The organism is Mesorhizobium sp. M0960, assembly GCF_040319055.1.
Taxonomy (GTDB): Bacteria; Pseudomonadota; Alphaproteobacteria; order Rhizobiales; family Rhizobiaceae; genus Mesorhizobium.
On record NZ_JAMYNN010000010.1, the window covers coordinates 1 to 53365 of the forward strand.

A 53365-nucleotide genomic window follows, 5' to 3' on the forward strand; every position below is an offset into this window, starting at 1 on the left:
AAGACCCAGTTCGCCGTCGTCTTCGGCGAAAGGTTCGTCAGCCAATGACGAAACCGGCCTCGCGCACAGAATTCCTGACAGTTCCCGAGCCGACCGGAGCTTACCATCGCGGGTTTGAGTGCCGCCTCGCCGAGGCCGGATTGCTGCTGGTCAAAGTCAATCCGCGCCAGGCGCGCCGCTTCGCGGAGGCGACCGGCAAGCTGGCCAAGACCGACCGATGCGACGCCGCCATGCTGGCGCGCATGGGGGCAGTGCTGGCTTTGACGGCGCGGCCGCTTGGCAGCGCACTGCTCAATGAACTCAAGGACCTGCACCTGGCCCGTGCGGCTCTGATCAAGGATCGCACCGCAGCCAGCAACAGAGCCAAAACCCTGACCCTTGCCTTGCTCAGGCGCCACAACAACGAGCGCTGAAGCAGATCCAACGTCAGCTCGGCGATGTCGATCAGACGATCCTTACGCTCCTCAAAGCCGATCCCGACCTTGCCCAGCGCCTCGACATCCTGACCAGCATACCCGGCGTCTCGGATGCCACCGCATGCGCACTCATCATTGACATGCCGGAACTCGGAACCCTCGAGCCGCCACAGGCCGCAAGCCTCGCCGGCCTCGCTCCGGTCGCCCGTCAATCGGGCACATGGACCGGCCGCGCCTTCATTCGCGGCGGCCGGGCCAATGTTCGCCAGGCCCTCTACATGCCGGCCCTCGTCGCCATGCGCTTCAACCCCGACCTCAAGGCAAAATACCAGGCGCTAAAGGCGGCAGGAAAACCCGCAAAAGGTCGCCATCACCGCATTGATGCGAAAGCTCATCATCCTCGCAAACGCTCTCCTCAAGGCGCAGCGAAAATGGGCCCCTAAAACCCCTTGATCAAAACGGATACTTTAGGTTCTTGTTTTATGCATGTCGTTGTCGCAAAACCGCTGCTCACTTTTGCGCGACATGTATTAATCGAACAGGCTCGACACCGATTCCTCGGTTGCCGTGCGGGAGATCGCCTCACCCATCAGTTCGGCGATGGAGATGACGCGGATATTGGCGGCGTCCAGCACTGCCTGGGTCGGCTGGATGGAATCGGTGATGACCAGTTCCTGCAGTTTCGAGGCGCCGATGCGGGCGATGGCGCCGCCGGACAAAACGCCATGGGTAGTATAGGCGGTGACACTGGTGGCGCCGTCGGCAAGCAGCGCATCGGCCGCATTGCATAGCGTGCCGCCCGAATCAATGATGTCGTCGATCAACAGGCAATCCTTGCCGCGCACGTCACCGATGACGTTCATGACTTCCGATTCGCCGGGGCGCTCGCGACGCTTGTCGACGATGGCCAACTGGGCATCGATGCGCTTGGCGAGGGCACGGGCGCGGACCACGCCGCCGACATCCGGCGACACCACCATGACATTGGCGAGCTGCTTGTATTTCGCCTTCACGTCACGCGCCATCACCGGCACGGAAAACAGATTGTCGGTCGGGATGTCGAAGAAGCCCTGAATTTGCCCGGCATGCAGATCCAGCGTCAGCACCCGGTTGACGCCCGCCCGCGTGATCATGTTGGCTACCAGCTTGGCCGAGATCGGTGTGCGGCCGGAGGCGCGGCGGTCCTGCCTGGCATAGCCGAAATAAGGAATAACCGCAGTGATACGCTTGGCCGAGGAGCGCATGAAGGCGTCGATCATGATGAGCAGTTCCATCAGATGATCGTTGGTTGGGAACGAGGTGGACTGCAGGATGAAGACGTCCTCGCCTCGCACGTTCTCCTGGATCTCGACGAAGATTTCCTGGTCAGCGAAGCGCCTGACGCTGGCCTTGCCCAGCGGAATGTTGAGGTAGCGGGCGACTGATTCGGCCAGCACCCTGTTGGAATTGCCCGCGAAGAGCTTCATGCACCGTTCCTGGCGAAGGATTGAGAGACTCCGATAGCACTCCAGCCTCTTAGTCGGGCTTTTAGCGGCCCGCGCCGGTATTGCAAGCGTCGTGAATGGGAATCCGCCGGCTAATCTCAATAATCGCTTACGGCTTGACGATGCGGCGATAGGTCCACTTCGATGCCGACAGAATCGGGATAGCTTCTATCTTTCAGTCTGAGCATGCTCTTTTCCGAAAACCGGATTCCACTTTTCGGAATCATGCTCCAGGTCAGCCGGCGCCGCCGCCAAGCCAGGTGGCGAACTGGTCGATTGTCTGGTCGGCAATCGCCTGCATGGTCGCCGGCGCGACCGCCGCCCAGCCTTCGCCGCCACCGACGGAGGGCGCCTTCTGCTGGCCGTTGATGCGATGCAGCCGGTTGCCGGCCGGGTCATAGATGTCCCAGACATAGATGACGGTGGTGTCCTTGCCTTCCGTCATGGTCGAGAAATAGCCCTTGAGCACGTGCGTTGGGGTCTGGTCGGTGCTGCCGGCCAAGGTGATGCCACGCTGCCTGGCGCGTGTCTGAAGCTCGGCGGTCAGCGGTGTCGCGGCTTCTACCGAGGCGCCGACGATCGGCGCCACCTGCAGCCGGGTTCGCGCAATGGCAGCGGCGCTTTTGGCGGGCGGCACGGCTGCTGCCGCCGGAGGCTGCGCTGTATCTGCAGTTGGCGCGGTGCCGGAAGACGGCGCCACAGTTGAGGGGGGCGTTGCGGCGCCGCCGGCTCCGGGCAGGGATTGGGTCGATTGCGGGGCGATGGCCGAGGGTTCGAGAACGTCCTTCGCATTGGTGCAAGCCGCCAGCGCCAGCGCCGCGAGCAATGACACGGTCGTCACATGCGATCGTCTCATTAGCCTGAAAACTCCTTGGCGACGAACGCCCCTCACACTTTTTCCATTATGGATTCACTGCACGATCAAGTCGAGATCATGGCGGGACAGCGGCTTCGGCTGGGATTCGGTCGTCAGGTAGGTGCGGCCAAGGGTCATCGCCGTTTCGGTTTCGGAGTCCATGATGATCATATGGGCGAACAGCGTCATGTTCGGCGCAATCGGTTCGGGATTACCCTGATAGAACATCGGCATATCCATCCAGGACGGGGTGAAGCGGGCGCCGAGCGAATAACCGCAGGCATTGAGCCGGTGCTTGGTCAAATTGTGGGCTTCGAGCGTGCGGGCATGGGCGTCGAACACGTCGCCGAACGTATTACCAGGTGTCATCGCCTTCTCGACTGCAAGTAGCGCGGCGCGGGCGGCATCGAACAATTCCTGGTGGCGTTTCGATACCTTGCCGGTCAACACCGTGCGCATCATTGCCGCATGGTAGTGATGGAAGACACCGGCCCATTCGAGTGTCAGCTGGTCGTTCTTGGTGAGCTTGCGGCGACCGGCCTTGTAGCGGCAGAGCAGGGCGTCGACGCCCGAGCCGATGATGAACTCGTTGGCCGGATAATCGCCGCCGCCGGCAAAGATCGCGCCTTGCATGGCGGCGAGGATCAGCGCCTCATCGCCGCCCTGCTTGATCAGCGGCAGTGCTGCGTCCAGCGCGTCGTCGGCCAGATTTGCGGCTTTTTCCGCCTTGGCGATTTCGGCCGGGCTCTTGAACAGCCGCAGCCGGCTGACAATGCCAGAGGCATCTGCGATCTGCCCGAAGGTCTGCAACTGCTCGTCGAGGCGCCGGCCATTATATGCCGTCAGGCCGTGGGTGTCGTATTCGACGCCGATGCGGGCGCCGAGCAGGTCAAGCTCGTTGAGCAAATTGCGCAGGTCGACCGCCGGATTGGCGCCGTTGCGATCCGTCCACAAAACGATGTTGTCGATGATCGAGGTGTGGCGTGCCTGGCGCAAATCGGCCGAACGCGTCAGCAGTACCATCGAGCCGTCGGCCTTGACCACCAGGCACTGGAAAAAGCAGAAGCCGAACGTGTCGTAGCCGGTTAGCCAATACATGCTTTCCTGCGCAAACAGCAGGACGGCGTCGAGCTTCTTTTCGGCGATCTCGATCATCAGTCGATCGCGCCGCGCGTCGAATTCCGAGCGTTCGAAATGCAGCGCCATCAGTCAGTCTCCAAAACGATTGCCGAAACCTGCCGTCCGTAGTCGGGCTCGTTGCGATGCGTGCTGCGCCGATAGGAGTAGAAAAGCTCTTCCTCGGCATAGGTGCAGCGGCCGAGCCCTTCGGCATTGACGCCAGCCTTGGTCAGCCGGTCGACCGTGTAGCGGTTGAGATCGAACATCGCGTGTCCGGCATTTGCGGAGGGCGCGAAATAGCGGGCATTACCGGCATCGGCGTCGACGAAGCGCGCGACGAATTCCGGTCCGACTTCGTAATTCTGTGGGCCGATGGAAGGACCGAGCACTGCGACGATGCGGTCACGCCGGGCGCCGAGGCTTTCCATTGCCGCGATGGTGTTTTCCAGCACTCCCGTGAAAGCGCCTTTCCAGCCGGCATGGGCGGCTCCGATAATGCACGCCTCGGCGTCAGCGAAGAGGACCGGTCCGCAATCGGCGGTCGAGGCCCCGATGGCAATGCCCGGCCGGTCGGTGACGATGGCGTCGGCCTTGGGACGCTCGCCGGCAAAAGGTTCCCTGGCGATGACGACGTCCGGCGAATGAACCTGATGAGCAGTCAGCAGATGGCTTGCCGCCACGCCCATCCATTCGGCGACGCGGCGGCGATTCTCGCGCACCAGCGTCTGGTCGTCGCTCGATCCGGTGCCGATGTTGAGGCCCCGGTAGATGCCGCTGGAAATGCCGCCGACGCGTGTGAAGTAGCCGTGGCGGATGCCTTGCGCCGTTTCCAGCAAGGGCGACCGAACGGGATCCGGTTTGGTCTGATTCAGCATGGCGGCTTTGTTGTCCGTATGGGCGATTTCGTCAAGCGCGTTGAAGGCGGCGAGTTGAAGGTAGGCAAGTTGAAGGTAGGCGAGTTGAAGGCGGGCGCAGTTGAAGGCGAGTGCAGTTGATGTCGGGCGCAGCCGGAGAGGGGAGAGTGGTAGAGGCGACAGCGAAAAGTCAATCCGCGCTTGCGAACGGCGGAACGGCAATGCCGGGAGGAAGGATGGCAAGCACCTTGAAGAGCTCGCCCATGGCCTGCTGACCGGCGAGGCGCTCGACGTCGGCCGCGATCTTTTCACGAGCTGCCTCATCGGCATTGGCGCCGAGCCGGCCAGCTCGTTCGAGAAGCCCCATCTTGAGCAGGAATTCACCTTGCGTGGAGAGGTGGGCATCGAGGCTGTGTGCCCGAACGGTTGCAGCGAGGGCAGCGAAATCGACATGGGCGGTGAGGTCGGCCTCCCCCGGATTCGCCAGCACGTCCTCATGACCGTGCTTGCGCAAGGCCTGCAAGGTGTCGCCGATGCCGGGCTGGAGGTGACCGTAGTCGAGAAACAGGCCGGCGCCGCCAAATCCGGCAAGTCGCCCGGCGATGGCCGCCATCAGGGCGGCGCGGGCTGGCGCCACCTCGACGATCGCACCTTGCGGCGCATTCTCGGCATCCTCCGGCAGCAGCATCGGGTCGAGCGAGCCGGCGCCGACGAAAAAGCGAAGCTGGTTCGCATCGTCGAGACCGATCATCCGTTCGCGCCAGCCGGCTCCGGCGCGGACGAACTGGCGAATAGGCACCGCATCAAACAGCTCGTTGCCAACAATCAGAAGCTGCCCCTGCGGTAGTGTGTCGATGGTTTCATTCCAGGCGATGGTGGCCGACGTCCCGGCAAGCGTCCGTTTCTGGACCTCGGTCAACCGCGGACTGGTCTCGATCAAGGCGAATGATGCGCTGGCGGTAAGCGTCGGATCGAGCCGCGAAAGCGTGCGCAGCATATCTCTCATCAGCGTGCCGCGGCCGGGGCCTATTTCGGCGATGGCGACCGGCGTCGGCCGGCCGATCGCCAGCCATGCCTGGTAGAGCCAGACGGCGACCAGCTCGCCAAACATCTGGCTGATCTCCGGCGCGGTTACGAAGTCGCCGGCGGCGCCGAACGGCTCGCGTGTCGTATAATAGCCGTCCTGCGGATCGAACAGGCAGAGCGCCATGTATTCGCTGATGGGGATCGGTCCCACCGCACCGATCAGCTCGGCGATGCGTGTCTTCAGCGGCGTCATGCGGGCTGCGGTTTTGTCACCGGCTTGGCTGTAGCCATCGCCCAGATGCCGGCCAGCACCATCGGCAGCGACAGCACCATGCCCATGGTGAGCCAGCTCGTGCCAAGGAGATAGCCGAGCTGCTGGTCGGGCTCGCGGAAGAATTCGACGAAGACGCGCGAGGCGCCATAGCCGGCAATGAAGGCGCCGCCGACGAAGCGCGGCGTCTTCAGCTTGAGCCGCGAATGAGTGAGAAAGCGCAGGACAAGGAACAACACCAGCCCTTCGAGCAGCGCCTCGTAGATCTGGCTCGGATGGCGTGCAAATGGGCCGCCATTGGGGAATTCGAATGCCCATGGAACGTCGGTCGGTCGGCCCCATAGTTCGGAATTGATGAAGTTTGCCAGGCGAACGAGGCCAAGCCCCACCGGCACGCCGGCGGCAACAACGTCGAACAGCGACCATGTGCGGATGCCACGCGCCCGGGAAAACAGCGTCATGGCGAGAATGACGCCGAGCAGGCCGCCATGAAACGACATGCCGCCCTGCCAGACGGCGACGACATCGAGCGGATTGGCGATGTAACGCGGCAGGTCGTAGAACAACACGTAGCCGGTGCGTCCGCCGAGCACCACGCCGATGGCCGCCCAGACGATGAAGTCGTCGAGATCCACGGGCTTCATCGGCAGGGTGCCGTCGGGCCAGAGTTTCGGGTTGGTGACGAGGCGCTTGGCATACCACCAGGCGAACAGGATGCCGACGATGTAGCCGACGCCGTACCAATGCACCGCCAGCGGTCCGATCCGGACGATGACCGGATCGATGTTGGGGAAGGGCAGGGCAGCCAGCGGCAGCAAATATTCGCTCAACAGGGTCTCCCGGTTCCGGTCAGGTTCGGGCGCGGACCATGCGGCAGGGTTTTGGCAGGGTCAAGGCGAGCATATGCTTGCATTCCGCATCGTGCGCCACTACGTCAATTCGACCAAGCGAGGATTTGCCATGGCGACCGGACCGAACCGCATTCTCGATGAATTCGCCAAGCTGATGACCGACGCAGCCGGTGCCGCGCAAGGCGTGCGGCGCGAGGTGGAGACCGCCTTCAGGGGCCAGGCCGAGCGGATACTCAACTCCATGGACGTCGTGCAGCGCGAGGAATTCGAGGCCGCTCGCGACATGGCGGCGAAGGCCAGGGAAGAAAACACCCGCCTCGCTGCTCGCATCGAAGCGCTCGAGGCCAAGCTTGCCGAAATGACCGGTCAGGCAGCGCCTGCGGCTTCGGCAAAGCCGCGTGCAAAAAAATAATAAAAATATTCGTTAAACTTTTCCACAAAGCCGGATCGCAAAAAGCGCTTTGTCGTGAATCGCTTACCGGTACTGCGTGGATCTTTCCGACAGCGCCTTTCCACATGCGAATGACGCAGTGCGAAAAATTGGGCTGGTCACGCGACTCCCGATCAATAGACTGAATTTGTTGCATGATTCGGAGCAGGGTCATGCGCCGGGCGGTGGGGTCCGGTCCGGGGTCTTTGCGTTGACGAAGTCCTGGCCGTCCGAGTTCTAGGCAGAATTGTTCGAGTGTGCCTCTCCCGCGGAGCGTGTGGTGGCGCTCCCAGAACGACAGGAAGCATTTCATGGAACTTCTCGAACTCGAATTCTCCCGCGAAATCCATCCGGTGGATGTTATCGAGCAGGTGGCGCACAACAACGATTGGTCCTTCGAGCGGGCCGGCGATGACGAGATCTCGATCTCGGTCGCCGGAAGCTGGACCGACTACCACGTTTCATTCTCCTGGATGGAGGACTACGAGGCGCTGCACCTGGCCTGCGCTTTCGACATCAAGGTGCCTGAGGCGCGCGCGCTCGAGGTGATGCGGCTGCTTTCGCTGATCAACGAACAGATGCTGTTTGGGCATTTCGACCTCTGGGAGCAGGAAGGCGCCATCATGTTCCGCCAGTCGCTGCTGCTGGCCGGTGGGGTTGAGCCGTCGAGCCAGCAGGTCGAGGTGCTGCTGTCGTCGGCGCTGGAAGCCTGCGAATGCTATTTTCAGGCCTTCCAGTTCGTCGTCTGGTCGGGGACTTCGGCCAAGGACGCGCTGGCCGGCGTGCTGTTCGAAACCTACGGAAACGCCTGACCGTCGATGGGTTCGAGCAACGCGAGAAAAACCGAGATCAGCTTCGCCGATTTCGACCGCGTCGACATCCGCGCCGGCACGATCGTCGAGGCCGAGCCTTTTCCCGAGGCGCGCAAGCCGGCGATCAAGTTGAAAATCGATTTCGGTCCCGTGATCGGGGTGAAGAAATCCTCGGCCCAGATCACGAAATACTATACACCTGAAAGCCTGATCGGCCGGCAGGTGTTCGCGGTGGTCAATTTCCCGCCGCGTCAAATCGGGCCATTCATGTCGGAAGTGCTGACGCTCGGTTTTCCCGATGAAGAGGGCGCCGTCGTCCTCGGCGCGATCGAGCACAAGGTGCCGGACGGCGGCAGGTTATTCTAACTGCGCTTTGCTCAGGCGGCCAGTTTACGCGTGGTACCCAGCGCTTCTTCGACCGTTTCCATGAACATTTCGGCGCAGGCTTTCCAGCTGTAGCGCATAGCACGTTGCCGCGCCTCGGTGCGGTCGACGAGAAGCGCGGCGAGCGCTGCTTGCCGAAGGTCGTGCGAGACCGCGCCGCCGATGCTGTCACCGACGATATCGATAGGCCCGGTGACGGGATAGGCTGCGACCGGCGTGCCGCTGGCCAGCGCCTCGATAATGACGTTGCCGAATGTGTCGGTGCGGCTGGGGAAGACAAAGACGTCGGCCGAGGCGTAGATCTCGGCCAGTTCGTCGTTCGGGCGATGGCCGAGGAAATGGGCATCGGGATATCTGACCTTCAGCTTCGCCAATTCCGGCCCTTCGCCGACAATCACCCTGCTGCCGGGCAGGTCCAGATCGAGGAAGGCCGGCAGGTTCTTCTCGATCGCGACGCGGCCGACGCAGAGGAAGATCGGTCCCGGAAGCCCCAGGTCCTTTCTCTTATCCGGTCGAAAATGATCGGTATCGACGCCACGCGTCCATGGCCGAAGCTTGGTGAAGCCGCGTGCCGCAAGATCGTCGGCAAGCGACTGGGTGGCGACCAGCGTGCCCTGTCCTGAATTATGGAAATCGCGCAGCCAGCGATAGGCCCATGCTTCCGGCACCGGCAGACGCGCGCTCAGATATTCCGGAAAACGTGTGTGATAGCTGGTCGTGAACGGACGGCCGGCGTTGCGGCAGTAGCGCCGCGCCATAATGCCGAGCGGTCCTTCGGTGACGATATGGATGTGATCCGCCTTGCGTGCCTCGATCAGCTGCGCCACGCGGTGCGGCGTCGTCAGCGCCAGCCTGATGTCGGGATAGGTCGGCAGAGGCAAGGTGCGAAAGATGTTCGGCGTCAGGAAGTCCGTCTCGACATCGAAGGATTTCAGGGTCTCCGAGAGGCGCTCCAGCGTGTGGACGACGCCGTTGACTTGCGGGCGCCAGGCATCGGTGACCATCAGGATGCGCATGGCGGTCCCTTGGCGGAGAGCTTGATTGCTTTGCCGCGATGCCTGAACGGCGACCACGCCGCCGCTCTGGCCTCGCACCAGCGCACCCGGGCAGGCGCGGGGTCGAAATGAGGCCGCAGGGCCGAATCAATCAGGATCGCGCGCTTCATTGGCGCTCTTCACCATGGTTTCATGACGGGCGGATGAAGGCTGGCCTCGCTCCCGTCAAGCCGGAACCTTGATCACCGCCCGCAGGCCGCCGAGCGGGCTGCGTTCGAGGACGATGTCGCCGCCATGGCTGCGGGCAATGTCGCGTGCGATGGAAAGGCCAAGGCCGGTGCCGCTGGCGTCGAGGTTGCGGGCCTCGTCCAACCGCACGAAAGGCTTGAATACATCCTCCCGCTTTTCGGGCGGAATGCCCGGACCGTCATCGTCGATAGTGACGAGCAGCGAACCGCGTCCATGATTGGCATTGATCTCCACCGTCTTGGCATAGCGGAATGCATTGCCGACGACGTTGGACAGCAGCCGGGCAAAGGCATTGGGGCGCACATGGACGTGCGGATCGCCGGCAAGCACGGTCGACAGCTTGCGCTTGCGCAGCGCGGCTTCCTCGCGAAGCTTGTCGAAGAAGGCTTCGAGGTCGAACCGGCCGGCGTCTTCCGATGCTTCGCCACGTGCAAAGGCAAGGTAGCCTTCCAGCATCGACTGCATGTCGTCGATGTCCTGGTCGAGTGCCTGCGTGTCGGCCGCCTTGGTCCCGGCCAGCGCCAATTGCAGCTTGAAGCGGGTGAGGATGGTCCTCAGATCGTGACTGACGCCGCTCAGCATGGCGGTGCGCTGCTCGAGCTGGCGTTCGATGCGTTCGCGCATCTGGATGAAGGCAAAGCCGGCGCGGCGGACTTCTTCGGCACCGCGCGGGCGAAAATCGCGCGGCATCGGCCGGCCTTTGCCGAAGCTCTCGGCCGCCTCGGCCAGCGTCAGAATCGGCCGGATCTGGTTGCGCAGGAAGGGAATGGCGATCATCAGCAGCACCAGTGAGGTACCGACCATCCAGATCAGGAAAATATGGGTATTCGACGCATAGGCTTGGCTGCGGCGCACGAAGACGCGCAGCACCTTGTTCTCAAGCTGGACGCGGACCTCGACGATATTGGAATTGCCGACCGTATCGATCCAGAACGGACGGTTGATCTGGCGGGTGATCTCGGACGAAAGGATCTCGTCGAGGATCGAGAAGAACGGCTTTGGCCCGGGTGGCGGCAGTGGGTCGGGCGGCAGGAGGTCGACCTTCAACTGCATGCGATCCTGGGCGATGCGGATGACGTTGGCGTAGTCGGCGTCGTGCGGATAGGTCTCTATCAGGTCGATGATGGCGGCGATGTCGCGCACCGTGGCCTGCGACAGGCGCTGCGTCACGGTCTGCCAATGGCGCTCCATGAAGACAAAGGCGACGACCGACTGCAGCATGATCATTGGCGCGATGACGATGATCAGCGAGCGGGCATAGAGCCGCTTCGGCATGTAAAGCGACACCAGGCGCCAGAAACGGTTCCAAGCGCGCGGCACGGCCTTCAGCGCCCGCGTCGCGCGGGCGCTCAAGCCGCCATCTTCCGGCCGTTCGAGTTGCGTGGTCGCCATTCGTCTTTTCGCTCACCGGCGGCCCAGCAAAGGACCGCTGTCGGCGGCATTCTATTCCACGCTGAGCCGATACCCAATACCGCGCACGGTCTGCAGCCAGACCGGATTGGACGGATCGCGTTCGATCTTGCGGCGCAGCCGGTTGATCTGGACGTCGATCGTGCGCTCGCCGACCTCGGACTCGTCGCCGACAAGCTCATGCCGCGGTATCGTTTCGCCGGCACGCGCAGCGAAGATCGCCAGGATTTCCTGCTCGCGGTCCGTCAGCTTGAGCGCCTCGCCGCCGCGCTTCAGCTCACGCCTGGCGATCTGGAAGGTATAGGGGCCGAAGACCAGCTGTTCGACCTTGGGCGTCGTCGCGGGGCCGCCGCGGCGCAAGATATTGTTGATGCGCAGGATCAGCTCGCGCGGGTCGAACGGTTTTGGCAGATAGTCGTCGGCGCCGGCCTCGAGCCCGGTGATCCGGCTGTCGGTTTCGGACAGTGCGGTGAGCATCAGGATCGGTACGTTTTTTTCCGCCCGCAGCGCCTTGGTGAGATCGACGCCGCTTTCACCCGGCATCATGACGTCGAGCACGATCAGATCGAAATCGAGGCCGGTGAGCTTGCGCCGCGCCTCGCCGGAATTTCCGGCAACGGTGACGCGAAAACCGTTTTCGGTCAGATACTGTTTCAGAAGATTGCGGATTCGGGTGTCGTCGTCGACCACCAGCAGATGCGGCGCGTCGTCTTCCGGTGCTGTCGGATGATCAACCCTCTCAATGGTCTCCATGGCTTTTCCCTGACATCTTTGCGGGCACAATGTCGATCTGCGCCCTTAGTTCCGGATTGACCATCGCCTCAAGGAACCGTTCGATAACGGCGCGTTCGGTGGCTCCGGAATCCTCCAATGCAGCATGGATGCGGCGCGACTGTGGCCGCGCCAGTGCCAGCGCCAGCGCACGGCCCTTGGCCGTCGGATAAAGCTCGCGCTGGCGGCGGTCGCGAGGGCCCTGCAATTGCACGATATGGTCGGTGTCGATCAGTTGCTTGAGCACGCGCGCCAGGCTCTGCTTGGTGATCTTGAGCACGTCGAGGAGCTCGGCGACCGTCAGGCCGGGCCGGCGATTGACAAAATGCAGAACCCGGTGATGAGCACGGCCAAAACCGTAGTCGGCCAGGATCTGGTCCGGATCGGAGGTAAAGTCGCGATAGGCGAAGAACAACAACTCGATGATGGCGAAATCGATGCCATCCTCGTCGGTGATCGCCGTCCTGATCGGCTCTGCGGCTGCGTGGCTCGTCATCTTTTCTCCGTGTGAAGCAGGAAATTATGTCAGCACTATTGACGTATTTTCCGCGCGATGGTAATTTTTGGCAAGCTTTTCGGCGGATTGCGAACGAAAAGGCAAACGAAGCCCTTTTTTCCGGAACTTCCTGAGTTTGCCAGACCTTAAATATCCGCCTACGCTTTGAGACAATGGCCGCCCGCGGCGGCCGAGGCGAAACACGCAACGACACAATGATGTGCGGGCTGCCGCCCGCGGGAGGTTACCATGGCATCCGTTCCCTTCGACCAACTGGACGGCTTTATCTGGATGAACGGCGAATTCGTCAAATGGGCCGCCGCCAAGATCCACGTCTTGACCCACGGGCTGCACTACGCCAGCGCGGTATTCGAGGGCGAGCGCGCCTATGGCGGCGAAATTTTCAAGCTGACCGACCACACCGAACGCCTGCATGAGTCGGCGCGCCTGCTTGGCTTCAAGATACCCTACTCGGTCGCCATGATCGACGACGCCTGCCGCACGCTGTTGAAGAAGCAAGGTTTCCAGGACGCCTATGTCCGGCCGATCGCGTGGCGCGGCAGCGAACAAATGGGCGTTTCGGCGCAGAACAGCCGGATCAACTGCGCCATCGCCATCTGGCAGTGGCCGAGTTATTTCGACCCGGCGCAGAAGCTGAAGGGCATCCGCCTCGACATGGCCGAATGGCGCCGCCCCGACCCGCGCACCGCACCGTCGAAATCGAAGGCGGCCGGCCTCTACATGATCTGCACCATGTCCAAGCATGCCGCCGAGGCCAAGGGCTATGCCGACGCCATGATGCTCGACTGGCGTGGCCAGGTGGCGGAAGCGACAGGCGCCAACATCTTCTTCGTCAAGGACGGCAAGATCCATACGCCCAAGCCCGATTGCTTCCTCGACGGCATCACCCGCCGCACGGTCATCGGCCTTGCCAAGGACCGCGGTTTGGAGGTGATCGAGCGCGCCATCATGCCGGAAGAGCTTGAAGGCTTCCAGCAGTGCTTCCTCACCGGGACAGCGGCCGAGGTGACGCCGGTTTCGGAGATCGGCCCGTACCGATTCGAGGTCGGTGAGATCGCCAAGACGCTGATGAATGACTATTCTGCAGCCGTTCAACCCAACCACGCGATTGCTGCAGAATAACGAAAGTCACAGCTTTTTTATCAAGTAGGGGCGGTTTTCGGGCCGCCCCTTTTATTTAAGCGTTTGCGCATTTGACTTTCGTCCAATTCGGCGTCTCATGATGGCGTCGGCCCGGGAGGCTGGCAGCTATGGAGGGATTGGAAATATGGATATGAACACGCTTCTTCCGATCATTATTCAGGTGATTACGGGTATCATCGGTGGTCAGGCGGTGGGCGCGGCTATCAAGACGGCGGCGATGGGTCAGCTTCCCAAAATCCTGGGCGGCGCTGTTGGCGGCGTCGGCGGGGCGGCCATCCTCAGCAGCCTGCTGGGCGGTGGGGCGGTCGATCCGGCAGCAGCCGCCACGGCGGCAGGGGCCGGCAGCGCGTTGAACATTCCCAACATCGTTGGCGGTGCCGGCGGCGGCGCCATCCTGACCGGCATCATCGGTGCGGTCATGAACGCGATGAAGAAATAAGCTTTCGACGTTTCAGGCTTTTCAAATGGGCGGCTTCGGCCGCCCATTTCGTTTGCCGTTTGCGGGAGCGGTGGACGCCGTCCGCGTGTGTCTCTACATCAGGGCCTGATTCAACAAGGTTAGAGCTTTCCTGACGCGTTCGAGGGCGCGCGCGGAGCTCCGACAGTGTGAAAGGACAAATATGGGTCAGCTCAACGCCGGCATCGTGCCGGTCACGCCGTTCCAACAGAACTGCACCATCCTCTTCGACATGGACGACAGACAGGGCGTCGTCGTCGATCCGGGCGGCGACATCGACAAGGTGCTGGCGGCGCTCAAGGACAATGCGATCACTGCCGGCGCGATCTGGATCACGCATGGCCATATCGACCATGCCGGCGGGGCCATGGAACTGAAAGAGGCGCTCGATATCGAGATCATCGGCCCGCATGCCGCCGACCGTCCGCTGCTCGCCAATCTCCAGAACCAGGCAAAGCGCTACGGCATCACCGATCCCGTGCGCAACTGTGTCCCCGACCGGTTCCTCGCCGAGGGCGAGACCGTTTCGTTTGGCTCACAGGTGTTTGAGGTATTCCATTGTCCGGGCCACGCACCCGGCCACATCGTCTACTATAACCGGGCGGCGAAGTTCGCCCATGTCGGCGACGTGCTGTTCCGCGGTTCGGTCGGCCGCACCGACCTGCCGGGCGGCGACCACGCCGCGCTGATCGCCTCGATCAAGGAGAAGCTGTTGCCGTTGGGCGACGACATCGGCTTCATCTGTGGCCATGGTCCCGGCGGCCGTTTTGGTGAGGAGCGGCGGAGCAATCCTTATTTGGTCTAAAGCCGGCCTGGTCTGAAACCGCGAAAAACAAAAAGCGCCACCCACCGGGCAGCGCTTTTGTTCAGGACAGGAAAACTGTCTTAATTGGCGGTGCAAAAATGCTGTTCGCCGTCATAGCCAGTGAACGTGCCGGTACGCGCGTTGAAGCTCTGGTAGCGGTCCGAGCAGTATTCGTACCAGCCGCGGGTCCACGGCTCCGCATAGCTTTCGGCATAGGCTACTCGCGGCTGCACGTAATAGCGGCGCACCGGGGCAGGCCGGTAGTATTCATCATCATAGGCCGGGTCGTAATAGCGGGGCTGCGGGCTGGCGAGGGCACCGCCGATCAAGGCACCGGCCGCAAGACCAAGGACGCCGGCCGCAACGGCGTCGCCGTGGCCGTGGTGGCGGCGGTGATGGCGCCATTCATCGGCACTGGCCGCAGGCAAGGTCGCAAGCGTGGTCGCAACGACCGCGGCGGACAGGATGGCAGTCTTGAAAATTCCGTTCATGTCGGTCTCCTTCGTGCCGGCCCGGGTCGTTTTCGGGGGGATGCGGTCCGGCTTTAACGAAGATTAATATCCGACCGTGGCTGAACGGGGGCTGAACGAAATTTGACCAAGCGGTTCATTTAACTGGGGTTCAAACATGCGGCAAACACCGCAGGCCAGACCGGCCCACGTCCATTCTGTCCGGGGCTGGTTCAGCCGATCGACAGGTTGACGGCTTTCGGACCCTTGCCGCGCTTGTCCGGCTCGGTGTCGAATGTCACTTTCTGCCCATCCTCAAGACCGGGAAGACCCGACGCCTGCACGGCCGAAATATGGACGAAGACATCCTTTGCCCCGTCGTCCGGCGTGATGAAGCCGAAGCCCTTGGCGTGATTGAAGAATTTGACGGTGCCGGTCTGCGGCATGGGAAGCTCCTTTGATCCCACAAGTCCAGTCTCGGGCCGGCAAATGCCCGGACGGAAATTTGTCCTTTATTTTAGTGCCATCGGCAAGAGAAAGTTTTGCGGGTGCCGGCAAGCATCCCGGAACACAAAAGGCGCGACGAAAACCGCCGCGCCTTTATAAAATTCGAGTTCACACCAAAAGCCTTGCAGCATCCTCACACACCCGAAAGGACGCGCGGCACGCCGCCGTTCAGGCGGCGCGGAGATTGACCGCTTTCGGACCCTTACCCATACGGTCGGGCTCGACATCGAAGGTGACCTTCTGACCGTCGACGAGCGTGCGCAGCCCGGAAGCCTCTATCGCCGAGATGTGGACGAATACATCCTTGGCGCCGCCATCGGGCGTAATGAAGCCGAAGCCTTTGGTAGCGTTGAAGAATTTAACGGTGCCGGTCTGGGCCATTGGGGAAACTCCTTCACCCGTGTCAGTCTTGGTGGTTCCGCCCGCCGCCTGGCGCCGTGGGCAAGTCCCGGTGGTTGCTTCGGCAGTCATGCATTGGCGCATGGTAAAACCCCCCGCCGAAAACGGGGCTGTCAGAGATTCACAGTATCGGGGAAAGGTCGTCCAAAACGTTCCGCTCTCCGGGTCGCAAATGCCCGAACACAAAATTTATCGCACGGAAACGTGATGCTTGCAAGATAGAGCCGCGGGCGGCCCAACAGGCGCATCCCGAGGCATCGCACCGATAGAACTGGTTCTCCGCGCGGTCATCGGCCAGACGCAACCCAGGCATGGTCCAGCAAGCTGGGCCGGTGCTGTTTTGGACTTGCGCCGGCATACCGCCTTGGTTTGCATGCGCCAGGCTGCAAACGGGGTTGCATTTCGCAGCAGAATGGCGAGATTGACGAAGATCGGCCCGATGCAGGCGCGATTACGCGGGGGCGGGAGTTTCGAGGGAGGGAATATTTATGCGGCTTCTTGCGGCAATCTTTTCGCGGCAGGGTTTTTCCATCTTGTTCCTGTCGGCAATTCTTGCTGCCTGCACCGTCGTGGTCGATGAGGGGCCAGGGCCGCGCCCGCCACGGCCGGGGCCGCAATTCTGCACCAGGCAATATGACCCGGTCTGCGCCAGGCGCGGCGGCGACCGCCAGACCTTCGCCAATGCCTGCCTTGCCGAACGGGCCGGATACCGCATCATCCGTGAAGGCGAGTGCCGTGGCGGTGGCGGCGGCGGGGAGCAGACATTCTGTACCCGCGAATACCGCCCGGTCTGTGCCCGTCGCCATGGCGAACTGCGCACGTTCCCCAATGAATGCGAGGCCCGCGCGGCGGATTATCGGGTCGTCGATGATGGGCCGTGCTAGCGCACCGGCCTCACTGTTCGTCCGGATAGGCACCATCGGCGGGGCCGACGTAGAGCTCGGCGCCGTCCTCGTTGGAGATGCGCAGGCGATCGGGGATCTGCGGCATCATCAGCGTGTGAAGCAGCGTGGCGGCGCCTTGCAGGGCGGCGCGCAGGTTCGGTGCCTCCAGCGACACTCGATCGAGTGTCGCTTCGTCGGCATCGCGCGAGCGGTAGAACTCGATGACGAAGTTCAAGCACGCCTCCAGGCAGATTGTCGTGCGATCGAACCCTAGCCTTTGGACTTGGGTTTCACAGCGGTCTCCGCCTGCTTGACCGCCGAGCCGAAGGGCGAGGCCGGTTTTGCCGCCACCTTGTCCTTCTTGGGCTTGCGTGTCTCGCGATTGCTGCGCTGTTGACCCTTGGCCATTTTCTGATCCCTTATACGTGTTGCGGATTGCTTTCGGCTCAGTTGGCCGGGTTGTCGACCGGTTCGAGATTGTCTTCCGTGGTGACCCGCTCATAGGTCTCCTGATCGCTGCGAATGCGATATTGCGGCGAGCCGTCCTTGACCGGCAGCCGGCTCTTTATCTGGAACAGCTCCGCGGTCTTTTGGGCAAGGCCGGTGCGGCTCTTCATGCGAACAGTCTGGCCGACGGTGAAGATATGCGAGGGCGTGTCCGTGCGCCGCGCACTCTGCTGGAAGCGGATCATGTGGCATTCTCCTGGTCGTGCCGAAGCGCTGCTTCGAGTTCGGCGTGGTCGACGGCGACAAGCCGGCCGGTTGGGCTTTTCACCGTCCTTGCCGGCAGATGGATGAAGGTGGCGACGCGGCGCCAGGCAAGCCACGACATGCCGTCGATCAGTTCCTCGTCGTGGTCGATGTCATAGTCGCCGGCCGGCTGCATGCCATCCAGGCCGCCAAGCACGAAAGGTGCCGCGAAATGCGCGATGGAATGAGTGGTGCGGGCAGACATTCTCGTGCCTTGAAGTTTCTTTCCGGCCTGGCTCCGAAAGCGGAGCCTGCATTGCGGTACCAGGTGTCGGCGATTTGGATCAGTTTGGCGGGCCGAGAACCCTGACGCCGCGAGGGCCCAAGCATGACCCAAAAACGGTTTCATACCATTAGTCCGAAAATGCGGCTTATTCAAGAAGATTCCGGCCTCTTACCCCTACCAACGCAAAATTACTTTTCTATAGTTATTTGCAGAACGATGATACGATCCCGGTGCACCTCAAAAATTGTTTGAAGAACTTCCGGAAAAATTCCTCCGGCATTTGTATTTATTTAGGTATGAAAGGAAGAGAGTCATGAATTCCGCAAGAACACCGGATGTCCCGACAGTTGCAGTCAATCCCGTCGCAAAGCCGATAAAGGTTATGTCGCCGCGCCTCACGATAAGAAGCGACGAGGCGGCAAGGCGAAGGCTTGCCGACACCGATGGCACGGTGCGGCGGGCGCGCCAGCTTGCCGAAAGCAACCGCCTGATTTGACGCGCAGCCATGACACTCAATTTTCCCAATCCCAGCCGTTCCTACGACGCGGCGGCCAAGCGTATTCGTTTCGTCGGCCATGACGGCATGTTCGAAGTCCCGTTCTTCGTCGAGGTTGCGGCACTTTCGGCGGCAAACCCGGCCGCAAGCGGAGCCGAAGCCGAATTTCTCAGCGCCTTCGACGCCAAGCGTTCGTCGATCCACGATATTGCGCGCGAAGCCTACTCGCATGGCCGCAGGAACATGTATGTGCTGACGCCGGCCGACTTCCGCTAGTTTGGGGTTTGCTCCATAGTGCCCGTCGTCTGCTCTTGCACGCGCCGCAGCGATGGCCTAGATCGCGGCAGGCGGACAACACGGCAGGTTTCCCATCAACAGAAATCCGAGACAACCGGCAGGCGCACGTTACGGCTCAGGCGGGCAGCCGCCCCTGGGGCTTGACCAGTACGTGCAGCAGGCGCTGCAGCTGCACCAGGCGGGGCGCCGGCAGGAGGCCGAGGCGCTTTACCGTCAGGTGCTGGCGCAAAAGGCTAACCACTCGGCCGCCGCGCATTTCCTCGGGCTTCTGCTGCACCAGACCGGGCGCAGCGCCGAGGGGCTGGCGCTGATCGAACAGTCGGTTCGGCTGCAGCCGAACAATCCGGATTTCCTCAACAATCTCGGCACCGTGCTGCGCGACCTCGGCCGGGTCGCGGCCGCAGCCGATCTCTTCCGCAAGGTGGTGGCAACCAGGCCGGACCAACTGGCGGCGCGCGACAATCTCGGCTCGTCGCTGAAGCAGCTCGGCCAATTCGAAGGCGCCGAGGATATTTATCGCGGTACGATCGGCCGCAACCCGTTCCATGTCCGCGCCCGTGTCGGGCTTGCCGAGACGCTGCAGGAAGCGGGCCGGCTGGATGAGGCATTAGCTGTTTTTCGCGAGGCGCTGACGATCCGGCCGAAGGATGCCGATCTTTTGCATGGCCTGGGTGTCGGGCTGATGGAAAAGGGCAGTCTCGACGAGGCTGCGGATCTTTTCAGGCAGGCGCTGGCGGTGGATCCCGGCATGGCAAGGGCCTGGCTAATGCTCACCCAGGTCAAGCGCCAGAAGGAGCGCGACGCCGAGCTTGCCCGGATGGAGGCGGAGCACGCCAGGGCGCCGCAAGGCAGCCTGCCGCGCATGCAGCTTTCCTTCGGCCTCGGCAAGGCCAATGACGACCTCAGGGATTATGGTCGCGCCTTCGACTATTTCGCCGAAGGCAACGCGATCCGCCGCCAGGGCATCGACTACGACGCCGACAAGACGCGCGGCGAGTTCGAGGCGATGAAGGCGGTGTTCGACAAGGCCTTTTTTGAAAAGCACAGGCCGAGCGGGATTACCGACGACACGCCGATCTTCATTGTCGGCATGCCTCGTTCCGGTACCACGCTGGTCGAGCAGATCATCGCCAGCCACCCGCAAGTCTATGGCGCTGGCGAGCTCAGCATATTGAAGACGGCGGTCGGCAAGCAGTTTCCGCTCAGCATGAAGGGCGGCTTTCCCTGGGGCATCGCCGACATGTCCGATAAGGCCTATGCCGAGGCGGGCCAGGCCTATCTCGATATGCTGCACGCCCGCTATCCCGGGTTCCGGCACGTCACCGATAAGATGCCCGGCAATTTCCTGTTGGTCGGTTTCATCCACATGATGCTGCCGCAGGCCAAGATCATCCATTGCGCGCGCGATGCGGCAGCGACCTGCCTGTCGATCTACAAGGTGCACTTCCGCGGCGACAGCCACCGCTACGGCTACGATCTCGGCGAACTCGCCGATTTCCACAATCTCTACACCGACATCATGGCGCACTGGCACGCCGTGCTGCCTGATGTCGTGCACGACGTTCGCTACGAGGATTTTGTCGCCGACCAGGAAGGCCAGTCGCGAGCACTGATCGCCCATCTCGGCCTGCCATGGGATGACGCCGTGCTGTCGTTTCACCGGACCGACCGGCCGGTGCGCACGGCGTCCGCCGCGCAAGTGCGGCAGCCGATGTATCAGGGCTCGGTCGATCTGTGGAAGCGCTATGGCGACCGGCTGAAGCCGCTGCTCGACAGGCTGGCTTAGAGCGCCGCTGGGCCTTAAAAGCGCGTCGCGCTCGATCGGCCTCATGCGACGCGCTTTAGATCCTTGTTTTTATGCATGTCGTTATCGCAAAACCGCTGCGCGACATGCATCAAAGCTCCATAAACGGCTGAAAGCCGCCGAAGATCATGCGCTTGCCGTCGAACGGCATCGTCGACCAGTCCGACTTGATGCGTGGGTCGGCCATCACCTTGGCCATCACCGTGTCGCGGCTCTGCCGCGATTCATAGACGACCCACGAGAAGATGACGACCTCGTCGTCCTTGGCCTGCACGGCGCGCGGGAACGAGGTGATCTCGCCATAGGGCACGTCGTCGCCGACGCATTCGACATAGGCAAGCGCCCCGTGCTCCTTCCAGACGGCGCCGGCGGTTTCCGCCAGCTTCTTGTAGGCATCGAGCTTTGCCTTCGGCACGGCAAGTACGAAACCATCGACATAAGACATCTGATTTCCTCCATGCGATTGTTTTCCGCCCTCTTGAGCGGTGATTTCCGGTACATACCTGTGTGGGGATCCTAAGCCGCTTTCACCGGCGCGTTCATTGCCCATTCGACGCCGAACGGATCACGCATATTGCCCCAGCGGTCGCCCCAGAACATCACCTGCAACGGCACGACTTCCTCGCAGCCCGCCTCGATGGCCCGCTTCCACCAAGCGTCGATGTCGTCGCTGCCGAGATGGAGCTGCATGGTGTAGCCCTGCGGCTTCACAGCGGGCATTCCATGCTCGGGATAGAAGTCGGAAAGCATCAGCGTCGAACCGTTGATGTGGAGATGGATATGCATGGTACGGCCCTGTTCGTCCGGCGGATAGGCAAAGACCTGCTCGGCACCGAAGGCCTTTTGGTAAAATTCGGCGGCTTTGAAAGCGCCGTCCAACTGAAGGTAGGGCGTCAATCCGCCAAGCACTTTGGCGGCGGGCTGGGTCTGCGCCTGGTCATTCATGTCATGCTCCTCTTTGCGTCTGGTTTGCCTTTGCGAACCACAGGACGAACGAAATGGCGACGATCCTACACGGCCGATGGTTTTTTGGATTCGAAATGGCGCCTGCCGCAACGGCCAACTGCCACCTTTCAACCTTCGATGCGAATCCGCGGGCTGTTTTGCGCGTCGACGACGATTTCCGGCCAGCCGATATCTTTGCGCAACTCGATCGGCAATGAAAGGATGGCGCGTTCGCTGCGATAACGGGCGCGAGCCGCCGAGTAACGCGTCACGGCGTGACCTATGGATGACAGAATAGACATGATGCTTTCTCCTCGATTGGCGCCGGCATCACCGTGTCGGCAACCCAAGGACGTGGCATGCGATCATCATCCGACAGAGCGCCGGAATTTTTTTTCCGCAATTTTTCAACCGCCGGTTTCGGCAACCTCCCGGAAGAAAGCTTCCGGGTCGTCGACCTCGGTCAGCCGCCGTTTCTCGATCAGCCAGAAGCGGTTGCCAACCGCGCGGATGAAGGAGCGGTCGTGCGAGGCGAGCAGACAGCTCGCCTGACGTTCCAGCAATTCCGCTTCCAGCGCTTCCTGGCCATCGATGTCGAGGTGGTTAGTCGGCTCGTCGAGTAAATAGAAATTGGGATTGGCGAGCCTGAGCGCCAGCATCATCAGCCGCGCCTTCTGTCCGCCCGACAGCACGCCAATCCTGCGCTCCTGCATGTCGATGCTGACGCCGGCGCCCGCGAGCAGCGAGCGGGCGCGCTGCTCGCCAACGTCGAATCTGTGCGAGAGCATCGCCAGCGGCGTGTCGTCGCCGCTGATGCCCGACAATGCCTGGTCGCTATAGCCGAGCACCGTCGACGGCGTCACCTTCAGGCTTTGCGCCGCCATTTCCGGCTCGACGATGGCGTTCCGGATCAGGCCGATCAGCCGTGATTTGCCGACGCCGTTACGGCCGAGCAGGACGATGCGGTCGCCTTGGCAGATGTGGCGCTTGCCGGTGCTGAACAGAACCGTGCCGTCAGGTGTTCCGACCACCAGATCATCCAGCGTGATCAGCACCTTGGCATGGCTGCCGCGATTGGCGAGCTTGATCGCGCCCGCCGATTTTTCGCGGTGTGCCGGCGCTGCCGCTTCTTCCAGGCGCTCTGCCCGCTGGTTGAGCTGCTTGGTCTTGACCGTCAAAAGGTCGCTGCCGGAATTGATGCCGATATTGTTGAGCTTGGCCGCCTGCCGGCGCAGCTTCTGCGCCACTTTCATGTCGCGCTGGAATTTGCGCTCGGTCGAAGCGTCGACCTCGTCCAGCGCAAGCCTCGCCCGTGAATAGGGCAGCGAGAACACCGGTGACTGTTCGGGGCGCAGGAACATGGTGCGGTTGGTCGTCGCATCGAGAAAAGCCCGGTCGTGGCTGGCAATCACAACCGGCACCTCGCGCGGCAGGGCGTTCAGCCAGGTCTCGAGCTGGCTGATCTTGCCGAGGTCGAGATGGTTGGTCGGCTCGTCGAGAAGCAGGACGTCGGGATCGGTGACCCAGACGCGGGCGATCAGCGCCAGCCTTTGCCAGCCGCCGCTCAAGGCCCGCATCGGCCGCTCGCGCATTGGCTCGGGCACGTCGAGCGAATCGAGGACCACATCGACGCGCCACAGCTCGCTTTCGGCGTGCTCGGACGGCAAGGCATCGGCCACCACCTCATGAAAGCTGCGCCCGGCCAGCGCTGCGGGAATGACCTGCTCGACATAGCCGACGCGCAGGCCGCGCGTGCGGGTGATGTCGCCTGATGTCGGCTCCATGTCGCCGGTCAGGCACTTCAACAAAGTCGATTTGCCGCGACCATTGGCGGCGACGATGCCGAGCCGGTCGCCGGCGCCGATGGTGAGATCAAGGTTGGAGAAGAGCGGCGCACTCATGGTGACGCCGAGGGACTTGAGGCTGATCAGGGCCATTTTGATTTCTCTGGTCTTGCCGGAGTCCGGCTCAATGCACTTTGACGGTGCGCGTGCTGGCCATCAGGCTCGGCGTTGCGGCACCACGAAGGGCAGACCAAAAAATCGAAGCGGGAAAACCCGGGACCGTCCCTGGTCAGCCCTGCAAGCAAGCTCGCAGGGCAGAAATCGGGCCACGCTGACGATGGTGGTCGAAAGACACGCAGCCCTCCTTTCAAGAAGTTTGAGTGAGGGGAAGCGATTACACCAAAGGCAGGGCGGATGGCAAGGGAGGGGTGGAATGCGGGGTGTCAGCCTCGCCTGATCCCTTCGGCCCAGGCCACCAAGTCCTCCTCGCTGCTGCGCAGCCGCTTCATGACCCGTTGCATGGGCCAGCAGGTCACTCCACTTGCAACTTCGAGGGCCGCGTTGATTTCCCCTTCGGGATCGTTGTCATCCGTCAGCCAATGCCCACCGAGTTCCTTGCGGAGCACCTCACCGCAGTAACATCCCAACGCAAACAGGCGTGGCCCGACATCTTGTGAAATCAACCCGCCAGAGATGGGTTCTCCATCCTTCGTCTGCTCGCGAAAGAACCGTTCTACCTCCGATATGCTCCGTGGCGTGAAATCGACGCGATAGCCCGAACTTTGCAATGCGCTGGATATCCATTGTGCGGCGACCGGAATGTCGTCCTGCAAGCGCCGCGGCGCGCTCGTTGTTTGAGACGTCGCGCGTGACGGCAGGAAGGCTGCGGCAACGGCGGCGAGAAGTCCAAAGAAACGACGCGTCATCATCTGTAGCCACCCAAGCGGTGGCGTGAAGTTACATGTGTCGCTTGAGGAGCGCCATGGGTAGAACCGCTGCTATTTCCCTGGTCTGCCAGTCTTGCCAGGACGACGCTTTTCGCGGTGGGCGTCGCCTGGATCTTCGTAGGAGCCGATGCCGGCGCGCTGACGAACGACTGGCTTGACGGAATCGTCGCGATCCTTCGCGCCCCCCTCTGCCCTGCCGGGCATCTCCCCCACAAGGGGGGAGATCGGCTGTGGCTTGGCCGGCACTTTTCCTTCGACCGGTTTTTCCGTCCGCCGCACCGTCATTTCGTCCAGCGAATTCTTCTTGAACAGCGGCTTGTTTGGCTCGCCCGGGATGCCGAAGTCGGAGCCGTGTGCTTCCGATGCAGACTGCTTCTTGAACAGCGAGCGCGACACCGCGCCGGCCAGCGTCGGCATGTCGGTGCCCGGTCCCATGGCGTCGAGCGAGGGTTTGGCGAATAGCGGCTTCTTCACCGGCACGGCACCGTCGGCGCCCATCTCGTCCAGCGCCGGCTTGCGGAAGAGGTTGGGCCGGGCAGCCTTGGCCGCTTCTTCAGCGGCATGTGCTTCGTCGAGCCTGCGGAAACGCTCCCGCTCCTCTGATGTACGATGTTTGGCCACGCCCTTGTTGTGCTTGCCCTTTTCGCGGCCCGAAACCGGGCTTTCCATGTCGGCATATTTGGCCAGCGGGTCGTCGGAGATGGACAGCTCCATCTCGCGCAGCCGCTTGATCTCGTCGCGGATGCGGGCCGCCTTCTCGAAATCGAGGTTGGCGGCGGCGTCGCGCATCTGCTTGTCCATCGCGTCGAGATGGGCTTTCAGATTGTTGCCCATCATCGCGCCGGCGCTGTCGGTGAACTGCGAGATGTCGGCGCGGACATGGTCCTTCTCGTAAACCGAGTCCAGGATGTCCGAAATGCGCGACTTGACCGATTCCGGGGTGATGCCGTTGGCCGCGTTCCACTCCATCTGCTTTTCGCGACGGCGGTTGGTCTCGGCCATCGCCCGCTCCATTGAGCCGGTGATCTGGTCGGCATAGAGGATGACCTTGCCGTCGACGTTTCTGGCGGCGCGGCCGATGGTCTGGATCAGCGATGTCTCGGAGCGCAGAAAACCTTCCTTGTCGGCATCGAGAATGGCGACGAAGCCGCATTCGGGAATGTCGAGGCCTTCGCGCAACAGGTTGATACCGACCAGCACGTCGAAGGCGCCGAGGCGCAGGTCGCGCAGGATCTCGATACGCTCCAGCGTGTCGATGTCGGAGTGCATGTAGCGCACGCGAATGCCTTGCTCATGCAGATATTCGGTCAAATCCTCGGCCATGCGTTTGGTCAGCACGGTGACCAGCGTGCGGTAGCCGGCCTTGGTGGTCTCGCGGATTTCGCCGACAACGTCGTCGACCTGGCTCTTGGCCGGGCGCACTTCGACCGGCGGGTCGATCAGGCCGGTCGGGCGGATGACCTGTTCGGCGAAGACGCCGCCGGACTGCTCCATCTCCCAGCCGCCGGGCGTTGCCGAAACCGCGACGGACAGCGGGCGCATGGCGTTCCACTCCTCGAAGCGCAGCGGCCGGTTGTCCATGCAGGACGGCAGGCGGAACCCGTACTCGGCCAGCGTCGCCTTGCGGCGAAAGTCGCCGCGATACATGCCGCCGATCTGCGGTACGGTGACGTGGCTTTCGTCGACAAAGACCAACGCATTGTCGGGGATGTATTCGAACAAGGTCGGCGGCGGATCGCCCGGCTGGCGGCCGGTCAGATAGCGCGAGTAATTCTCGATGCCGGCGCAGGAGCCGGTCGCCTCAAGCATCTCCAGGTCGAAGCGGGTGCGCTGCTCCAGCCGCTGCGCCTCCAGCAACCGACCGGCCCGTTCGAGTTCGACCAGCCTATGCTTGAGTTCTTCCTTGATCGACTTGATGGCCTGGTTCAAGGTCGGGCGCGGCGTCACATAGTGCGAATTGGCGTAGATCTTGACGCTCTTCAGCTCGCCGGTTTTCTGGCCGGTCAGCGGATCGAATTCGGTGATCGCTTCGATCTCGTCGCCGAACAGCGAGATGCGCCAGGCGCGGTCTTCCAAGTGGGCCGGGAAGATCTCGATCGTGTCGCCGCGCACCCGGAACGAGCCGCGGACGAAGTTTATGTCCTGGCGCTTGTATTGCTGGGCGACGAGGTCGGCGAGCAACGCGCGCTGGTCTAGGCGGTCGCCGATCTGCATCTGGAAGGTCATCGCCGTATAGGTCTCGACCGAGCCGATACCGTAGATGCAGGAGACCGAGGCGACGATGATGACGTCGTCACGCTCGAGCAGCGAGCGCGTCGCCGAGTGGCGCATGCGATCGATCTGCTCGTTGATCGAGGATTCCTTCTCGATGTAGGTGTCGGTCCGGGGCACATAGGCCTCAGGCTGGTAATAGTCGTAGTAGCTGACAAAATACTCGACGGCGTTTTCCGGGAAGAATTTCTTGAACTCGGAATAGAGCTGCGCGGCAAGCGTCTTGTTGGGGGCCAGGATCAGAGCAGGACGCTGCGTCTCCTCGATCACCTTGGCCATGGTGAAAGTCTTGCCGGAGCCGGTGACGCCGAGCAAAACCTGGGTGCGGTCGTTGCTGTTGACGCCCTCGACCAGATCCTTGATCGCCGTCGGCTGGTCGCCGGCCGGCTCGAAATCCGAGACCATCTTGATGGCGATGCCGCCTTCGGATTTCTCCGGTCGGGCAGGGCGGTGCGGCGTCCACAGCACGCCGTCCTTGTGCAGCGGATTGCCGGATTCGATCAGCGCCGACAGCGCCGCGACGGTGGCGGTGACGCCGCCCGAAGCCATGGTCTCGGCCTCTTCCAGTGAGACATCGAGGCCGGCGACAGGATTGAGACCGGCCGCGGTGCGCTCCCGCGCCGAAGCCGCGCCGCCCATCGACGTGCCGCGTGCCGTACGGCCGGGGGAAGACGAGCGCTCGGGGATCTTTTTCGCCGGCTTCGCTAATTTGCCGCCGACTTTGCCGGAAACGCGCCCTTCCTTCTCGGCTTCCTGCTCGATCTGCTCGGCCCAGTCGGCGATCGAGCCGGTTAGCGGCGCGCCGGTGAACTCGGCCTGCGGCGCTTCGGCAAAGCCGTGCAGTGGCTCCGAGGCATCGAGGAAATCGGTCAGCGGGCTGCGCCGCTTGGGCGGCGAAGCGCGATCGTCATTCGCCGGCGGCGGCGTTTTCTTGTCAGAGAGTCTGGCCATGGCCCGAATATGGGAGGTATCGGCCAAAATGGAAAGAGCGGAGTGGTGAGGGGTGCTGCGCGCAATTTGGCTGCTGACAGCAGGGTGTCAGGAGCATCCTCCAAGCTTCCCGCTCAATTAAACCACAACGCGAACGTCAGAAACCCGGCGCCGCCGAATTGGCGCTGGATCTGGTCGAACTCCTCGCTGGTGAGAATCTTCCCGCGCTCGAGATAGGGCGCGATGGCCGGGCCGGTGATCGACAGCACCAGGTCGAAGGGCTTCGGCTCGTCGAAGAAGCGCTTCATGTTGATGCCCTTGTCGGCGATGCGGAAATGCGGCAGCAAGGTGCGGCCTTCCAGAAGATCCTCGGCCATGGCCAAGGCGGCGAGCCAGGCCTGCACCTGCTGCTCGCCGACGTCGAGGCCGGTGAGCGGGCTGGCGCCTTTTTGCTGCGGCCCGGGCAGCCATTCACGGTCATTGTCGGTTTCGGCGCGGATGGCTTTCCAGTCCTCGCGCGACAGCCGGATCATTTCCATGAGATGGCGGCGCGCCGATTGCCGGCGCTCCGGCTCGACCACTTGCCAGTTGACGAGATGGACCAGCGAGATGAAATCGGCGATGCGCCATTCGGACGACAACATGCCGCCGCTCATGCCGCCGTCCGGCGGAACGAGCGTGTCCTGCAGCGGCAGGTTGGCGCGCGGGAACAGCACATGGAACGAACCGTCGAAGGTGTTGCTGAAGTCATGCGCCAGCCAGAAATCGGCCTGCGCCATCAGGAATTCGGAATAGCCCTGTAGCCAGTAGCCGTCGGCGCGGTCGAAGCGGAAGGTGAGGGCGGGTGCGGCCGCGTCTGGCGCACCGCCGCCGCGTGACAGAGACGCCATGACCGCGGCGGCACTTTCGTCCGGCGCGATCTGGCCGTCCTCGTTGAGGTCGATGCCGAGACGGGTCAGGTCGATGACCATGCCGATGTCGGCGTCGGCGGGTACCGAGCCCAGCGTGGCTGCGGATTTCTCCAACCGGTCGCGGAAGGCGACGAGAATGGCGCGGAATTGTTCGTAGGTCAGCGGCTCGGGATCGGCATTGTCCGGCACCGGCAGCCGCATCAGCGGCAGCATGAACGATTGCGGGCTTTCGAAACCGTGGCGGTACAGACCGCCGGCCAGGATCTCCAGCGCGGTGAAGAATTCACCGGCGCCGGTGGCGTAGGCCGATGCAGGATCGCCGGGCGCGGCGGCTTCCAGCGCGGCTAGCGCGCTGTCGCGCTCGGCCACGGTTTTTGCCTCGAACAGGGCCGCCGGTTCGGGAGCTGCGGTGCTGGCCGCGGACAGCGGCAGGAGAAGAACGATGGCGCATGCCACCAGCCTGGAAAAACGCGTCGTCGTGATCGCCCCTTCGTCGCTCCGCAGTGGATCATACACGCATTTGGTTCGCGCGCCTGTAGCCCTGTGGTTCACCGATAACAGTCGAAGCTTCAATCAATCCGGCGGACGGTCTACACAGAGCAAACGATTGGGCGTCGCGTGTCGAATTATCCGCTTTCCTACAAACTGTCCTGGCTTCCCCGTTTCCTCCGGCCTTCGCTCGGCGGCGCGGCTCGCGGCTTCGCTCCGATGGCGGCAACCCTGCTCGAACCGGCGCCGGTGCGGACGGTACGGCTGGCTTTCGTCGGCGACATCTCGGCGGTGGCCAATCGCAGCGCGCCGGAATGCGATCCGGCGATCGCGGCGCTGCTCGCCTCGGCCGATCTGGTAGTCGGCAATTGCGAAAGCCCGGTGGTGGAACGGCCGAGCGCTGTTTGGGGCACAAGGCTTGGCACGCACCATGCGATGAGCGAGCGGTTTCTTGCTGAGGCGCTGGCCGCCGCCGGCATTTCGCCGGAAAGACTGGTGCTGTCGCTGGCCAACAACCATGTGCTCGACCAGGGCATTGCCGGCTTCGACGAGACCGTTGCCGCGCTGGCGCGGCTCGGCATCCGCACGATCGGTGCTGGGGCTCCAGTCGAGCGGTTTGCAGTCGGGGAACTGACCATCGGCCTTGCCGCCTTTACCTTGTGGCGCAATGCCGACGCGGTCCAGTTCGCGGGCCGTGTCTCGATGGCAAGCGATCCGGGACAATGGCCACGCGATACAGTTGAGAGTGTCGACCTCCTCTGCGCGGTACCGCATTGGGATTGGGAATTCCGGCATTTTCCACGTGCGAAGACGCGGGCACTGGCGCGGCTTCTGGTCGAACATGGCGTCGGCCTGGTCGCCGGACATCATGCCCATGTCGTGCAGCCGATCGAGCGGCTCGGCAAGACGCTCGTCGCCTATGGGCTCGGCGATTTCTTCGGCACCGCCTTCGCGCGCCAGCCATGGCCGAGCCGTATCGGCGCCATTCTCGTCGTCGACATCAGCGCCGATCCCGGCACGCGCGGGGCCATCGCCGCCTACCGGCTGCATGCCTTCATGCGGCTGCGCACCGGCGATCATGAGCGGCTGGTGCCGGTTGAAGCGCTGGCGGGAAAATCGAGGCAAAGGGTTCTGGCCCGCCTTGATGCGATCTTCGCCGCGCGCTGACGGCTGCGCTGACGCGGTCCACAAAACCGGCTATCATGCGCTACGCGGGCAGGCTTGTGGCGGCGGGTGGGCGATGGAAACAGCGGATTTCATGCCGAGCGAAGCGGTGATCGCCGGCATCAGGAAGAACATCGAGGCCTACGAGGCCGAAAGAGCTTCGGCCCATCGCCAGACGCGCTGGCGGGTGCCGATGTTCATCGGACTGCTGCTGGTGTTCGTGGCGCTTGTGGCCTGGCTTTTCAACGGGGTTGCCGACCCGAACGAGCAGTGGTTCTCGACCCCGCATGTGTTCCTCTATATCGGCGGCTTCCTGGCGGCGATCCTGCTCTATTTCCAGGCGATCAAGCCGGCGGGCAAATTGCAGCAGTCGTTCCGCAGCACGCTGCTGCCGATCGTCTTCGGCTTCATCGAGGACATGCGGTACCGGCACAATATCAAGCCGAATTCGTTCGACCGGGTGCCGCGCGAGACGGTTGGCCCGTTCAACCGGCAGTCTTTCGACGATGTTTTTTCCGGCCGCTATGAAGGGTTTCCGTTCGAGCTTTACGAAGCAGATCTCCGGGAAGGGACGGGCAAGAGCACGACGGCAGTGTTCAAGGGCGTCATCGTCGCCTTCGAGACGATCGTGCCGTTCCCCGGCACATTGGTCGCCGCGCGCCGGACCAACAAGGTCGTCGGCTTCTTCCGCGGCATCTTCGGCAGCAAGATGCAGGAATTGTCCAGCGGCGTGCCGGAGCTCGATGCCGCCTACGAGTTCCGCACCGACAATATCGAGGCGGCGCGGCCGCTGGTGACCGGCCGGCTGGCGCAGGCGCTGCAATGGCTCGGCGAAACCCGGCCGAACGATCCGGCACGCGTTGCGCTCAGCGGCAGTGACGGTTTCCTGCTGCTGCCGCAGGAAAGGAATTTCTTCGAGCTGCCGGATATCTCCACGCGTCTCGACTACACCAAACACGTCGCGCCGATGATCGCCGACATGGGCGCGATCCTGGCGACCGCGGCACTGGTACGAAAGATCGGCGTGAAGGATGTAGAAGCCGGTTGAACTGGAATTCAGCCGTCAACAATCGAAGCCATAGTTCTGGCGATAATAGTCGGCGTCATCCTTCGACATCTTTTTGAAGAGAACGCAGACAGTGAAACTTCCCACCCGGCGGCCGTTCTTCATATAGCCCCAGTCGGAAATATCGTCCCGGCTGAATTCGATCTCCTGGCCTGCCACGACGTTGTGAACGGTCTGCGGCTCGTTGTCCAAGGTTCCCGCAAATCCGGCCGCCGTACGGTGGAAGGGAATGACCCAGAAATGTTCAGTGGCGTCCCCATCCCTGACCATGACTTTCAATTGGAAGTCGGCCGTTCCGGATGGCGGCGCGTCGGCCAATGCCAGGAAGTCGTCGAGACCGGCACGCGCCTGCTCGATAGCGGCCGCCATCTCCGGATCGTCGCCAGCTACGCTGACGACCTTGTCGTCGCCTTGACCAGGAGTCTGCGCGCCGGCTGATGATGCCGGAGCAAACGCGAGCAACATGGCAAGTGCGGTACGGGCTGCAAGCTTCATGGTGAGACTGCTTTCGACATTTCCGCCAGACAAACCGGATCATCATTCGCCGAACGTCTGATTGGCAACTGGTTTTTGTCTCCATCCGGCGCTATTCCTGGGACAGTGGGGTGGGGCTATGATCGAGGAACGCAAGGGGTTTCGCCTGTCGCGGCGGTTGCTGCTGGGTGCGGCGGTGGTCGGCGGCGCGATGGTCTGGGGCGGCACGACCGTGGCGCGGCTGGCCCGCGGCCCGTCGGCGCAGAAGAATTCCGGGCGCATTGCCGACATTGACGGCATCGACCTGGCGCTGAAGCCGCTGGAGAACGCGCCAGCCTACGATCCGTCGCTGCCATGGCTGACCAAGGGCGGCGACATCAACGATGCCAGCGGCCTTTCGATGACGCCGGTCTACGGCGTTATCGAAGTCAGCGAGGAAAACCACATTGCGAGCGCGTTGGCCTTTGCCCGCACCAATGGCCTGAAGGTCTCGGTCGCGGCGGTGCGCCACTCGATGGGCGGCCACGCCTTCGACGATAACGCACTGGTCCTCGACATGCGCAAATTCAACAAGATCAGCGTCGATGCGGCGGCGAAGGCGATGACCTTGCAGCCGGGCGCGCGCTGGCACGACATCCAGAACCTTTTGCACCCGCGCTTCGCGGTGAAGGCGATGCAGTCGACCGACATCTTTTCGGTCGGCGGCTCGCTGTCGGTCAACGCGCATGGCATGGACCATCAGGCCGGCTCGGTCGCCGGCTCGATCCGTTCGATGCGGGTGATGCTGGCCGACGGTTCGGTGACGACCTGCTCACCGGCCGAAAACACCGAGCTGTTCCGCCACGTCGTCGGCGGCTACGGCCTGTTCGGCGTGGTGCTGGAGGCGACACTCGACATCGTCGACAACGCCGTCTACCGCACCTCGCGCGAGATCATCAAATCGGACGATTTCCCGACGTTCTTCGCCGAGGTGCTGGAGCCAAACAGGGCGATTGGTCTGTTTTATGGGCATCTGTCGACTGCGCCGGGCAATTTCCTCGAGGATATGATCGTCTATCGCTATGACAAGGTCGCCGACCAGCCGCCGGCCGACCAGCCGGCAATCGGTGAACCGGGCTCGGTTGGGCTCAAGCGGGTGATCATCAACCTGGCGAAATGGGGCAGCCTGTTCCAGGAGCTGAAATGGTTCACCGAAAAGACGCTGGAGCCGCAATTCGAGAGCTGCACGGTGGCGCGGACGACGGCAATGGCCGAGGGCGAGGCCTGCCTGGTCACGCGCAACAACCCGATGCACGATTCAGTGCCCTATCTGTTCAACGACCTGCTCGACGAGACCGACATACTGCACGAATATTTCATCCCGCGGGCGGCCTATAACCCGTTCATCGCGGAAGCGCGCGAGATCCTGCGCAACCAGAGCCTGCCGGTGCTCAACGCGTCGGTACGCATCGTCCACAAGGAGGATGTGGCGCTGAATTATGCGCCGGAGCCGGCCTATTCGCTGGTGCTCTACATCAATCAGCCGACCGACGCCGACGGCAATGCCAGGATGCGGGCACTGACAAGGGCGCTGATCGACGTGACGATCAAGCATGGCGGGCGTTTTTTCCTGCCCTACCAACTCCACTACACGGGCAAGGAGCTGCTTGCCTCCTATCCGGAACTGCCGTCCTTCCTGGCGAAGAAGCGGCAATACGATCCGGGGGAGCTGTTTTCCTCGACTTTTTACCGCGCCATCAAGGCACTGATCGGCACGGCCTGAAGTGCCGGTTACAGACCGTCAGGCAGCTTCGCCGCCAGCCAGTTCGCCGAGCGCCTGGCGATGCCGATCGTTGCCGACGCGGCGCGGCCGAGATCGGTCTTGACCACGGCGTAACCGGTCTTCGTGCGGTAGAGCAGGGCGCTGCCGCCATCGACCGCCGCTTCGTAGGCGACCGGCCGGACGGCTTCTGTTTCCGTCGCCGTCGCCTGCGTTCCGACCGCTGCACTGGGCCGATGGCTCAGTTCTGCTGGCAGCGGCTCTGTCGCGGCCGTACTGGCCGTCGTCAATTCGGGCTCCGAAGTGGTCGCCGCGAGCTGCGATGACGAAGACGAGTTCTGTGTCCGGCAGATGCCCGAGACCAGCGGATAATCGAAATTGCGCTCGTGCAGCATCTGGCTTTTCATCGCCGCTTCGCATTCAGCGATGGTCGACCACTTGGCGGGCGTCTCGCCGATATATTCGCAAAGCCTGGCGTCGCAGTCGCAGCCGACGATGGTCATGGCGACAAGGGCGGTCTTGATCACGGTCTTGTCCCTCCGAATTGCCCGGCGCATGTGCGCAAGATCAAAGTGCTACGGCATCATCAATCGTTGCGGAACAAGGCGGGATTTGGCCGCGATTGTGGAATGAGCGTGGCGGAGCATCACGCAACGTCTTGCCGAGGCCGGCTGTGACCGAAAGGCCTCAGTAGTCGTAGACGTGCTCGAGCCTGGCGCCCGCCGTCATCAGCGCCGGCAGCACGACGTGCAGCTTGCGCACGGCGACGGTCAGGCCGGTGCGGCGCGTCGAAGGTTCCGCCGGAAGCGGGTAGCTGAACAAGGTGCGTGCGCCTTGGGGAACATTGATCTCGTCATTGGAAAGCACGGTGACCATGATCTCGTCATTGCCGCCGATTTCGACGAAGGAGACGCCCTTGCCGATCAGGCGCGGGATCATGTCGGTGAACACCTGATAGCGCCTGGTGACGAAGACCGTGCCGTCGGCGCCGAGATCGCGCTCCAGCAAGGTGTCGGGCTCGTTGCGGGTCACCTCGCTGACCGGACCCTTGGCCCAGACGTGGATGTGGAGCAAGGCCGGGTCGGTGGTGGCGGCGAGCGCCGACTTGATCAGATCGGCGTAACCCTGCTTGATGGTGTAGGCGAGGCCGAAGGCGAGCTTGCGTTCGCTGGTGCGGACGGCGCTGTCGTCCGCTGCCGGCTGGACGGCAAACAGGCCGGCACGCTTTTCGGCATAGGGAAACTGGTACCACGGCACCTGGTCGAGAAAACCGGCATACTCCGCCGCCACCTCGGCCTGGTAGATGTCGACGGCGGTGCGCTTGCCGGCCGTCGCTTCGGTAATGCGGCCGACCGTATTTTCATAGGCCCATTGGATGGCGTGCTCGATCGTGTGGCTGGTGCCGATGATCACCAGCATCTGGTGGTTGTCGAGGTTGAACTTGTAGGCGGAGCTGGCGCGGACCACCATCGCATAGTCCTGCCAGAAGCGGCCGATATAGGAGAGATAGGGAAAACCGCTCGGCTGGTTCTTGTCGACGAAGCCGGCATATTCGCGGGCGGCGTAGACGATGGCCCATTCCGGATAGGTCAGAAAGGTCGATTCCTCCGGCCGCTGGTAGCCGGGGATCTCGGCACGGACCTTGTCGGCCAGCGCCGTCGGCGGGGCACCCTCAGTGACGCCCGGCAATGGTGTTGTGTCCAGCGACGGCGTCGTGAGAAAGCCGTAGGCCAGCCCGGCGATCGGGATCAACACGACAATGACGACGAGCCAGAGGATCGCCTTGATAATGCGCTTCAGCCAGCGGAACAGGAACATGGCCGGTCAGGCCGTGGCGAAATGGTCGTACACGCGTTTCGACAGCCAGAACCCGACATAGACGGCGAAGCCGCCGATGACGATGTGAGGCAGGTTGGCGAAGAAGCGGGCGGGGAATTCGATGTCGTTCAAGGAGCGGAAGCCGTTGATGAAAATGCCGCCATCGAGGCAGCCGGAACCGGTGACCAGGCCGAGCACGCCGTCGAACAGATAGACCGATCCGAACAGCTTGAAATAGAACACCGCCTGGCGGTGCGAGATGAAGGCGGCGGCCAGCGCCCACACGCCGGAGAAGGCGTGCAGCAAATCGTCATACCATTGCAGCGAGAACAGGCCGAACAGATTGCCGCCGGCATCGTTGAAGGCCGGCACATAGCCGATCGCAACAACACCGAAGAACAGGAAAGCATAGGCAACAGCAAGCTTCTGGATGAGCGTCATGAAGTATCCCCCTGCCGTCAGCCTTCTCAAACGGCCCCCGACGGCTAATGGATAGTAGCTGATTTTGGCGCAGGGTGAAGCGTCGCCGGCAAAATCGTCAGGCGGAGCCACAAAGACAGTCGGCGCCGGGATTTCTCCCAGCGCCTCCCTGTCAGATCAGGACACGGTCGCGGCGGCAACTCCCGAAAGATGTCCCGCCATGCCGGCCTTGATTTTGACGGTCCCGCCAGTCGCCACCCGAGGGCAGCGTCCGTTCCGGACCACGCCGGTCTCCACTCTTGCGAGCTTTGCCCAGCGCGCCATCGAAGGTTTTTGCCGTCCTTCATGGCAGCATCGGTCCGCCGTTGGCGTTCGCACGCTTTCCGCGGCCCCGTAGGTCTCGGCTTCCATCCCTCCAACAAGCAAGCCTGTTCTCGTTCAGGGCCGTACGGGCCTCAGGAAATCCGCCGTTCCGCTTTGCCTTTCGGCGTGGCGATCGGTAGCCGCCTGAGATGGGTTTAATGTACGCCGGATAAGCGTTTGGCGAAACTGCCGCAAGCCTGTGAATAGCGGGATTATCGGGGACTGACCCTGCCAAAATAGCGACTTTCCGATCTCTGCCGACGCCGGCCGGGATTTGCCGCCTCGATGCGGAGGCCGCATTGTCGGACATTCGATCTTGCCCCGCGGGCCGGCGCGGGCTTCAATGGCGGCAAATGATTGGAAGGCGTGTTCGATGGCCTTGGGGAGGCAGGCTTGAAGGTCGCGGTGGTTCTCAATCCGATCGCCGGCGGCGGCAGGCTCAAGCGGCATTGGCCAGAGGTTGCGGCTTCGCTGAAAAGACATTTCGGCGATTTCGAGCTGCGTGAAACGCAGGCCGAGGGCGATGCCGAACGGCTGGCGCTCGACCTTGCCGCCATCGGCTTCGAGCTGGTGATTGCGGCCGGCGGCGACGGCACCGCCAGCGAGGTCGCCGACGGGCTGCTGAAGGCTTTCCGGGAAAGCGGCCGGACGGCCGAACTCGGGCTGCTGCCTTGCGGCACCGGCATCGACTTCGCCCGCGGGCTCGGCCTGTCGGACAATGTCGACCTGACACTGAAGCGGATTGCCGAGGCCAAGGGGCGCAAGGTCGATGCCGGGTGCATCAGCTATGTCGACGACCATGGCGCGCTGGCCAGCCGCCATTTCATCAACATCGCCAGCCTCGGGCTTTCCGGCGCCACCGACCGCGCGGTCAATGCCGACAAGCGCAAGGGCAAGGTTTCGGCCAAGGCGTTGTTCTATTGGCGCACGGTCTGGGAGTTCCTCCGCTACCGCTTCCAGGAGGTTGCGATCACTGTCGACGACGGTGCCCCGGTCGAGGCGCGCATGGCGCTGGTGGCGGTGGCAAACGGAAAATTCTTTGGTGGCGGCATGATGATCGCGCCCGACGCCGAGCTTAACGACGGCGAGTTCGACATCGTTATCCTGCGCGCCGCCGGCAAGCTGAAGCTGATCTGGGACATCCGCCTGCTCTATGGCGGGCGGCACCGCAACCATCCGGCGATCACCATCCTGCGCGGCAAGAAGGTGGTTGTCGAGCCGCTCGGCGATGTGCAAAAGAACGCCGCGCTGATCGACATAGACGGCGAATCGCCGGGTCGCATACCGGCGACCTTCGAGATCCTGCCCGGCGCATTGACGCTGAGATATTGAATCAAGCCGTTGAGGGATTGATTCAAGTTGTTTCGGCGGTGATTCCGATCCTAGGTTCAACACGTTGAAATCGCGTGACATTGTTGGTCGGTCTCGCTTGACAACTCACGGCATCAACGGTGTCTGCATCATCTGCAAATGCAGGTCCTTGCCGGTCCAGGGATGCGCCTCGCAGACGGCCTCATCGAGCTCGACGCCGAGGCCCGGCTCCTTAGACGGGATGACGTTGCCGTCCTGCCATTCGATCTTCTTCTTGAGCAGCTTCTCGTGAAAACCGTCCCACTGCTTCAGTGATTCCAGAATGAGGAAGTTGGGCAGCGTCACCGCAAGCTGGATGTTGGCGGTGCCGACGATCGGCCCGCAATAGCAATGCGGCGCGACCTGGATGTGATAGGCCTCGGCCATGGCGGCGATCTTCTTGGTTTCGAGAATGCCGCCGGAGCGGCCAAGGTCGGGTTGAAGAATGGTCGCGGCACGGTTCTCGATGACCCGGGCAAATTCGAACTTGGTCGTCAGTCTTTCCCCTGTCGCGATCGGGATCGAAGTGCCGCGCGCCACTTGAGCCATGACCTCGGGCATGTCGGGCGGCACCGGCTCCTCGAACCACAGCGGATCATAGGGCTCGATGGCGCGGGCGAGGCGCAATGCACCCGAAGCGGTGAACTGGCCGTGCGTGCCGAACAGGATGTCGGCTCTGGTGCCGACTGCCTCGCGGATCGCCTTGACCATGCGGGCGGAGAGGTCGATGTCGACGAGGCGCGGCTGGTGCCCATCGAAGGCGGTGTAGGGGCCGGCCGGATCGAGCTTGACCGCATTGAAACCCTGCTCGACATATTCGAGCGCGCAGGCGGCGGCCAGATCAGGATCGTTGTAGACGTTCTTGCCGCGCGCATCCTCGGAGTGGACGCTGCCGCTGTGCGGATAAAGGTAGGTATAGGAACGCAGCGTTTCGTGCACCTGCCCGCCGAGCAGCTTGTAGACCGGCTTGCCGGCCTCCTTGCCGATAATGTCCCAGCAGGCGATTTCCAGCGCCGAGAAACAGCCCATGCCCGACACGTCGGGCCTCTGGGTGAAGCCGGACGAATAGGCGCGGCGGAAGAAGTTCTCGACATCGTGCGGGTCGCGGCCGACGAGGTAACGCTCGGCCATGTCCTCGACCATCCTCGCCGTGACATGGGCCGAGAAGGTGGCGTTGTAGGCCTCGCCATAGCCGACGACGCCGCCATCGGTGGTGAGCTTGACGAAGATGAAATACTTGCCGCCGATGCCGGGTGGCGGATTGCCGACCACCCAGGTCTTGACGTCGGTGATTTTCATTTTTGATCCTCCAGAACCAGTTCGGCGCCTTTCCATCCGGTCATGATAGCGGCGGCGTTGGTGTTGCCGGTGATATTGTCGGGAAAGATCGAGGCATCGATGACGCGCAGGGCTTCGAGGCCATGCACCTTCAGGCGCGGATCGACGACGGCGCGCGCCGGGTCCGGCCCCATGCGGCAGGTCGAGACCGGATGATAGACCGTGCCCGAGCGCTTCCTGAAATCCTGGATGAGATCCGCATCGGAGGTGATCGACGGACCCGGCAAAACCTCCTCCTCGATGATCTCCGCCATCGCCGGCATCGATGCGATCTTCCTGACGAATTTCACCGCCGCCAGCATTTCGGCGACGTCTGCCTCGGTCGAAAACGCGTTGGCGACGATTTTGGGATGATCGCGCGGATTGGCGGAGCGGATCATGATTTCGCCGCGGCTCGACGGCCGGCAATTGGAGAGGCCGATGGAAAAGCCCGGCCACGGATCGGGCGTCAGGATCGGGCGCTCGCCGCTCTTCGGAATGACGGTCGAAAAGGCCTGGAAATAGAGCTGCATGTTGGGCCGTGCCGCGGCCGGGTCGGTGCGGAAGAAGCCGCCGGCATTGTTCATCGACAGCGACAGCGGACCCGACCGCAGGAGGACATATTGCATGCCGACCAGGAGCTTGCCCCACCACGGACGCAGGATCTGGTTGAGCGTCGGCTGCCTGCCCTTGAAGGTGTAGTTGATGCCGACATGGTCCTGCAGGTTTGCCCCGACATTCTCGTTGGCGCAAATGACGGGAATGCCGAGCGCACCAAGCAACGCCGATGGGCCGATGCCTGAAAGCTGCAGCAATTGGGGCGAATTGACCGAACCGCCCGACAGGATGATCTCGCGGCCGGCGCGGGCGGTTTTCGTCTCTCCATTTTGGAGATACTCGACACCGACGGCGCGCTTGCCCTCGAACAGGATTTTTGTCGCCAGCGCGTTGATCTCGACGCGGACATTCTTGCGCTTCATCGCCGGGCGCAGGAAGGCGCGCGCCGCCGACATGCGGCGGCCGTTCCTGGTGGTGATCTGGTAGACGCCGGCGCCTTCCTGCGAGGCGCCGTTGAAATCCGGGTTGAGCGGCAGGCCGGCTTGGTTGGCGGCGGCGAGATAGCGCTTGGTGAGCGGATGGACGGAGGTCGAGCAGTCGGTGATATGCAGCGGCCCGCCGACGCCGCGCCATTGGTCGGCGCCGGCCTGGTTATCCTCCAGCGCCTTGAAGGCGGGCAGCAGGTCATCGAAGCCCCAGCCGGGATTGCCGGCCGCTGCCCAAGCGTCGAAATCCTCGCGCGCGCCCCTGATCCAGACCATGGCGTTGATCGAGCTCGAGCCGCCGAGCAGCTTGCCGCGCGGCCAGTGGTCGACATTGCCGGCCAGACCCGGATCCGGCTCGGCCTTGTAGTTCCAGTTGACCGCCGGGTCGAAGAAGGTCTTGCCGTAGCCGAGCGGCATCTGGACGTAGAAGCGACGGTCGCTGCCGCCGGCCTCGAGCACCAGCACCGAGAAGCGGCCGGAAGCCGACAGCCTTTCGGCCAGGACCGAGCCGGCCGAGCCGGAACCGACGATGATGAAGTCATAGGTTTGCATGGTGGCTGCGGCTGGCTCCGGAATTCGGCTCTAACCTAGGCTTGGGCGCGACGCGGCGTCGCCGGGTCTTCCGGCATCCGATGTGAAAAAAGCGACTGGTGATATTCGGTTTGAATGTCAGCCTGTCGCCTGCTGCCCGAGTTCAGTCGTGTTCGCGCCCATCCGGGTCGAACAGGGCCGCCACCTCATTGGCTTCTTCCAGCAGGAAGGTGAACACGCTCGTGTAGGACTTAATCGAACCGGACAGAGGATCATCACTCTCCCAGCGAAAGACCCTCCCGTCCGGATTCATGCCAATTAAATCGTCATTGTCCCCTAGCGCACCAATAAAGAGAACATCGTCTGGTGCATTACCTGGTCGTCTCTTTATATTTGGTTCCAGTATGGAGAAGGGTTGTTGACCCGCCTCCACCAAATTCGTGCGTGACCAGCTACGTCGCAGCCCATAGACGCTTATATAATTCGCAAACAGACCTATCCCGTTGTGGAGCATGAGAAAGCAACGGAAATTATCTGGAAGTCGGCACGAAATTTCAGACTCCATCTGCCCAACTCCGACGGCGCCAAGCGGAGCATACAGCTGGTGCAAATATGCTTCAGGAGCCCGATCTGGCGTATGTCCGATCCACTCCGTTCCATCCGGATAGGTCTTCGTCCCAAGGCGTTTCCATTTATCGACTAGGGTTCGGAGCTCTCTGTATGCACGAGCGTCTTCATTGCTTGACCATTCTTCCTGCGAACGCATTGTCCCTAATAGCTCCATTTACCCACTTTTGACGGGTTCTAGGGTCTACCTTGTCAACCTGATCTATCACATCGAAAACAACGGGCGAACACCACAGAGTTGGTAATCACGCCCGACGGTGACTTTCGCGCCTACAACCTAAGGTCGCCAGCCAGTTCGTTCGGCCGGAGACGTGAGACTTGCCAAGCTGCGATCCGCTACCGAAGTCTAGTCTTGCTGTTGCAATGTCGGTGAGCCTCGCTATGGCTTTGATTAATCTGTTTGCGTTCAGTAATGTTCGCCGGTGACGCTCAACATTTACGATTGCCGTTGAAGAGGTTAGATGTTCTCCCGCTTGATCGAAAGATTTCGTCGGCAGCCAGACCTCCGTCGTGCGCCTCAGCGTGGTAAAGCGTTGGGCGACATTGCCGCTGGAGCATTGGAAGGCGGCTTGGCATCCGATTTTCAACGAGTAGGGGATTTGTTCTGGGTTGGCCGTCCAACAGATCACATACGCTATCTGCTGAAATTTCAGATGTTGAAAGGCATGACCTTCTCCGCCTGTTGGGGCGTCTCGATCGACTTTGTGCCACTTTTCAGAGGCGGAAGCCTCCGGTGGAAAAGGACGGCGAAGTCAGCGAATTTTGACCTTTGCATTGACCCGATAGATTCATCGGGCCGGATTCCCAACTGGTGCTCATTCTATAGTAGCGATAGCTCCTATCAGGTTGAACGCGCAGCTTTGGCGGCGCTCAATGCTGCCCAGCAGGACTGGTCCAGAATCACCGCACTAAAGGACGTTGCTGCTAGTTTCGAACGACGATCCAAGATGAAATTTCGACGTTTTTCGTTGGAAAACTATGTGCAAACAGACCTCGCCTGGGGCTTGGCCCTTGTTGCCGTTGGAGACGCGGGTCGGGGCCAGCATCACATCGATGCATTTTGTGAGCAATTTGCCGTTGCGCCGGAGACGACCATCCTCGCAAAAGCGAGAAGAGAAGCGGGCGCAATAGCGGCTGGATGACAACTTCAAGCTGCGATCACAGGCGATGATCGGCAATCTGCTTGAAATCATAGCGCATGATCGGGCGGGCCGGCGTTCTGCGAGCGACGACCCTGAACCCGGCGCGCGCGAAGGTGGAGGCATATCCGCTGCCGGAAGCGCTCGGCGATACGTCGGCGTCGAAAGGATAGGCTTCGAGCACAGGAGCATTTGCGCGCCTTGCGACTTCCAGTGCTTCCGCAATCAGCTGGAATGTTACGCCCCGCCTGCGGTATCGTTTTCGCACGTAGAGGCAGGACAAGGACCAGACCGGCGCATCATCCACACGCTTGAGCTGCCACAGCCGATCGAGCCAGGGCAGGGCATCTCGCGGTGTCACCTGACACCATCCGACAGCCGTATCGCCGTCGAAAGCAAGTACGCCTGGAGGCGGACCATGCTGGACGTCCTGCCGGAACGCGGCCTTGTTTTCCTCGCCGGGTCTCTTTCGGTAAGAACGACCGATCCGTCCGTGCATACACCAACAGCGACTGCAGACGGCGCTGTCACCGAACAGGTCCTCGAGCGCCGGCCACAGATCGGGCGTCAGTGGGCGAAAGCCAAGTTCCATGTCAGCCGTCATCCGCTACCTACCTTGCCCAGTCTAGCCTGAGCTACGTGTTAGTGCATCATAGGTTGCGGTCCATGCGGGGGATGTTCGAAAACGGGGTTTCACTCAGTGCTCCATCTCAGCGCAGAAAACCAAGCACGGCCTGCATGAATTCTACGGGGTACTCGACGTTCGACAAGTGAACCGCGGGCAGGACAACCAGTTTCGCGCCGGGCACCGTCGCCGCGATCAGCTCGCTATGGCTGGCGGCTGTCACAGTGTCGTGCCGGCCGGCGATTACCAGCGTTGGCCTGGAAATCAGCGCTATGGTTCGGCGAAGGTCCGCATCGCGAACCGCCGCGAACAAGCCAGCCAAGCCTTGCCGGTCGATAGCCAGCAGCATGGCGCGAAATTCTTCGATGACGGGCTCGTTGGCCGCCAGCATACGCGCAGGAAACCAGTTGCCCAGGAACATCTCGGCGGTTTCGGGCATATCCGGCGCCTGCAGCACGGCGGCAATCCGCTCGTCAAACTGCTTTGCCGGTCCGAGGTAGGATGAGGAGTTGCTCAGGATCAAGCGCTCGATCCGCTCGGGCGCGTGGATGCCGAGCCACTGCCCGACGAAGCCGCCCAACGACAGACCGAGGAAGTGTACGCGTTCAATGCCCAGGGCGTCGAGCAACTCGATCACGTCGCGGCCAAGCCGGTCGAGCGAATAAGCGCCGGCCGGAACGCTCGACCCTCCGTGGCCGCGAAAATCATAGCGCAGAACACGGAAATGCTTCGACAGCTCGTCGACCTGCATGTCCCACATCCGCAGCGTGGTGGCGATGGAATTCGACAGCACCAACACAGGCTGCCCGGCGTCGCCGTCGATGCGGTAGGCGATGCGCGTGCCATCGCCGACGGTCACGAAATCCAGCTCATTCATGGTGAATACACCTTCCTTTTGGAGCGTTGAACGTGGCAAAGCCTAGCGGCGGCACGCTTTTGATGATATTACAAAGATGGGATAATCTCTGTAATGTAAGCTGACATGGCCGAATTCACCTTGCACGACCTGCAATGCTTCGATGCCGTGGTCCGCTGCGGCGGCTTTCAGCCTGCGGCGGCCATGCTGCATCGCTCGCACCCGGCGGTGTTCGCAGCCGTTGCAAAGCTGGAGCGGCAACTCGACCTCGTTCTCTTGGATCGCAGCGGCTATCGCGTGCGCCCCACCGAGGCAGGGCTGTCGTTCCATCGCAGGGCACAATCGCTGCTGCGCGAGCTCGAGGGCTTGCGGCTTCATGCTGCTCAGCTGTCAATGGGCGAAGAAAGCGAGATCCATGTGGTGATCGGCGACCTTTGCCCGCGCCCGCAGGCACTGGGCATGCTCGGACGGTTCTTCGCCCAGTGTCCGGGCACACGCCTGCACCTGCATTTCGAGGCGGTGGGCGGCCCGTGGGAGCGCCTCTTCGATGACGAAGCCGATTTGATCCTGCACTGGATCGACAAGAGCGATCCGCGGGTGGAATGGATCGATCTGTGCAAGGTGCCATTCGTTCCCGTGGTGGCTTCGGGCTTTCTGCCGGAGCGCATCAAGCACCCCATCACGCCGGATCAGATGCACGCGTTCACCCAATGTGTCATGCGCGACACGGCCCGCCATTCACCGCAACAAGACTACTTCATGATCGAGGGTGCGCCTCAATGCATGGTGGCCGATCAGGGCATGAAGAAGGAAATCATCCTGCAAGGCCTCGGATGGGGCCACATGCCCCGCTTCCTGATCGAGGAAGAACTGCGCGACGGACGCCTGCAATCCATTGCCGGTCGTCATCTGCCAGGCCGCACCGAGGAGTTGGTGGTGGCGCGCCGCCGCGACCGGCCGCACGGGCCGATCTCGAACCGTCTGTGGGATCATATCGAGCAAGAGGCGCCGACGTTGGGGGCGGTTCCGGTAGAGGGCGAAATGACACCTAAGCGGCCATGACAAGTTTCACACGACTGGGATTTTAGCCGGTTTCGCCACACAACAGTCGCTGGACAAACACCTTGCAGACGGCAGGGTGCGACCCTTCCCGGTCCTCGGCGGCGGACGCGATGAACGGCTCGATTGAGCCCGAAACGAACTTCTGCCATGTCGGTAACCTGCCGCCACCTCCTCAGCAAGATATGTGCTATTCTGAGGATATGCCCGCGCCCTCCGACCGATCACCCGACAAGTCGCCGGAAGACGGTGCAGTTGCATCGGATCCGTATGCGGAGCTAGCCAATCGCGGAGATTGGTCCAGGCTTCACCGCGAACTGTCAGACAGAGACCGCCGCAGTGAACTTGGCGGCGCCGAGCTCCAGCGCCTCGGGGAAGCCGCCTACATGCTTGGGCGCCAGGAGGAATTCGTTCGGGACTACGAGAGGGCTTTCGAAGAGCATCTCCGGAACGGACGCGAACGATCCGCAGCGCGTTGCGGCTTCTGGATCGGGCTCACCCTGATGTTTCGCGGCGAATTCGCCCAAGGCAGCGGATGGCTGACCCGCGCCAACCGGTTGGTCGCGGATCATGCGCCGGAATGTGCAGAACAAGGTTACCTTCAGCTCCCAATGGTCGAACAATGCCTCGCCGCCGACAGTCCGGACGAAGCATTCACCCACGCAACACGTGCCGCGGAGATCGGACAGCGCTGCGAAGATCCGGACCTCTTGGCTATCGCGCGCCACCTTCAGGGTCGGATATTGATCGTGCGCGGCGACTATGTGCGAGGCTTCGAACTGCTGGACGAAGCGATGGTTTCGGTCACCTCGGGCCGGCTCTCACCGATCGTTACCGGGCTGGTCTACTGCAGCGTGATCGAGATCTGTCAGAAATTTCATGCCACGAGCCGGGCGAGGGAATGGACATCGGCGCTGATCGGATGGTGCGCGGGACAGCCCGACATCGTTGCCTTCACCGGCCGATGCCTGATCCACCGGGCCGAAATCCTGATCCTCGACGGCCACTGGGACGAGGCCGGCCGCGAGGCCAGTGTCGCCAGCATCCGCCTTCAGCAGGGGCCCTCGAAGCACCACGCCGGTCCGGCATTCTACCAGAAGGGCGAGGTCTTTCGCCTCCGCGGCCAATGGGACGAGGCCGATGCCGCCTATCGCGCAGCGAGCAGGCTCGGGTTAGATCCGCAGCCGGGGCTGGCGCTTATGCGATTGCAGCAGGGGCACGAGCAGCCGGCCCTTTCGGCGATCCGCCGCGCACTGCAGTCGGTCGATGACATTCCGGGCAAACTCCGCCTCTTGCCGGCTGCGGTGGAAATCACTCTCGCTGTCGGTTCGGCCGATGACGCCTGGGAACTGTGCGAAACACTGCGCGACTGCGCGCGCCAATATTCCGCGGATGCAGTCCGCGCCGCAGCCGCCGAGGCTACCGCGCGGGTGCTGATCCATGCTGGTCGAGCCGCGGAGGCATTGGCCCATATCCGGCGCGCAGTGGAGATCCTCTGGGACCTTCGGGCGCCCTATCATCTTGCCCGGATGCGGGTGCTGACAGCGCGGGCCTGTCTCGCAACCGGCGATACTGAAGCGGCGCAGACCGAACTGGACGAAGCGATAAGACTTTTCCGCGAGCTCGGCGCGCGCCCCGACGAAGCCGTTGCCGGCAAGCTGCGGGCTATCATGACGGCGACAGGCAGCGAAGTTCTCACCCTCAGACAGACGCAGGTTCTGCGCCTGATCGCGTCAGGCCTGACCAACCCGGAAATTGCCGGCGAGCTCGGTCTGAGCCAGCGGACGGTAGACCGTCACGTTAGCGATATCCTGACGCGGCTGAACGTGCGCACGCGCGCGGCAGCCACGGCCTTTGCGGTCGAGCACGGCCTGATCGGCATGGGCGTATCTGGGTAATCCTACCCAAGCCAAAATTTCTCGCTGCGTGGGTATTTACGCCGAAGCGGGCAACCGTGACGCGGGTCTAAACTTCATGGCGTGGTAAAGGCCACAGGAGGTTTTCCCGATGCAAACGAATAATAACAGCATGAGCGGGCCGGGCGGTGTCTGGCTCGCCACCGGAACGCTGCTGCTGGCGGCTGCGCTCGTCTTTCACGGGCCACCGGACGCGGATTTGTCTGTTCAGATGCAGAATATCGCCGAGGGCCATGGGCGATGGGCTATGGTCCATTGGACGGCGGCAGCGGCGCTGTTCCTGATCGCCGGCGCTTCGTTCCTGAACCTGGCGCTCAACCCCCGGGTCCGGCATTCGCCGATGCTGAGTTCCGCCTGGATGGTGATGGCTCTCGGCGCCCTGACCACGTTCTCCACCGCAGTCGCCGAGGCATCGGTGGTCGCGGTCGTGGCCGACCGGGGTGACACCAACGCCTTCATGACCTGGTGGGCGTTTTCCGGCGGCATGGGTAACGGATTCTGGGCGCTGGCCTTGGCGACAGCGCTTGTCGCGTATCACGACGCCCGCGATAACGTCGGGATACTGCCCCGATGGGCCGCGATCGTCGGCTCGGCGTTCGGTATCCTTTCGGCAACCGGGTGGACACTCGGTGAGCAGCTCGGGATCGGCATCGGGGGTCCGATCTGGCTGGTTTCCTCGCTTCTCATGTGCCTGTGGCTCGCGTGGTACGGGCTGTCCTCAAGCAGCGTCCGGTCGGGGCAAGCCACGGCGTAAAGCGCCTGATCCAGCATCATCTTGAGACAGGAGGAAAAAATGTCCCTTCAAACGAAGGAAATCGAGGCGACGATCCACGACATCCACGAATTCTTCACCGACTGGGTGGCGGGCCGATGCCCTGGCGACGACGCGACGTTCAAGAAGAACGCGCTCGACCGGATCAGCGACGATCTGGTCGCCATCATGCCAGGCGGCAGGGCGTTCGGGAAAAAAGACTTCGCAGGTTACATGAAGAGCATCTACGGATCGAATCCGGCCTTCCGTATCAAAATACGCGACATCCGGATCAGCCATCAAAGCGCCGACCTGGCGGTCGTGAACTACCACGAATGGCAACGCGACGCGAAGGACTCCGATGAACCGAACAATGGCCGGGTCACGACGATGGTGGTCCGCGATCGCGGCTACAGCCGCGGGCCCGAGATCTTGCAGGTTCATGAAACCTGGCTCCCAGCCGATGTCGTTCAGTCCGCGGATTTCGCGTTCTGAAAAGCGTCGGTCCGAAACGGGCAGGGAAAGGAATTGCGCTGGCGGGACCATCGGCTCTGCCGCCGTCATGGAGCCAGAACTTTGCTTCTTTTCAGCCCGAATTGATCCACATTCAACGTCCAGCTAGTCCAGCAATCCGGCCATTCCTTGCGTTCGCGTGGAGCGTCCGGCCGTCATCTGCCAGGCCGTACCGAGGAGTTCGCGGTGGCGCGCCGCCGCGACCGGCCGCACGGGCCGATCTCCAACCGTCTGTGGGATCATATCGAGCAAGAGGCGCCGACGTTGCGTCGAGCGCTCGAGCCTCGGAAGCCTGTCCAGTAGGCAAAGCCGGGGCTCGGCCAGGCCGTTCAGCGGACGGCCAAACGAGCGGCCTTACCCGCCTAAATTGATTGCTGCATAATTTGCAGCAGTGAACTGCATCCCGTCGCTATTCCAGCTGCTTGTGAGGCGCATTATTGATGTCGCAAAGAGTTCGCCATGACCCGCGCCGACCCCGCTCGAAGAGTGGTCCGAGGGGTCGGCATCCGCACTGGCAGCGACGACGTAGTCTGGGACTAGCTTCATCTGCAATTCGAAGGACAAGACCATGAATATCGACCGTCGAACGTTCGGCCTCGGGACCTTTAGTGCCGGCGCCCTGCTACTTTCCCCGATCAGCTTCTTTGGGAGCAACGCTGCGGCTATCGCCGCCCCGTCTCCGGCTTCGCTTGCGAGTGCCCACAGGTTCATGCTCGGCGACCTCGAAATCACAGCACTGAGCGACGGCTATCTCAATCTCGGCCTTGAACTCTTCCCTTCCGCCGATCCGGCTGCCGCTGAAGCGCTTTTGGCAAAGGCATTCCTGCCAAAGGCACTCCCGACCTCGGTCAACGCTTACCTTGTCACCAGGGGCGACAGGCGGGTGCTGATCGATACCGGCACGGCATCGGCGATGGGGCCTATACTGGGACATATACCTGAGGCGCTCGCAGCCGCCGGCGTCAGGCCGGAAGAAATCGACACGGTAATCATCACCCACCTCCATCCCGACCATGCCAACGGCCTTGTCGGAATTGGCGGCAAGGCCGCCTTCCCGGGAGCGGAGGTCGTGGTTGCCGCGCCGGAATTCGCTTTCTGGCACGATGACGGGATCCTATCCAAGGCGCCCGACCAGATGAAGCCGTACTTCGAAATAGCGCGCAAATCGCTGGTGCCTTACCATGGCAAAGTCAGGAAGATCGAAGGCGAGGTCGAGATCGCGCCCGGGATCAGGGCATTGCCTGCGCCCGGACATACGCCGGGGCATCTCGCGCTTCGGATTGGCTCTGGTGACGCCAACCTGCTGCTCTTCACTGACGTAATCCACGCCTCCGCGCTGCAATTTGCGCATCCGGAATGGGCAATCGCTTTCGACGTGGACCAGGCGGCCGCAATCGCCACACGCAAGAAGGTGCTCGACATGGTGTCGGCGGATGACCTGCTCGTCGCAGGCATGCACCTGCCCTTCCCAGGCATCGGTCATGTGATCCGCGAAGGCAACGCCTACGCCTACGTCCCGACGCCGTGGCCCGCTTTGTAAAGCGCGCCTATTGGTAAGCTCTCGGGCGCGCCAGCTTTCTCACCTCGGCCATAGAATGCATCGCCGAACGTCAGGCCGCGACACCATTCAGTGGCGTTGACCTGTCCGTGCCAGGACGGTACGGGGTCGGACGATCGGCTTCGAGAGGATTGGCCAAATGGTGCATTACGCGGACGGGCGGCCGATCGGCGATTTGACTCTGCGGACGCTGGCCATGCCTTCCGACGCCAATGCGGCGGGCGATATTTTTGGCGGCTGGGTGATGGCGCAGATGGATCTCGCCTGCGGCATCCGCGCCGCCGAGCGCGCCAAGGGCCGCGTGGTGACGGCGGCGGTGAAGGAAATGTCCTTCGCCAAGCCGATGAAGATCGGCGACACGCTGTGCATCTATACGCATGTCGAACGCGTCGGCCGCACCTCGATGACGCTCAAGGTCGAGGCCTGGGCGCAGCGCTATCTCTCCGACCTGATGGAGAAGGTCACCCATGCCGACTTCGTCATGGTGGCGCTGGACGGCGAAGGCAAGCCGAAGGCGGTTCCGGCGGAAGGCTGACCGGCCTGATTCCAGAAGACGAACTTAAACAGCCGTCTCTCCCGCGCGGGGGATGCGGGCAGCGATCCGGCGTGGTCTTTGACCAACGGGTTCCCGCATGCGCGCCTGCAGCGCGAGCGACGGGATCTTGGGAGGAAAGACAATGCGTCAACACATGCTGAACGCTGCCCTGGCCGGTGCGTTTGCAGCCTTGCTCTGCCTGTCGTCCGCAAGCGCTTTTGCCGAGGTCAAAAAAGGCGATCCAGGCGCCACCTGCACGTCGGAAAACCGCACCATCAACGGGCAGGCGGCCAAGTGCGAGATCTGCTCGGCGACGAAATGCGACACCAGCGGTACGACGGTGAGCAATTGCCGGAAGGAGACGACCACGACCTGCACGATTGGCGGCAAGGTGGTCAGTCCCAACCCGAAATGGAACCGGATCGAGAAGCTGCCGAAGAGCAAGATGCAATTACAGCAGTAGGGCTCATCCGGAGGATCCCCGTCAGGTTCAAACCCTTGCAGCGCAAGGGCTCAGCTGTGCATGGCGTCGAATTTTTCGCGCGCGACCTTGACACGCTCGGTGTTCTTGCGCGCCCATTCGCCGAGTGCACCGACCGGCACCAGAAGCTCGTAGCCAAGGTCGGTCAATTCGTAGTCGACCCGCGGCGGGATGGTCGCGAACACGGTGCGCGTGACGAAGCCGTCGCGCTCGAGCCCGCGCAAAGTGGTGGTCAGCATCTTCTGTGAAATGCCGCCGACCGCGCTGCGCAGCTCGTTGAAACGCAGCGGCCCGTCGCCGAGCTTGCCGACGACGAGCACGGTCCATTTGTCGCCGACGCGCTGCAGGATTTCCGAGATGGCGCGGCAGTCCTCGGTGCGGTGCGGGTGCCTTGGTAACAAAAAAGTGCCTCCTTGCACATTGAGCGGCCAGTTACTCATATAGCGCAGGTATCTAAACGATACCAGTATTCCTGTAAGGAGAGCCCCTCTATGTCAAAACCCAAAATCGCCATCGTCATTGGTTCGACCCGCGCCGCGCGCTTTGCCGACGTCCCGGCCCAATGGATTGCCAAGATCGCCAGGTCGCATGCCGACATCGATGTCGAAGTCGTCGACCTGCGCGATTTCCCGCTGCCGTTCTTCGATGAGGTCGCATCCTCCGCCTGGGCGCCGTCGCAGAACGAAGTGGCGCAGCGCTGGCAAAAGAAGGTCGCCGGATTCGACGGCTTCATCTTCACCGCCGCCGAATACAATCATGGCCCGACGGCCGTGCTGAAGAACGCCATCGACTACGCCGCCAACGAGTGGAACAAGAAGGCGGCCGGCTTCGTCGGCTATGGCAGCGTTGGTGGCGCGCGTGCGGTCGAGCAGCTGAGGCTGCATGCGGTCGAGTTGCAGATGGCGCCGGTGAAGTCCGCCGTCCACATCGCCTGGGCCGATTTCCTTGCCGTCAAGCAAGGTGAGAAGAAGCTCGATGAATTCGAGCACCTCAACCAGGCGGCAACCGCGCTCGTCAACGACATTGCATGGTGGGCCAGGGTACTGAAGACGGCGCGTCAGGCCGATGCCGTCGCCGAGGAAGTCAAGGCGGCCTGAGCGCAGGTTCGAACAATCCTCCCAAGGATTAATTCTCCCAAGGATTCAGGGCGGCGCATGCGCCGCCCGTTTTTTTCAGACGGCATGCGCGTCCTGCGCTTGCCTTGGCCTGATGATGCAATCGGCAAGGCGGTCCATCTCATTCAACTCGTCGGCGTGGTGCTGACCCCACTGGCAAAGTGCCAGCAGGATGGGCTCGAGGCTGAGGCCGAGCCGCGTCGCCGAATATTCCACGCGCGAGGGGATCTCGGCAAAGATCTCGCGGCGAACGAGGCCGTGCTCTTCCATGTCGCGAAGCTGCTGGATCAGCACTTTCTGCGTGATATTGGGCATCAATCCTTGCAGCGCCGACAGCCGCCGCGGCCCGTCGAAGAGATGGTAGAGGATGATCGCCTTCCAGCGGCCCGAAATCACTTTCAGCGCGCGCTCGGCCGGCAGCATCGGCAGTCTCTTGATCAGCTTGGCCATGGTCACCTCCCGGTCAGCGGCGGACAAATCGGTGTGTGGTCGAAGCCAGGCAGATAGTGGCAAACAGCGGCCGATGCCAATAACGATCGGTGCATGTGATGAGAGCCATTCAACTGAACCGTTTCGGCGACCCTGACGTTCTCGAAATGGTTGAGGTGCCGAAGCCCGAGCCGCAAGCCGGCGAGGTCCTGGTCCGCGTTCGTGCGGCCGGGGTGAATTTCTTCGAAGTGCTGATGCGCGCAGATCGCTACGCGGTGACGCCGCAACTGCCGATGATCCTTGGCGTCGAGGCCGCCGGGATCGTGGAGGCGCTCGGGCATGGGGTGGATGCTTCCTTGCTCGGCACGCGCGTCGCCGCGCCGTTGTTCGCCTCGAGCCGCCCGTTAGGCGGCTATGCCGATTATGTGACGATTGACGCAAGCCTGGCCGTGCCCTTGCCGGATGCGCTCTCGTTCGAAGCCTCGACGGCATTGATGGTGCAAGGACTGACGGCGTTGCATCTGTCGCGGCAAAGCCCGTCGGCCGGCAAATCGGTGCTGGTCGCCGCTGCCGCGGGCGGCGTCGGTTCGTTGCTTGTCCAGCTTGCGAAGCGGGCAGGGGCGAGCAATGTCATCGCGGCTGCCGGCAGCAAGGCCAAGCTCGATCTTGCTTTGTCGCTGGGGGCCGACGTTGCCGTCGACTACAGCAAAACGGACTGGCCAGAGCGCATCCGGGTAGCGACAGGCGGCGCCGGCGTCGACATCGTCTACGACATTGTCGGCGGCCCGCTGACGGCGGTTGCGCTGGAGGCTCTGGCACCTCGCGGAGAGCTGGCGTTTGCCGCACTTGGCAGATACGCGCTCGGCGCCCCGGAGATGGAGGCGATGATCGGCCGCAACCAGTCGCTGAGGGGTTTTGCACTGCTGCCGCTGCTTTCTCCAGACGTGCTCCGTGACGGCCTGTCGGGGCTCTTCAATCTGGCGGCAAATGGTGAGCTTAAAGTGACCAACGGCGGTCGCTTCCCGCTCGACCAGGCCAGTCAGGCGCATCGCCTGCTGGACGAGCGCGGCGCGACCGGCAAGGTCGTCTTGATACCCTAGTAGGTGCTCGGCAAGGAGCCGGGGATCCGGGCTTGTGCCGTTCCGGCCGTCAGCGAACCCGATAGAACGGATTTGGCAGCAGGAACAGCTTCTCGGCATGCCCCCCGAACAAGTCGGATGGCTGGTCGCCGACATTGGCAATTATCGTGTAGCCGGCCTTTTCGATTTCGGCCCTTATGGGTGCCTTGAAATCTGCGGCGGAGCCGTATTTGGCCCCAGGCTGGACCATGTAAAGGTGCTCATAGCCGGCATAGCCGGCCGACTGCAGGTTCTGTTCGGTTGCCTGACGCTGGTCCTCCGGACGTCCGGTGATGAAGAACACCGCGACTTTCGCCGTTTGCGCCTGCCGGAAGACCTCCAGCACCGGGTCAATGGCCGGATCCTTCGCAAGCTGGTCCCAGGCGGCCCAGCCACAGG

Annotated in this window: 63 protein-coding genes (1 of these 63 cut by a window edge); 26 read left to right on the forward strand and 37 right to left on the reverse strand. The window is 62.5% G+C overall.

Annotation, left to right across the window (positions count from 1 at the left end; genetic code table 11):
- The first annotated feature begins 44 nt into the window (after positions 1-44).
- Entirely contained in the window at positions 45-413 is a 369-nt protein-coding gene (locus NKH63_RS18470) for an IS110 family transposase (protein ID WP_352483078.1), read from the forward strand.
- Between the two features lie 143 nt (positions 414-556).
- The gene (locus NKH63_RS31355) at positions 557-859 is read left to right on the forward strand and encodes a transposase (RefSeq protein ID WP_352483079.1); all 303 of its coding nucleotides are present in this window, start codon (positions 557-559) and stop codon (positions 857-859) included.
- Positions 860-946: 87 nt separating this feature from the next.
- Here NKH63_RS31355 and NKH63_RS18485 read toward each other — a convergent pair whose 3' ends face one another.
- From NKH63_RS18485 to lgt, 6 genes are all read right to left on the reverse strand, one after another.
- Positions 947-1882, reverse strand: coding sequence for a ribose-phosphate pyrophosphokinase (locus tag NKH63_RS18485; RefSeq protein WP_023678427.1), 936 nt, complete (start codon positions 1880-1882; stop codon positions 947-949).
- Positions 1883-2135: 253 nt separating this feature from the next.
- Entirely contained in the window at positions 2136-2756 is a 621-nt protein-coding gene (locus NKH63_RS18490; protein ID WP_352483081.1) for a hypothetical protein, read from the reverse strand.
- Positions 2757-2810: 54 nt separating this feature from the next.
- Positions 2811-3962: a M24 family metallopeptidase gene (locus NKH63_RS18495; protein ID WP_023678425.1), complete on the reverse strand. Its 1152-nt coding sequence runs from the start codon at positions 3960-3962 to the stop codon at positions 2811-2813.
- Positions 3962-4750 carry a peptidoglycan editing factor PgeF gene (gene pgeF / locus NKH63_RS18500; RefSeq protein WP_023719190.1) on the reverse strand — a complete coding sequence of 263 codons (789 nt, stop codon included), beginning with the start codon at positions 4748-4750 and terminating at the stop codon, positions 3962-3964. The genes NKH63_RS18495 and pgeF overlap by 1 nt, the downstream gene beginning before the upstream one ends.
- 169 nt (positions 4751-4919) lie before the next feature.
- Positions 4920-6008 carry a class I SAM-dependent methyltransferase gene (locus NKH63_RS18505; protein WP_023719189.1) on the reverse strand — a complete coding sequence of 363 codons (1089 nt, stop codon included), beginning with the start codon at positions 6006-6008 and terminating at the stop codon, positions 4920-4922.
- Entirely contained in the window at positions 6005-6856 is an 852-nt protein-coding gene (lgt, locus tag NKH63_RS18510) for a prolipoprotein diacylglyceryl transferase (protein WP_352483082.1), read from the reverse strand. Before lgt ends, NKH63_RS18505 begins: the two co-directional genes overlap by 4 nt.
- Before the next feature lie 130 nt (positions 6857-6986).
- Here lgt and NKH63_RS18515 point away from each other — a divergent pair, with 130 nt between their 5' ends.
- From NKH63_RS18515 to NKH63_RS18525, 3 genes are all read left to right on the forward strand, one after another.
- Positions 6987-7289 carry an accessory factor UbiK family protein gene (locus NKH63_RS18515; RefSeq protein ID WP_023719187.1) on the forward strand — a complete coding sequence of 101 codons (303 nt, stop codon included), beginning with the start codon at positions 6987-6989 and terminating at the stop codon, positions 7287-7289.
- A gap of 329 nt (positions 7290-7618) precedes the next feature.
- The gene (locus NKH63_RS18520; protein ID WP_023678420.1) at positions 7619-8119 is read left to right on the forward strand and encodes a type III secretion system chaperone family protein; all 501 of its coding nucleotides are present in this window, start codon (positions 7619-7621) and stop codon (positions 8117-8119) included.
- A 6-nt stretch (positions 8120-8125) separates the two neighbouring features.
- Positions 8126-8485, forward strand: coding sequence for a tRNA-binding protein (locus NKH63_RS18525; RefSeq protein ID WP_352483084.1), 360 nt, complete (start codon positions 8126-8128; stop codon positions 8483-8485).
- A gap of 11 nt (positions 8486-8496) precedes the next feature.
- Here the strand turns inward: NKH63_RS18525 and NKH63_RS18530 are convergent, their stop codons facing one another.
- From NKH63_RS18530 to NKH63_RS18545, 4 genes are all read right to left on the reverse strand, one after another.
- Positions 8497-9519 carry a glycosyltransferase family 4 protein gene (locus NKH63_RS18530; RefSeq protein WP_352483085.1) on the reverse strand — a complete coding sequence of 341 codons (1023 nt, stop codon included), beginning with the start codon at positions 9517-9519 and terminating at the stop codon, positions 8497-8499.
- A gap of 204 nt (positions 9520-9723) precedes the next feature.
- Entirely contained in the window at positions 9724-11139 is a 1416-nt protein-coding gene (locus NKH63_RS18535; protein ID WP_023719184.1) for an ATP-binding protein, read from the reverse strand.
- 51 nt (positions 11140-11190) lie between these two features.
- Entirely contained in the window at positions 11191-11910 is a 720-nt protein-coding gene (locus NKH63_RS18540; RefSeq protein WP_023719183.1) for a response regulator, read from the reverse strand.
- On the reverse strand, positions 11897-12424 hold the full coding sequence (locus NKH63_RS18545; RefSeq protein ID WP_352483087.1) for a MarR family winged helix-turn-helix transcriptional regulator: 528 nt from the start codon (positions 12422-12424) through the stop codon (positions 11897-11899). Before NKH63_RS18545 ends, NKH63_RS18540 begins: the two co-directional genes overlap by 14 nt.
- Before the next feature lie 249 nt (positions 12425-12673).
- On the opposite strand from NKH63_RS18545, the gene NKH63_RS18550 reads away from it, so the two are divergent.
- From NKH63_RS18550 to NKH63_RS18560, 3 genes are all read left to right on the forward strand, one after another.
- The gene (locus tag NKH63_RS18550) at positions 12674-13567 is read left to right on the forward strand and encodes a branched-chain amino acid aminotransferase (RefSeq protein ID WP_352483089.1); all 894 of its coding nucleotides are present in this window, start codon (positions 12674-12676) and stop codon (positions 13565-13567) included.
- Between the two features lie 145 nt (positions 13568-13712).
- Complete coding sequence (locus NKH63_RS18555) at positions 13713-14027, forward strand: hypothetical protein (protein ID WP_023719180.1); 315 nt, start codon at positions 13713-13715, stop codon at positions 14025-14027.
- Positions 14028-14208: 181 nt separating this feature from the next.
- Positions 14209-14850 carry an MBL fold metallo-hydrolase gene (locus NKH63_RS18560; RefSeq protein WP_023719179.1) on the forward strand — a complete coding sequence of 214 codons (642 nt, stop codon included), beginning with the start codon at positions 14209-14211 and terminating at the stop codon, positions 14848-14850.
- A gap of 80 nt (positions 14851-14930) precedes the next feature.
- Here the strand turns inward: NKH63_RS18560 and NKH63_RS18565 are convergent, their stop codons facing one another.
- The 3 genes from NKH63_RS18565 to NKH63_RS18575 form a co-directional block, all read right to left on the reverse strand.
- The gene (locus NKH63_RS18565) at positions 14931-15341 is read right to left on the reverse strand and encodes a BA14K family protein (protein ID WP_023719178.1); all 411 of its coding nucleotides are present in this window, start codon (positions 15339-15341) and stop codon (positions 14931-14933) included.
- 191 nt (positions 15342-15532) lie between these two features.
- A complete protein-coding gene (locus NKH63_RS18570) occupies positions 15533-15745 on the reverse strand; it encodes a cold-shock protein (RefSeq protein ID WP_006202521.1) in 213 nt (70 codons plus the stop codon).
- A gap of 229 nt (positions 15746-15974) precedes the next feature.
- Positions 15975-16187 carry a cold-shock protein gene (locus tag NKH63_RS18575; RefSeq protein WP_006202520.1) on the reverse strand — a complete coding sequence of 71 codons (213 nt, stop codon included), beginning with the start codon at positions 16185-16187 and terminating at the stop codon, positions 15975-15977.
- 506 nt (positions 16188-16693) lie between these two features.
- Between NKH63_RS18575 and NKH63_RS18580 the strand changes: the two genes are divergently transcribed.
- Positions 16694-17089: a Kazal-type serine protease inhibitor family protein gene (locus NKH63_RS18580; RefSeq protein WP_352483091.1), complete on the forward strand. Its 396-nt coding sequence runs from the start codon at positions 16694-16696 to the stop codon at positions 17087-17089.
- A 10-nt stretch (positions 17090-17099) separates the two neighbouring features.
- Here the strand turns inward: NKH63_RS18580 and NKH63_RS18585 are convergent, their stop codons facing one another.
- The 4 genes from NKH63_RS18585 to NKH63_RS18600 are packed head-to-tail and all read right to left on the reverse strand — an operon-like array spanning position 17100 to position 18044.
- Positions 17100-17324 (reverse strand): hypothetical protein, encoded by a 225-nt coding sequence (locus NKH63_RS18585; protein WP_254819206.1) that lies wholly within the window; start codon positions 17322-17324, stop codon positions 17100-17102.
- A gap of 35 nt (positions 17325-17359) precedes the next feature.
- The gene (locus tag NKH63_RS18590; RefSeq protein ID WP_023719175.1) at positions 17360-17497 is read right to left on the reverse strand and encodes a hypothetical protein; all 138 of its coding nucleotides are present in this window, start codon (positions 17495-17497) and stop codon (positions 17360-17362) included.
- A 38-nt stretch (positions 17498-17535) separates the two neighbouring features.
- Complete coding sequence (locus NKH63_RS18595; protein WP_023719174.1) at positions 17536-17781, reverse strand: hypothetical protein; 246 nt, start codon at positions 17779-17781, stop codon at positions 17536-17538.
- Entirely contained in the window at positions 17778-18044 is a 267-nt protein-coding gene (locus NKH63_RS18600) for a hypothetical protein (RefSeq protein ID WP_023719173.1), read from the reverse strand. Before NKH63_RS18600 ends, NKH63_RS18595 begins: the two co-directional genes overlap by 4 nt.
- 334 nt (positions 18045-18378) lie before the next feature.
- On the opposite strand from NKH63_RS18600, the gene NKH63_RS18605 reads away from it, so the two are divergent.
- From NKH63_RS18605 to NKH63_RS18615, 3 genes are all read left to right on the forward strand, one after another.
- Positions 18379-18561, forward strand: coding sequence for a hypothetical protein (locus tag NKH63_RS18605; RefSeq protein ID WP_023719172.1), 183 nt, complete (start codon positions 18379-18381; stop codon positions 18559-18561).
- Between the two features lie 9 nt (positions 18562-18570).
- On the forward strand, positions 18571-18837 hold the full coding sequence (locus tag NKH63_RS18610) for a DUF1488 family protein (RefSeq protein ID WP_023719171.1): 267 nt from the start codon (positions 18571-18573) through the stop codon (positions 18835-18837).
- Positions 18838-19009: 172 nt separating this feature from the next.
- Positions 19010-20644: a tetratricopeptide repeat-containing sulfotransferase family protein gene (locus NKH63_RS18615; RefSeq protein ID WP_352483092.1), complete on the forward strand. Its 1635-nt coding sequence runs from the start codon at positions 19010-19012 to the stop codon at positions 20642-20644.
- Between the two features lie 109 nt (positions 20645-20753).
- Here NKH63_RS18615 and NKH63_RS18620 read toward each other — a convergent pair whose 3' ends face one another.
- The 7 genes from NKH63_RS18620 to NKH63_RS18650 all read right to left on the reverse strand — a co-directional run bounded on the left by NKH63_RS18620 (position 20754) and on the right by NKH63_RS18650 (position 28933).
- Positions 20754-21107, reverse strand: coding sequence for a DUF1428 domain-containing protein (locus NKH63_RS18620; RefSeq protein ID WP_352483094.1), 354 nt, complete (start codon positions 21105-21107; stop codon positions 20754-20756).
- 71 nt (positions 21108-21178) lie between these two features.
- Positions 21179-21607 carry a VOC family protein gene (locus NKH63_RS18625; RefSeq protein ID WP_352483095.1) on the reverse strand — a complete coding sequence of 143 codons (429 nt, stop codon included), beginning with the start codon at positions 21605-21607 and terminating at the stop codon, positions 21179-21181.
- A gap of 128 nt (positions 21608-21735) precedes the next feature.
- On the reverse strand, positions 21736-21909 hold the full coding sequence (locus NKH63_RS18630; protein WP_023719167.1) for a hypothetical protein: 174 nt from the start codon (positions 21907-21909) through the stop codon (positions 21736-21738).
- A gap of 105 nt (positions 21910-22014) precedes the next feature.
- Positions 22015-23544, reverse strand: coding sequence for an ABC-F family ATP-binding cassette domain-containing protein (locus NKH63_RS18635; protein WP_352483096.1), 1530 nt, complete (start codon positions 23542-23544; stop codon positions 22015-22017).
- 290 nt (positions 23545-23834) lie between these two features.
- A complete protein-coding gene (locus tag NKH63_RS18640) occupies positions 23835-24320 on the reverse strand; it encodes a hypothetical protein (RefSeq protein WP_023719166.1) in 486 nt (161 codons plus the stop codon).
- Between the two features lie 69 nt (positions 24321-24389).
- Positions 24390-27560: an excinuclease ABC subunit UvrB gene (gene uvrB / locus NKH63_RS18645; RefSeq protein WP_352918381.1), complete on the reverse strand. Its 3171-nt coding sequence runs from the start codon at positions 27558-27560 to the stop codon at positions 24390-24392.
- A 113-nt stretch (positions 27561-27673) separates the two neighbouring features.
- Positions 27674-28933, reverse strand: coding sequence for a hypothetical protein (locus NKH63_RS18650; RefSeq protein ID WP_502896345.1), 1260 nt, complete (start codon positions 28931-28933; stop codon positions 27674-27676).
- Between the two features lie 135 nt (positions 28934-29068).
- Between NKH63_RS18650 and NKH63_RS18655 the strand changes: the two genes are divergently transcribed.
- Both NKH63_RS18655 and NKH63_RS18660 read left to right on the forward strand, forming a co-directional pair.
- On the forward strand, positions 29069-30106 hold the full coding sequence (locus NKH63_RS18655) for a CapA family protein (protein WP_352918385.1): 1038 nt from the start codon (positions 29069-29071) through the stop codon (positions 30104-30106).
- 73 nt (positions 30107-30179) lie between these two features.
- Positions 30180-31151, forward strand: coding sequence for a hypothetical protein (locus NKH63_RS18660; protein WP_352483102.1), 972 nt, complete (start codon positions 30180-30182; stop codon positions 31149-31151).
- A gap of 15 nt (positions 31152-31166) precedes the next feature.
- Here the strand turns inward: NKH63_RS18660 and NKH63_RS18665 are convergent, their stop codons facing one another.
- Positions 31167-31664 carry a YegJ family protein gene (locus NKH63_RS18665; protein ID WP_023719161.1) on the reverse strand — a complete coding sequence of 166 codons (498 nt, stop codon included), beginning with the start codon at positions 31662-31664 and terminating at the stop codon, positions 31167-31169.
- Between the two features lie 118 nt (positions 31665-31782).
- Between NKH63_RS18665 and NKH63_RS18670 the strand changes: the two genes are divergently transcribed.
- Entirely contained in the window at positions 31783-33405 is a 1623-nt protein-coding gene (locus NKH63_RS18670) for an FAD-binding oxidoreductase (RefSeq protein WP_352483104.1), read from the forward strand.
- Between the two features lie 8 nt (positions 33406-33413).
- Here the strand turns inward: NKH63_RS18670 and NKH63_RS18675 are convergent, their stop codons facing one another.
- The 3 genes from NKH63_RS18675 to NKH63_RS18685 all read right to left on the reverse strand — a co-directional run bounded on the left by NKH63_RS18675 (position 33414) and on the right by NKH63_RS18685 (position 35661).
- Positions 33414-33929, reverse strand: coding sequence for a hypothetical protein (locus tag NKH63_RS18675; RefSeq protein WP_023719159.1), 516 nt, complete (start codon positions 33927-33929; stop codon positions 33414-33416).
- A 160-nt stretch (positions 33930-34089) separates the two neighbouring features.
- On the reverse strand, positions 34090-35220 hold the full coding sequence (locus NKH63_RS18680; RefSeq protein ID WP_352483105.1) for a hypothetical protein: 1131 nt from the start codon (positions 35218-35220) through the stop codon (positions 34090-34092).
- Positions 35221-35226: 6 nt separating this feature from the next.
- The gene (locus tag NKH63_RS18685) at positions 35227-35661 is read right to left on the reverse strand and encodes a DUF4383 domain-containing protein (protein ID WP_023719157.1); all 435 of its coding nucleotides are present in this window, start codon (positions 35659-35661) and stop codon (positions 35227-35229) included.
- Positions 35662-36396: 735 nt separating this feature from the next.
- Here NKH63_RS18685 and NKH63_RS18690 point away from each other — a divergent pair.
- Positions 36397-37335, forward strand: coding sequence for a diacylglycerol/lipid kinase family protein (locus NKH63_RS18690; RefSeq protein WP_352483106.1), 939 nt, complete (start codon positions 36397-36399; stop codon positions 37333-37335).
- A gap of 105 nt (positions 37336-37440) precedes the next feature.
- Here NKH63_RS18690 and NKH63_RS18695 read toward each other — a convergent pair whose 3' ends face one another.
- The 3 genes from NKH63_RS18695 to NKH63_RS18705 all read right to left on the reverse strand — a co-directional run bounded on the left by NKH63_RS18695 (position 37441) and on the right by NKH63_RS18705 (position 41010).
- Positions 37441-38652, reverse strand: coding sequence for a mandelate racemase/muconate lactonizing enzyme family protein (locus NKH63_RS18695; RefSeq protein WP_352483108.1), 1212 nt, complete (start codon positions 38650-38652; stop codon positions 37441-37443).
- Complete coding sequence (locus NKH63_RS18700; RefSeq protein WP_352483109.1) at positions 38649-40265, reverse strand: GMC family oxidoreductase; 1617 nt, start codon at positions 40263-40265, stop codon at positions 38649-38651. The genes NKH63_RS18695 and NKH63_RS18700 overlap by 4 nt, the downstream gene beginning before the upstream one ends.
- Positions 40266-40407: 142 nt before the next feature.
- Positions 40408-41010 (reverse strand): SMI1/KNR4 family protein, encoded by a 603-nt coding sequence (locus NKH63_RS18705; RefSeq protein WP_352483111.1) that lies wholly within the window; start codon positions 41008-41010, stop codon positions 40408-40410.
- Positions 41011-41332: 322 nt separating this feature from the next.
- Here NKH63_RS18705 and NKH63_RS18710 point away from each other — a divergent pair, with 322 nt between their 5' ends.
- On the forward strand, positions 41333-42013 hold the full coding sequence (locus NKH63_RS18710; protein ID WP_023719152.1) for a hypothetical protein: 681 nt from the start codon (positions 41333-41335) through the stop codon (positions 42011-42013).
- A 16-nt stretch (positions 42014-42029) separates the two neighbouring features.
- Here the strand turns inward: NKH63_RS18710 and NKH63_RS18715 are convergent, their stop codons facing one another.
- Together NKH63_RS18715 and NKH63_RS18720 are read right to left on the reverse strand one after the other, a co-directional pair.
- A complete protein-coding gene (locus NKH63_RS18715; protein WP_023719151.1) occupies positions 42030-42602 on the reverse strand; it encodes a GNAT family N-acetyltransferase in 573 nt (190 codons plus the stop codon).
- 118 nt (positions 42603-42720) lie between these two features.
- Positions 42721-43512 carry an alpha/beta fold hydrolase gene (locus tag NKH63_RS18720; protein ID WP_023719150.1) on the reverse strand — a complete coding sequence of 264 codons (792 nt, stop codon included), beginning with the start codon at positions 43510-43512 and terminating at the stop codon, positions 42721-42723.
- Between the two features lie 105 nt (positions 43513-43617).
- On the opposite strand from NKH63_RS18720, the gene NKH63_RS18725 reads away from it, so the two are divergent.
- Positions 43618-44553: a LysR family transcriptional regulator gene (locus NKH63_RS18725; protein WP_352483113.1), complete on the forward strand. Its 936-nt coding sequence runs from the start codon at positions 43618-43620 to the stop codon at positions 44551-44553.
- A gap of 317 nt (positions 44554-44870) precedes the next feature.
- Here NKH63_RS18725 and NKH63_RS18730 read toward each other — a convergent pair whose 3' ends face one another.
- Positions 44871-45173 (reverse strand): hypothetical protein, encoded by a 303-nt coding sequence (locus NKH63_RS18730; protein ID WP_352483115.1) that lies wholly within the window; start codon positions 45171-45173, stop codon positions 44871-44873.
- Between NKH63_RS18730 and NKH63_RS18735 the strand changes: the two genes are divergently transcribed.
- The 6 genes from NKH63_RS18735 (at position 45162) to NKH63_RS18765 (ending at position 50286) form a co-directional block, all read left to right on the forward strand.
- Positions 45162-46448, forward strand: a complete 1287-nt coding sequence (locus NKH63_RS18735) for a LuxR C-terminal-related transcriptional regulator (protein ID WP_352483116.1) — start codon at positions 45162-45164, stop codon at positions 46446-46448. The two genes, NKH63_RS18730 and NKH63_RS18735, sit on opposite strands and share 12 nt — an antisense overlap.
- Positions 46449-46578: 130 nt before the next feature.
- Positions 46579-47220 (forward strand): hypothetical protein, encoded by a 642-nt coding sequence (locus NKH63_RS18740; RefSeq protein WP_023719147.1) that lies wholly within the window; start codon positions 46579-46581, stop codon positions 47218-47220.
- Between the two features lie 39 nt (positions 47221-47259).
- Positions 47260-47712, forward strand: a complete 453-nt coding sequence (locus NKH63_RS18745; protein WP_352483117.1) for a nuclear transport factor 2 family protein — start codon at positions 47260-47262, stop codon at positions 47710-47712.
- Between the two features lie 586 nt (positions 47713-48298).
- Entirely contained in the window at positions 48299-49270 is a 972-nt protein-coding gene (locus NKH63_RS18755) for an MBL fold metallo-hydrolase (protein WP_352483118.1), read from the forward strand.
- Positions 49271-49427: 157 nt separating this feature from the next.
- Positions 49428-49823: an acyl-CoA thioesterase gene (locus NKH63_RS18760; protein WP_023678380.1), complete on the forward strand. Its 396-nt coding sequence runs from the start codon at positions 49428-49430 to the stop codon at positions 49821-49823.
- Positions 49824-49920: 97 nt separating this feature from the next.
- Positions 49921-50286, forward strand: coding sequence for a hypothetical protein (locus NKH63_RS18765; RefSeq protein ID WP_245278591.1), 366 nt, complete (start codon positions 49921-49923; stop codon positions 50284-50286).
- A 50-nt stretch (positions 50287-50336) separates the two neighbouring features.
- Here NKH63_RS18765 and NKH63_RS18770 read toward each other — a convergent pair whose 3' ends face one another.
- The gene (locus NKH63_RS18770) at positions 50337-50705 is read right to left on the reverse strand and encodes a winged helix-turn-helix transcriptional regulator (RefSeq protein WP_023719142.1); all 369 of its coding nucleotides are present in this window, start codon (positions 50703-50705) and stop codon (positions 50337-50339) included.
- 90 nt (positions 50706-50795) lie between these two features.
- Between NKH63_RS18770 and NKH63_RS18775 the strand changes: the two genes are divergently transcribed.
- Positions 50796-51401 (forward strand): NADPH-dependent FMN reductase, encoded by a 606-nt coding sequence (locus NKH63_RS18775; RefSeq protein WP_023719141.1) that lies wholly within the window; start codon positions 50796-50798, stop codon positions 51399-51401.
- A gap of 75 nt (positions 51402-51476) precedes the next feature.
- Here the strand turns inward: NKH63_RS18775 and NKH63_RS18780 are convergent, their stop codons facing one another.
- Positions 51477-51869 (reverse strand): winged helix-turn-helix transcriptional regulator, encoded by a 393-nt coding sequence (locus NKH63_RS18780; protein WP_352483120.1) that lies wholly within the window; start codon positions 51867-51869, stop codon positions 51477-51479.
- 98 nt (positions 51870-51967) lie between these two features.
- Here NKH63_RS18780 and NKH63_RS18785 point away from each other — a divergent pair, with 98 nt between their 5' ends.
- The gene (locus tag NKH63_RS18785) at positions 51968-52948 is read left to right on the forward strand and encodes a quinone oxidoreductase family protein (protein ID WP_352483122.1); all 981 of its coding nucleotides are present in this window, start codon (positions 51968-51970) and stop codon (positions 52946-52948) included.
- Between the two features lie 49 nt (positions 52949-52997).
- Here the strand turns inward: NKH63_RS18785 and NKH63_RS18790 are convergent, their stop codons facing one another.
- Positions 52998-53365, reverse strand: partial view of an HAD family acid phosphatase gene (locus tag NKH63_RS18790; RefSeq protein ID WP_156948082.1) — the 3' portion only. The gene runs 310 nt beyond the window's last position; only the last 368 of its 678 coding nucleotides appear in the window; its start codon lies beyond the right edge, outside the window; it ends in the stop codon at positions 52998-53000.

What these genes read in the sequence shown, in the direction of transcription:
- NKH63_RS18470 (WP_352483078.1), top strand. Translation starts at nt 45, where the DNA reads ATGACGAAACCGGCCTCGCGCACAGAATTCCTGACAGTTCCCGAGCCG.
- NKH63_RS31355 (WP_352483079.1), top strand. Translation starts at nt 557, where the DNA reads ATGCCGGAACTCGGAACCCTCGAGCCGCCACAGGCCGCAAGCCTCGCC.
- NKH63_RS18485 (WP_023678427.1), bottom strand. Translation starts at nt 1,882, where the DNA reads ATGAAGCTCTTCGCGGGCAATTCCAACAGGGTGCTGGCCGAATCAGTC.
- NKH63_RS18490 (WP_352483081.1), bottom strand. Translation starts at nt 2,756, where the DNA reads ATGAGACGATCGCATGTGACGACCGTGTCATTGCTCGCGGCGCTGGCG.
- NKH63_RS18495 (WP_023678425.1), bottom strand. Translation starts at nt 3,962, where the DNA reads ATGGCGCTGCATTTCGAACGCTCGGAATTCGACGCGCGGCGCGATCGA.
- pgeF (WP_023719190.1), bottom strand. Translation starts at nt 4,750, where the DNA reads ATGCTGAATCAGACCAAACCGGATCCCGTTCGGTCGCCCTTGCTGGAA.
- NKH63_RS18505 (WP_023719189.1), bottom strand. Translation starts at nt 6,008, where the DNA reads ATGACGCCGCTGAAGACACGCATCGCCGAGCTGATCGGTGCGGTGGGA.
- NKH63_RS18515 (WP_023719187.1), top strand. Translation starts at nt 6,987, where the DNA reads ATGGCGACCGGACCGAACCGCATTCTCGATGAATTCGCCAAGCTGATG.
- NKH63_RS18520 (WP_023678420.1), top strand. Translation starts at nt 7,619, where the DNA reads ATGGAACTTCTCGAACTCGAATTCTCCCGCGAAATCCATCCGGTGGAT.
- NKH63_RS18525 (WP_352483084.1), top strand. Translation starts at nt 8,126, where the DNA reads ATGGGTTCGAGCAACGCGAGAAAAACCGAGATCAGCTTCGCCGATTTC.
- NKH63_RS18530 (WP_352483085.1), bottom strand. Translation starts at nt 9,519, where the DNA reads ATGCGCATCCTGATGGTCACCGATGCCTGGCGCCCGCAAGTCAACGGC.
- NKH63_RS18535 (WP_023719184.1), bottom strand. Translation starts at nt 11,139, where the DNA reads ATGGCGACCACGCAACTCGAACGGCCGGAAGATGGCGGCTTGAGCGCC.
- NKH63_RS18540 (WP_023719183.1), bottom strand. Translation starts at nt 11,910, where the DNA reads ATGGAGACCATTGAGAGGGTTGATCATCCGACAGCACCGGAAGACGAC.
- NKH63_RS18545 (WP_352483087.1), bottom strand. Translation starts at nt 12,424, where the DNA reads ATGACGAGCCACGCAGCCGCAGAGCCGATCAGGACGGCGATCACCGAC.
- NKH63_RS18550 (WP_352483089.1), top strand. Translation starts at nt 12,674, where the DNA reads ATGGCATCCGTTCCCTTCGACCAACTGGACGGCTTTATCTGGATGAAC.
- NKH63_RS18555 (WP_023719180.1), top strand. Translation starts at nt 13,713, where the DNA reads ATGGATATGAACACGCTTCTTCCGATCATTATTCAGGTGATTACGGGT.
- NKH63_RS18560 (WP_023719179.1), top strand. Translation starts at nt 14,209, where the DNA reads ATGGGTCAGCTCAACGCCGGCATCGTGCCGGTCACGCCGTTCCAACAG.
- NKH63_RS18565 (WP_023719178.1), bottom strand. Translation starts at nt 15,341, where the DNA reads ATGAACGGAATTTTCAAGACTGCCATCCTGTCCGCCGCGGTCGTTGCG.
- NKH63_RS18570 (WP_006202521.1), bottom strand. Translation starts at nt 15,745, where the DNA reads ATGCCGCAGACCGGCACCGTCAAATTCTTCAATCACGCCAAGGGCTTC.
- NKH63_RS18575 (WP_006202520.1), bottom strand. Translation starts at nt 16,187, where the DNA reads ATGGCCCAGACCGGCACCGTTAAATTCTTCAACGCTACCAAAGGCTTC.
- NKH63_RS18580 (WP_352483091.1), top strand. Translation starts at nt 16,694, where the DNA reads ATGCGGCTTCTTGCGGCAATCTTTTCGCGGCAGGGTTTTTCCATCTTG.
- NKH63_RS18590 (WP_023719175.1), bottom strand. Translation starts at nt 17,497, where the DNA reads ATGGCCAAGGGTCAACAGCGCAGCAATCGCGAGACACGCAAGCCCAAG.
- NKH63_RS18595 (WP_023719174.1), bottom strand. Translation starts at nt 17,781, where the DNA reads ATGATCCGCTTCCAGCAGAGTGCGCGGCGCACGGACACGCCCTCGCAT.
- NKH63_RS18600 (WP_023719173.1), bottom strand. Translation starts at nt 18,044, where the DNA reads ATGTCTGCCCGCACCACTCATTCCATCGCGCATTTCGCGGCACCTTTC.
- NKH63_RS18605 (WP_023719172.1), top strand. Translation starts at nt 18,379, where the DNA reads ATGAATTCCGCAAGAACACCGGATGTCCCGACAGTTGCAGTCAATCCC.
- NKH63_RS18610 (WP_023719171.1), top strand. Translation starts at nt 18,571, where the DNA reads ATGACACTCAATTTTCCCAATCCCAGCCGTTCCTACGACGCGGCGGCC.
- NKH63_RS18620 (WP_352483094.1), bottom strand. Translation starts at nt 21,107, where the DNA reads ATGTCTTATGTCGATGGTTTCGTACTTGCCGTGCCGAAGGCAAAGCTC.
- NKH63_RS18625 (WP_352483095.1), bottom strand. Translation starts at nt 21,607, where the DNA reads ATGAATGACCAGGCGCAGACCCAGCCCGCCGCCAAAGTGCTTGGCGGA.
- NKH63_RS18630 (WP_023719167.1), bottom strand. Translation starts at nt 21,909, where the DNA reads ATGTCTATTCTGTCATCCATAGGTCACGCCGTGACGCGTTACTCGGCG.
- NKH63_RS18635 (WP_352483096.1), bottom strand. Translation starts at nt 23,544, where the DNA reads ATGGCCCTGATCAGCCTCAAGTCCCTCGGCGTCACCATGAGTGCGCCG.
- NKH63_RS18640 (WP_023719166.1), bottom strand. Translation starts at nt 24,320, where the DNA reads ATGATGACGCGTCGTTTCTTTGGACTTCTCGCCGCCGTTGCCGCAGCC.
- uvrB (WP_352918381.1), bottom strand. Translation starts at nt 27,560, where the DNA reads ATGGCCAGACTCTCTGACAAGAAAACGCCGCCGCCGGCGAATGACGAT.
- NKH63_RS18660 (WP_352483102.1), top strand. Translation starts at nt 30,180, where the DNA reads ATGGAAACAGCGGATTTCATGCCGAGCGAAGCGGTGATCGCCGGCATC.
- NKH63_RS18665 (WP_023719161.1), bottom strand. Translation starts at nt 31,664, where the DNA reads ATGAAGCTTGCAGCCCGTACCGCACTTGCCATGTTGCTCGCGTTTGCT.
- NKH63_RS18670 (WP_352483104.1), top strand. Translation starts at nt 31,783, where the DNA reads ATGATCGAGGAACGCAAGGGGTTTCGCCTGTCGCGGCGGTTGCTGCTG.
- NKH63_RS18680 (WP_352483105.1), bottom strand. Translation starts at nt 35,220, where the DNA reads ATGTTCCTGTTCCGCTGGCTGAAGCGCATTATCAAGGCGATCCTCTGG.
- NKH63_RS18685 (WP_023719157.1), bottom strand. Translation starts at nt 35,661, where the DNA reads ATGACGCTCATCCAGAAGCTTGCTGTTGCCTATGCTTTCCTGTTCTTC.
- NKH63_RS18695 (WP_352483108.1), bottom strand. Translation starts at nt 38,652, where the DNA reads ATGAAAATCACCGACGTCAAGACCTGGGTGGTCGGCAATCCGCCACCC.
- NKH63_RS18700 (WP_352483109.1), bottom strand. Translation starts at nt 40,265, where the DNA reads ATGCAAACCTATGACTTCATCATCGTCGGTTCCGGCTCGGCCGGCTCG.
- NKH63_RS18705 (WP_352483111.1), bottom strand. Translation starts at nt 41,010, where the DNA reads ATGCGTTCGCAGGAAGAATGGTCAAGCAATGAAGACGCTCGTGCATAC.
- NKH63_RS18710 (WP_023719152.1), top strand. Translation starts at nt 41,333, where the DNA reads ATGTTCTCCCGCTTGATCGAAAGATTTCGTCGGCAGCCAGACCTCCGT.
- NKH63_RS18715 (WP_023719151.1), bottom strand. Translation starts at nt 42,602, where the DNA reads ATGGAACTTGGCTTTCGCCCACTGACGCCCGATCTGTGGCCGGCGCTC.
- NKH63_RS18720 (WP_023719150.1), bottom strand. Translation starts at nt 43,512, where the DNA reads ATGAATGAGCTGGATTTCGTGACCGTCGGCGATGGCACGCGCATCGCC.
- NKH63_RS18725 (WP_352483113.1), top strand. Translation starts at nt 43,618, where the DNA reads ATGGCCGAATTCACCTTGCACGACCTGCAATGCTTCGATGCCGTGGTC.
- NKH63_RS18735 (WP_352483116.1), top strand. Translation starts at nt 45,162, where the DNA reads ATGGTCGAACAATGCCTCGCCGCCGACAGTCCGGACGAAGCATTCACC.
- NKH63_RS18740 (WP_023719147.1), top strand. Translation starts at nt 46,579, where the DNA reads ATGAGCGGGCCGGGCGGTGTCTGGCTCGCCACCGGAACGCTGCTGCTG.
- NKH63_RS18745 (WP_352483117.1), top strand. Translation starts at nt 47,260, where the DNA reads ATGTCCCTTCAAACGAAGGAAATCGAGGCGACGATCCACGACATCCAC.
- NKH63_RS18755 (WP_352483118.1), top strand. Translation starts at nt 48,299, where the DNA reads ATGAATATCGACCGTCGAACGTTCGGCCTCGGGACCTTTAGTGCCGGC.
- NKH63_RS18760 (WP_023678380.1), top strand. Translation starts at nt 49,428, where the DNA reads ATGGTGCATTACGCGGACGGGCGGCCGATCGGCGATTTGACTCTGCGG.
- NKH63_RS18765 (WP_245278591.1), top strand. Translation starts at nt 49,921, where the DNA reads ATGCGCGCCTGCAGCGCGAGCGACGGGATCTTGGGAGGAAAGACAATG.
- NKH63_RS18775 (WP_023719141.1), top strand. Translation starts at nt 50,796, where the DNA reads ATGTCAAAACCCAAAATCGCCATCGTCATTGGTTCGACCCGCGCCGCG.
- NKH63_RS18780 (WP_352483120.1), bottom strand. Translation starts at nt 51,869, where the DNA reads ATGGCCAAGCTGATCAAGAGACTGCCGATGCTGCCGGCCGAGCGCGCG.
- NKH63_RS18785 (WP_352483122.1), top strand. Translation starts at nt 51,968, where the DNA reads ATGAGAGCCATTCAACTGAACCGTTTCGGCGACCCTGACGTTCTCGAA.